Annotated in this window: 49 protein-coding genes, 3 tRNA genes and 2 pseudogenes (2 of these 54 only partly in view); 29 read left to right on the top strand and 25 right to left on the bottom strand. The window is 67.1% G+C overall.

All coding sequences use genetic code 11. The annotated features are described in order from the left end of the window. On the top strand, window positions 1-324 hold the 3' portion of the coding sequence (locus SGCZBJ_RS25980; RefSeq protein ID WP_240621411.1) for a hypothetical protein. 150 nt of this gene lie to the left of the window's left edge; the window shows 324 of its 474 coding nt (coding positions 151-474); its start codon lies off the left edge, out of view; its stop codon occupies window positions 322-324. Here SGCZBJ_RS25980 and SGCZBJ_RS25355 read toward each other — a convergent pair. Both SGCZBJ_RS25355 and SGCZBJ_RS04270 read right to left on the bottom strand, forming a co-directional pair. Then, window positions 321-2,108, bottom strand: coding sequence for a hypothetical protein (locus SGCZBJ_RS25355; protein ID WP_133149186.1), 1,788 nt, complete (start codon window positions 2,106-2,108; stop codon window positions 321-323). The genes SGCZBJ_RS25980 and SGCZBJ_RS25355 overlap by 4 nt on opposite strands. Window positions 2,109-2,301: 193 nt before the next feature. Further along, window positions 2,302-3,990, bottom strand: a complete 1,689-nt coding sequence (locus tag SGCZBJ_RS04270; RefSeq protein ID WP_101716779.1) for a recombinase family protein — start codon at window positions 3,988-3,990, stop codon at window positions 2,302-2,304. 838 nt (window positions 3,991-4,828) lie between these two features. On the opposite strand from SGCZBJ_RS04270, the gene SGCZBJ_RS04265 reads away from it, so the two are divergent. Together SGCZBJ_RS04265 and SGCZBJ_RS25350 are read left to right on the top strand one after the other, a co-directional pair. After that, window positions 4,829-7,801 carry an N-6 DNA methylase gene (locus SGCZBJ_RS04265; RefSeq protein ID WP_165799234.1) on the top strand — a complete coding sequence of 991 codons (2,973 nt, stop codon included), beginning with the start codon at window positions 4,829-4,831 and terminating at the stop codon, window positions 7,799-7,801. After that, on the top strand, window positions 7,798-8,463 hold the full coding sequence (locus SGCZBJ_RS25350; RefSeq protein ID WP_133149185.1) for a hypothetical protein: 666 nt from the start codon (window positions 7,798-7,800) through the stop codon (window positions 8,461-8,463). The genes SGCZBJ_RS04265 and SGCZBJ_RS25350 overlap by 4 nt, the downstream gene beginning before the upstream one ends. Before the next feature lie 129 nt (window positions 8,464-8,592). On the opposite strand, the pseudogene SGCZBJ_RS04260 reads toward SGCZBJ_RS25350, so the two are convergent. The 7 genes and pseudogenes from SGCZBJ_RS04260 to rdgB form a co-directional block, all read right to left on the bottom strand. Then, window positions 8,593-9,435: pseudogene (locus SGCZBJ_RS04260) on the bottom strand (ATP-binding protein); the annotation flags it as partial. Window positions 9,436-9,556: 121 nt separating this feature from the next. After that, window positions 9,557-10,510 carry a glutathione synthase gene (gshB, locus tag SGCZBJ_RS04255; RefSeq protein ID WP_101716777.1) on the bottom strand — a complete coding sequence of 318 codons (954 nt, stop codon included), beginning with the start codon at window positions 10,508-10,510 and terminating at the stop codon, window positions 9,557-9,559. Between the two features lie 127 nt (window positions 10,511-10,637). After that, the gene (locus SGCZBJ_RS04250; RefSeq protein ID WP_101716776.1) at window positions 10,638-11,453 is read right to left on the bottom strand and encodes a SirB1 family protein; all 816 of its coding nucleotides are present in this window, start codon (window positions 11,451-11,453) and stop codon (window positions 10,638-10,640) included. Continuing rightward, the gene (locus tag SGCZBJ_RS04245; RefSeq protein WP_101716775.1) at window positions 11,450-11,854 is read right to left on the bottom strand and encodes a YraN family protein; all 405 of its coding nucleotides are present in this window, start codon (window positions 11,852-11,854) and stop codon (window positions 11,450-11,452) included. The genes SGCZBJ_RS04250 and SGCZBJ_RS04245 overlap by 4 nt, the downstream gene beginning before the upstream one ends. Beyond that, window positions 11,851-12,723, bottom strand: coding sequence for a 16S rRNA (cytidine(1402)-2'-O)-methyltransferase (rsmI, locus tag SGCZBJ_RS04240; protein WP_101716774.1), 873 nt, complete (start codon window positions 12,721-12,723; stop codon window positions 11,851-11,853). The genes SGCZBJ_RS04245 and rsmI overlap by 4 nt, the downstream gene beginning before the upstream one ends. Window positions 12,724-12,778: 55 nt before the next feature. Then, window positions 12,779-13,930: a radical SAM family heme chaperone HemW gene (hemW, locus tag SGCZBJ_RS04235; protein WP_101716773.1), complete on the bottom strand. Its 1,152-nt coding sequence runs from the start codon at window positions 13,928-13,930 to the stop codon at window positions 12,779-12,781. Between the two features lie 132 nt (window positions 13,931-14,062). After that, the gene (gene rdgB / locus SGCZBJ_RS04230) at window positions 14,063-14,668 is read right to left on the bottom strand and encodes an RdgB/HAM1 family non-canonical purine NTP pyrophosphatase (protein WP_101716772.1); all 606 of its coding nucleotides are present in this window, start codon (window positions 14,666-14,668) and stop codon (window positions 14,063-14,065) included. A gap of 357 nt (window positions 14,669-15,025) precedes the next feature. Here rdgB and SGCZBJ_RS04225 point away from each other — a divergent pair, with 357 nt between their 5' ends. The 5 genes from SGCZBJ_RS04225 to SGCZBJ_RS04205 all read left to right on the top strand — a co-directional run bounded on the left by SGCZBJ_RS04225 (window position 15,026) and on the right by SGCZBJ_RS04205 (window position 17,305). Then, entirely contained in the window at window positions 15,026-15,556 is a 531-nt protein-coding gene (locus SGCZBJ_RS04225; RefSeq protein ID WP_101716771.1) for a DUF2975 domain-containing protein, read from the top strand. Window positions 15,557-15,569: 13 nt separating this feature from the next. Continuing rightward, the gene (locus SGCZBJ_RS04220) at window positions 15,570-15,815 is read left to right on the top strand and encodes a helix-turn-helix domain-containing protein (RefSeq protein ID WP_101716770.1); all 246 of its coding nucleotides are present in this window, start codon (window positions 15,570-15,572) and stop codon (window positions 15,813-15,815) included. Window positions 15,816-15,858: 43 nt separating this feature from the next. After that, entirely contained in the window at window positions 15,859-16,287 is a 429-nt protein-coding gene (locus tag SGCZBJ_RS04215) for a thioredoxin domain-containing protein (protein ID WP_101716769.1), read from the top strand. Between the two features lie 156 nt (window positions 16,288-16,443). After that, a complete protein-coding gene (locus tag SGCZBJ_RS04210) occupies window positions 16,444-16,791 on the top strand; it encodes a RidA family protein (protein WP_101716768.1) in 348 nt (115 codons plus the stop codon). Window positions 16,792-16,801: 10 nt separating this feature from the next. Beyond that, on the top strand, window positions 16,802-17,305 hold the full coding sequence (locus SGCZBJ_RS04205) for a hypothetical protein (RefSeq protein WP_101716767.1): 504 nt from the start codon (window positions 16,802-16,804) through the stop codon (window positions 17,303-17,305). A gap of 53 nt (window positions 17,306-17,358) precedes the next feature. Here SGCZBJ_RS04205 and rph read toward each other — a convergent pair whose 3' ends face one another. Next, complete coding sequence (gene rph, locus SGCZBJ_RS04200; RefSeq protein WP_101716766.1) at window positions 17,359-18,078, bottom strand: ribonuclease PH; 720 nt, start codon at window positions 18,076-18,078, stop codon at window positions 17,359-17,361. Between the two features lie 138 nt (window positions 18,079-18,216). On the opposite strand from rph, the gene hrcA reads away from it, so the two are divergent. Further along, window positions 18,217-19,293, top strand: a complete 1,077-nt coding sequence (gene hrcA, locus SGCZBJ_RS04195) for a heat-inducible transcriptional repressor HrcA (RefSeq protein WP_101716765.1) — start codon at window positions 18,217-18,219, stop codon at window positions 19,291-19,293. A 13-nt stretch (window positions 19,294-19,306) separates the two neighbouring features. After that, complete coding sequence (gene grpE / locus SGCZBJ_RS04190; RefSeq protein WP_101716764.1) at window positions 19,307-19,927, top strand: nucleotide exchange factor GrpE; 621 nt, start codon at window positions 19,307-19,309, stop codon at window positions 19,925-19,927. 190 nt (window positions 19,928-20,117) lie between these two features. Here the strand turns inward: grpE and SGCZBJ_RS04185 are convergent. Then, window positions 20,118-20,285, bottom strand: a pseudogene (locus SGCZBJ_RS04185) (DUF2061 domain-containing protein); the annotation flags it as partial. A gap of 223 nt (window positions 20,286-20,508) precedes the next feature. On the opposite strand from SGCZBJ_RS04185, the gene dnaN reads away from it, so the two are divergent. The 10 genes from dnaN (at window position 20,509) to SGCZBJ_RS04140 (ending at window position 32,105) form a co-directional block, all read left to right on the top strand. Continuing rightward, entirely contained in the window at window positions 20,509-21,627 is a 1,119-nt protein-coding gene (gene dnaN / locus SGCZBJ_RS04180) for a DNA polymerase III subunit beta (RefSeq protein ID WP_101716762.1), read from the top strand. A 70-nt stretch (window positions 21,628-21,697) separates the two neighbouring features. Further along, complete coding sequence (locus SGCZBJ_RS04175) at window positions 21,698-23,650, top strand: S9 family peptidase (RefSeq protein WP_101716761.1); 1,953 nt, start codon at window positions 21,698-21,700, stop codon at window positions 23,648-23,650. Beyond that, the gene (locus tag SGCZBJ_RS04170) at window positions 23,647-24,009 is read left to right on the top strand and encodes a hypothetical protein (protein ID WP_101716760.1); all 363 of its coding nucleotides are present in this window, start codon (window positions 23,647-23,649) and stop codon (window positions 24,007-24,009) included. The genes SGCZBJ_RS04175 and SGCZBJ_RS04170 overlap by 4 nt, the downstream gene beginning before the upstream one ends. A 96-nt stretch (window positions 24,010-24,105) precedes the next feature. Then, window positions 24,106-24,483 carry a VOC family protein gene (locus SGCZBJ_RS04165; protein WP_101716759.1) on the top strand — a complete coding sequence of 126 codons (378 nt, stop codon included), beginning with the start codon at window positions 24,106-24,108 and terminating at the stop codon, window positions 24,481-24,483. A 213-nt stretch (window positions 24,484-24,696) separates the two neighbouring features. Then, window positions 24,697-24,849 (top strand): hypothetical protein, encoded by a 153-nt coding sequence (locus SGCZBJ_RS25550; protein WP_165799233.1) that lies wholly within the window; start codon window positions 24,697-24,699, stop codon window positions 24,847-24,849. A gap of 42 nt (window positions 24,850-24,891) precedes the next feature. Next, the gene (recF, locus tag SGCZBJ_RS04160) at window positions 24,892-26,070 is read left to right on the top strand and encodes a DNA replication/repair protein RecF (RefSeq protein ID WP_101716758.1); all 1,179 of its coding nucleotides are present in this window, start codon (window positions 24,892-24,894) and stop codon (window positions 26,068-26,070) included. Next, window positions 26,067-28,517 (top strand): DNA topoisomerase (ATP-hydrolyzing) subunit B, encoded by a 2,451-nt coding sequence (gyrB, locus tag SGCZBJ_RS04155; protein WP_101716757.1) that lies wholly within the window; start codon window positions 26,067-26,069, stop codon window positions 28,515-28,517. The genes recF and gyrB overlap by 4 nt, the downstream gene beginning before the upstream one ends. 73 nt (window positions 28,518-28,590) lie before the next feature. Continuing rightward, window positions 28,591-29,439 carry a hypothetical protein gene (locus SGCZBJ_RS04150; protein ID WP_101716756.1) on the top strand — a complete coding sequence of 283 codons (849 nt, stop codon included), beginning with the start codon at window positions 28,591-28,593 and terminating at the stop codon, window positions 29,437-29,439. Window positions 29,440-29,708: 269 nt separating this feature from the next. Next, window positions 29,709-30,914, top strand: a complete 1,206-nt coding sequence (locus tag SGCZBJ_RS04145; protein WP_101716755.1) for a saccharopine dehydrogenase family protein — start codon at window positions 29,709-29,711, stop codon at window positions 30,912-30,914. An 18-nt stretch (window positions 30,915-30,932) separates the two neighbouring features. Continuing rightward, on the top strand, window positions 30,933-32,105 hold the full coding sequence (locus SGCZBJ_RS04140; RefSeq protein WP_101716754.1) for a carboxynorspermidine decarboxylase: 1,173 nt from the start codon (window positions 30,933-30,935) through the stop codon (window positions 32,103-32,105). 33 nt (window positions 32,106-32,138) lie between these two features. Here the strand turns inward: SGCZBJ_RS04140 and SGCZBJ_RS04135 are convergent, their stop codons facing one another. The 5 genes from SGCZBJ_RS04135 to SGCZBJ_RS04115 all read right to left on the bottom strand — a co-directional run bounded on the left by SGCZBJ_RS04135 (window position 32,139) and on the right by SGCZBJ_RS04115 (window position 39,347). Beyond that, window positions 32,139-32,789, bottom strand: a complete 651-nt coding sequence (locus tag SGCZBJ_RS04135; protein WP_101716753.1) for a flavin reductase family protein — start codon at window positions 32,787-32,789, stop codon at window positions 32,139-32,141. Between the two features lie 194 nt (window positions 32,790-32,983). Beyond that, window positions 32,984-34,381, bottom strand: a complete 1,398-nt coding sequence (locus tag SGCZBJ_RS04130; RefSeq protein WP_101716752.1) for an efflux transporter outer membrane subunit — start codon at window positions 34,379-34,381, stop codon at window positions 32,984-32,986. A 146-nt stretch (window positions 34,382-34,527) separates the two neighbouring features. Then, entirely contained in the window at window positions 34,528-37,710 is a 3,183-nt protein-coding gene (locus SGCZBJ_RS04125) for an efflux RND transporter permease subunit (RefSeq protein ID WP_101716751.1), read from the bottom strand. Between the two features lie 187 nt (window positions 37,711-37,897). Beyond that, window positions 37,898-39,073, bottom strand: coding sequence for an efflux RND transporter periplasmic adaptor subunit (locus SGCZBJ_RS04120; RefSeq protein ID WP_101716750.1), 1,176 nt, complete (start codon window positions 39,071-39,073; stop codon window positions 37,898-37,900). A gap of 94 nt (window positions 39,074-39,167) precedes the next feature. Then, window positions 39,168-39,347, bottom strand: coding sequence for a hypothetical protein (locus SGCZBJ_RS04115; RefSeq protein WP_101716749.1), 180 nt, complete (start codon window positions 39,345-39,347; stop codon window positions 39,168-39,170). A gap of 168 nt (window positions 39,348-39,515) precedes the next feature. On the opposite strand from SGCZBJ_RS04115, the gene SGCZBJ_RS04110 reads away from it, so the two are divergent. Continuing rightward, window positions 39,516-40,163: a TetR/AcrR family transcriptional regulator gene (locus SGCZBJ_RS04110; protein ID WP_101716748.1), complete on the top strand. Its 648-nt coding sequence runs from the start codon at window positions 39,516-39,518 to the stop codon at window positions 40,161-40,163. A 114-nt stretch (window positions 40,164-40,277) separates the two neighbouring features. On the opposite strand, the gene SGCZBJ_RS04105 is transcribed toward SGCZBJ_RS04110, so the two are convergent. Further along, window positions 40,278-40,745: a low molecular weight protein-tyrosine-phosphatase gene (locus SGCZBJ_RS04105; RefSeq protein ID WP_101716747.1), complete on the bottom strand. Its 468-nt coding sequence runs from the start codon at window positions 40,743-40,745 to the stop codon at window positions 40,278-40,280. Window positions 40,746-41,068: 323 nt separating this feature from the next. Here SGCZBJ_RS04105 and SGCZBJ_RS04100 point away from each other — a divergent pair, with 323 nt between their 5' ends. Further along, window positions 41,069-42,535, top strand: a complete 1,467-nt coding sequence (locus tag SGCZBJ_RS04100; RefSeq protein WP_205685316.1) for an integrase family protein — start codon at window positions 41,069-41,071, stop codon at window positions 42,533-42,535. Window positions 42,536-42,916: 381 nt separating this feature from the next. On the opposite strand, the gene SGCZBJ_RS04095 is transcribed toward SGCZBJ_RS04100, so the two are convergent. Continuing rightward, the gene (locus tag SGCZBJ_RS04095; protein ID WP_101716746.1) at window positions 42,917-44,353 is read right to left on the bottom strand and encodes an ATP-binding protein; all 1,437 of its coding nucleotides are present in this window, start codon (window positions 44,351-44,353) and stop codon (window positions 42,917-42,919) included. Further along, entirely contained in the window at window positions 44,350-44,862 is a 513-nt protein-coding gene (locus SGCZBJ_RS04090; protein WP_205685315.1) for a DUF4062 domain-containing protein, read from the bottom strand. Before SGCZBJ_RS04090 ends, SGCZBJ_RS04095 begins: the two co-directional genes overlap by 4 nt. Before the next feature lie 171 nt (window positions 44,863-45,033). On the opposite strand from SGCZBJ_RS04090, the gene SGCZBJ_RS04085 reads away from it, so the two are divergent. Then, entirely contained in the window at window positions 45,034-45,429 is a 396-nt protein-coding gene (locus SGCZBJ_RS04085; protein ID WP_101716744.1) for a thermonuclease family protein, read from the top strand. 180 nt (window positions 45,430-45,609) lie between these two features. Here SGCZBJ_RS04085 and SGCZBJ_RS04080 read toward each other — a convergent pair. From SGCZBJ_RS04080 to SGCZBJ_RS04065, 4 genes are all read right to left on the bottom strand, one after another. Next, window positions 45,610-45,686 (bottom strand) — tRNA-Arg (locus SGCZBJ_RS04080). 21 nt (window positions 45,687-45,707) lie between these two features. Next, window positions 45,708-45,784: transfer RNA gene (locus SGCZBJ_RS04075), tRNA-Arg, on the bottom strand. 58 nt (window positions 45,785-45,842) lie between these two features. Then, a complete protein-coding gene (locus SGCZBJ_RS04070; RefSeq protein ID WP_101716743.1) occupies window positions 45,843-47,159 on the bottom strand; it encodes an NCS2 family permease in 1,317 nt (438 codons plus the stop codon). A gap of 3 nt (window positions 47,160-47,162) precedes the next feature. Then, window positions 47,163-48,215: a purine nucleoside permease gene (locus SGCZBJ_RS04065; RefSeq protein ID WP_101716742.1), complete on the bottom strand. Its 1,053-nt coding sequence runs from the start codon at window positions 48,213-48,215 to the stop codon at window positions 47,163-47,165. 137 nt (window positions 48,216-48,352) lie between these two features. On the opposite strand from SGCZBJ_RS04065, the gene SGCZBJ_RS04060 reads away from it, so the two are divergent. Further along, on the top strand, window positions 48,353-49,258 hold the full coding sequence (locus tag SGCZBJ_RS04060) for a 5'-methylthioadenosine/S-adenosylhomocysteine nucleosidase (RefSeq protein ID WP_101716741.1): 906 nt from the start codon (window positions 48,353-48,355) through the stop codon (window positions 49,256-49,258). A 165-nt stretch (window positions 49,259-49,423) separates the two neighbouring features. Here SGCZBJ_RS04060 and SGCZBJ_RS04055 read toward each other — a convergent pair whose 3' ends face one another. Beyond that, window positions 49,424-50,386, bottom strand: a complete 963-nt coding sequence (locus tag SGCZBJ_RS04055; protein WP_101716740.1) for an ABC transporter ATP-binding protein — start codon at window positions 50,384-50,386, stop codon at window positions 49,424-49,426. 144 nt (window positions 50,387-50,530) lie between these two features. Between SGCZBJ_RS04055 and SGCZBJ_RS04050 the strand changes: the two genes are divergently transcribed. Both SGCZBJ_RS04050 and SGCZBJ_RS04045 read left to right on the top strand, forming a co-directional pair. After that, window positions 50,531-50,812, top strand: a complete 282-nt coding sequence (locus SGCZBJ_RS04050) for a zinc-finger domain-containing protein (protein WP_101716739.1) — start codon at window positions 50,531-50,533, stop codon at window positions 50,810-50,812. A gap of 15 nt (window positions 50,813-50,827) precedes the next feature. Further along, window positions 50,828-51,259 carry an acyl-CoA thioesterase gene (locus tag SGCZBJ_RS04045; protein WP_101716738.1) on the top strand — a complete coding sequence of 144 codons (432 nt, stop codon included), beginning with the start codon at window positions 50,828-50,830 and terminating at the stop codon, window positions 51,257-51,259. A gap of 249 nt (window positions 51,260-51,508) precedes the next feature. On the opposite strand, the gene ggt is transcribed toward SGCZBJ_RS04045, so the two are convergent. Continuing rightward, window positions 51,509-53,263: a gamma-glutamyltransferase gene (gene ggt, locus SGCZBJ_RS04040; protein WP_240621409.1), complete on the bottom strand. Its 1,755-nt coding sequence runs from the start codon at window positions 53,261-53,263 to the stop codon at window positions 51,509-51,511. Window positions 53,264-53,541: 278 nt separating this feature from the next. Between ggt and SGCZBJ_RS04035 the strand changes: the two genes are divergently transcribed. From SGCZBJ_RS04035 to SGCZBJ_RS04025, 3 genes are all read left to right on the top strand, one after another. Beyond that, a tRNA-Arg gene (locus SGCZBJ_RS04035) sits at window positions 53,542-53,618 on the top strand. A 191-nt stretch (window positions 53,619-53,809) separates the two neighbouring features. After that, a complete protein-coding gene (locus SGCZBJ_RS04030; RefSeq protein ID WP_165799232.1) occupies window positions 53,810-54,895 on the top strand; it encodes a trypsin-like peptidase domain-containing protein in 1,086 nt (361 codons plus the stop codon). Beyond that, on the top strand, window positions 54,895-55,896 hold the 5' portion of the coding sequence (locus SGCZBJ_RS04025) for a hypothetical protein (protein ID WP_101716736.1). 318 nt of this gene lie beyond the right edge of the window; only the first 1,002 of its 1,320 coding nucleotides appear in the window; its start codon is at window positions 54,895-54,897; its stop codon lies off the right edge, out of view. Before SGCZBJ_RS04030 ends, SGCZBJ_RS04025 begins: the two co-directional genes overlap by 1 nt.

Genomic DNA, 55,896 nt, shown 5'->3' with positions numbered 1-55,896 from the left:
GAGACTTTGAGCGCGGACGATCGCAGGCGGCTTATGTCGTTGGTCGCGTTGGCGCTTCAAGATTGGCCGACGCGCTTTGTGGCGGCAGCCCGAGAAGCTGGCTTCTGGCGATCCTGGGCCACACGCGATCGGCCACGGCTGCCTTTTGCGTTCGCATCGATTGTGGATGAGCACCTGGGGGCGGGTTTCTATACACCGGCACGGGAAGAAGTCCGCGCGGCGGAAATGTACCTCCGTCGTGTGCGGCCTGGCCATGGGCGGCAGGAACTGCGCAACCTAGTTGGAGACTGTCAGGCCGTTTGGGATGTCTTCAATGAGGACTAACCGCGCGGCGCGGCGCCAACAGCTCTGATCAGTCGATCCTTGAGCTTCTCGGCGTAGATCGCTGGGTCCTGGAACCAGGTTTCTTCATGTACCTGGGCGAGTAGATGCGCATTGAACATGGACGGGCGCCAGACGCCGCGGTGAAAGGATTGCGCACCTAGCGTGGCGTCAATTTCTCGCCTGTAGTAGTCATCACCCGGACGAAGAACGAGAATGCCAATTCTGCTGTTACCGTCCTGTTGTGAGCGCCGATCGGTGGTGACGATCTCGTGCTCGGCGTCGATCGCAAACACGATGCGCCTATCGATCTTCAAGCGACACACCAAGGCGCGCCGTTGCAGGCCGCTCCTAAGCCTACTCCAAGGTAGCGCTTCTGGCTTCGAGCCTGCTCGGTAGAAGTCTGGATAGCGATGGAGCCTATCCGATTCATCTGATCCAGGGCCGGTGCTAGGCTTTACCCACTCAAACGACCACCCCATTCCCGTTGCCGCGCTCTCCAAAGCGGCGGCCGTGAGTAGGAGGTGTGGATGCGGCGCGCGCGCCAGATCTTCAGGTGGGGCGTCGGTTGTCGTCCTCATCTTTGCTGTCGCCTTCCGCGTCCGACCGAAGCTCCCCGTAGATCCGTATTCAACAAGCTCGTCGATCTCTCGCGGCAGCATCGATACACGACGATGACTCTCTTGTGGGACACCGACCATAATGGTCGTCCACGGGTCCCCGGACTCAGCGATACCTTCCCGGCGTTCGATCGGCGGTATGAAGCGCGAGGAGGGGCCACCGCTGATGGCCGTTAAGCGATCGGTGTGGCTGCGAGGGGCGTCGAACACGTACTTCTTGGGAGACACGCCTTCGTCAAACACGTCTTCGAATACCGGATAGCTAACTATTACCTGATCAATACCAAGATCATATTCGATCGCATGGATGCGCGTTACCAGGCAGCGGTTGCGCGCTGCATGTCCATCTCGGGTGGTTATCCACCTCAGGGAGCATGTCCAAGTGCTGTGTCCTTCAAATGGGTAAATGGTATTTATGAACGCGGGATTGTGGATCCATCCATTCTGCTGCAAGCTCGCAAATACCTGCCTAAATGCTATTTTTAATCTATCATCCGCTGCCACTCGGACGGCGAAGCGAACTTCCAGCGGGCTTAGTTCACGGTAGGCCTTGATGTAAACCGTGCCCCGATTGTCCGCATCTCGATAACATGCGTCGAGGTCAATCAAGAGCTCGGGTGTAGTCGCGGAATTGTGGATTCCGCCCTCGACAATAAGGCGAAGCAGGCCGCTATCTAGTCCGTAGAATGCTCGGACGAGTTCGACTGGAGAGACGAAGATTTTGTGGCCAGATGTCTCGAGGTCGAGGTTGAACAGCGGTGCATCTGAGATTAGTTTCGTCGGGTATGGAGGTGCAAAGTACTCATCTCTATCAAACCAGCGAGGCTCTGATGTGCCGAGCTGGGCTTTCGCTCGTTTTGCAGCGGAGCCGAGTACTTTAACTTTGACGCGGTCTTTGCTGAGAAAGTGACTATGAACCTCGTCGAAAGGCTCCTTGTTTGGCTCAAAAACTCTTCCAACCGGGAAATGGGCCAGATGTCCGATCCCGATTTCCACCGCCACAGATTTTTGCTCGACCGGTTCGGTTTGCGCTCTCCGCCACCATCGTGCGGGGGCGAAGATCACATCGATTAAAGCCTCACGCTGTGAGCTGCGTCGCGTGCGCCCATGCCCCACGACCATCATCGGGCCGCTGAACGCCTTGAGTTCCGGGTAGTCGACAATCATCGTCGTAGCGTTGCTAAATCTTGAGGGTCATGGCGCATGCGACGCCGCCACTTAGCGTTGCATGCCAAGCATTACCTATTTCCCACTCTGGCTTGGAAGAAGCTGCGGATTAGGAGGCCGCTAGGTGTCTCCGGGCTTGCCTTCATAAACAATCCTGCAGGACCGAGGGGAAGGTCCTGCAGAGATGGTGCGATCACGTTATGCGGGGCTGGATAGTTGACGCCGCCGTCGTACCTGCCTTGCGTTGCGCCGCCACTTCGGCGCGAGCTCGCGCCGCTCGGCTCCAAATGTTGAACCGTCGGTTCTCGATACCGGCCTGGCCATAGGCGTTGATAAGCGTGCCAAACCGATGAATGAAAACCACCGGCGTCGGGGTGTCTGGGTCGGCGCGCATAACCTTTGCGGTAACGTATCCGTGCTCGCGGTGCAGCCGCCGCAAACAGTCCAGCAACTCCTCGTCGGTGTACCGCTCGCTGATCTCCGACCAGCGCGGCAAGCTGATCCTCCGGGGGGGCTCGCCAGCGCGCCGCGCTCGCAACCGCTCAAAGCCGAGCCGCTGGAGATCACCTTGTTTGTAGGGCAGGCCCGCCAACCGATACGCGTTGGTGAGCTTGCCGAACTTGTACTGATAGTCCGGCGCGCTTGGGACTGATGGCTCCGCATTGATGGTCGCCTCGGTGACATAACCATCGCGCTCGAAGAGGCGACGCAGCGCCGCCAGCATCTCCTCTTTGGTCGTAGGCCGCTCCTGGCCGGGCGGGCGCCACCAGCCGGACGGCTCAAAGCCGACTAACTCATAGACGCGGTGGATCGAACCGAACTGCTGAAGCAGGACGTGCTGGCTCGGGGCGTAAGGGCACTCGTCGATCAGCTTGCCGGTGAGATAACCCTTCGCTTTGAATAGGCGCGCCACCGCAGCCAGGTTCTCCTCCGGCGGCACATGGTGGCGGCGTATTTTCCGTCGCCGAGCCGCGCTCTCGAACTGGGTGCGGCTGATGATGGGCTCCAGGATCTTGGTCTTCACCAATTCCTCCGGCGCATTCTTCCGCCGCTTCGATTTCAGCTTTTGGGTGGTGCGGTTAAACACATAGATACCGAGGACCAGCTCGTCGGTGAGCAGGTGCCGGACGCGGGCCTCGCCCCAGGTTGGGTGATCGCCCGCTGGAACGCCCATCTGGTTCAGCCGCTGGGCGATTCCCCGGAAGCTCATGCGGTCGCGCGTATACCAGGTGAACATGTCCCGGATGATCTTCACCTCGTGTTCCGGGCCGACCGCATAGACGACTCGCTGGTTGTTGAAGGCCTTTGTCTGGCCAGGCTTTAGCTTCTGAATCGGCTGGTCATGTTCATCGACCAGAATACGTTCGAACCCGTATCGCCTCGGTCCGCCCAGCTTGTGGCCGATCTTCGCCTGCAGGAGCTGCGCGTACAGTACCTTGCTGGAGAGGTCGCGGCTGAATTCCGCTGCCTGGTAGCGCTTGAACTGCTTGAGCAACGCCATGATCGGCGAGCCGTCGTTCTCAAACATCTCGGCGCAGTAAGAAACGGAGACCCCTGCCGCATGGCAGATGAACTCGTAGTGGCCGCCTTCGTCGAGGTACTGAAAGCGGCCCCATCGGCTGACATCGAACACTAGCAGCCGCTCGTATGGGCGCTCCACCTTGATCACGTCAGCAAGTAGCGCTTGAAGACCGGTGCGTTCGCGGAGCGTCAGGCCGCTTTCGCCGGGATCAGTGTACGTCTTGACGATGGTATAGCCGCGCTCGGCGGCATAAGCGGCGATTACGCGCGCTTGGTTGCGGATAGAGTAGCGCTGGTGATCCTTCGACATCCGCAGGTACTGCGCCGCCGGAATGAGCGCAGGTTTGAAGCCGTCTGCCATGGTGAACCTCCGCAGGTTCCCCCCTCGCCAGAATACCAGCGGGCGACAGCGCTCAACAGGTCGTCGGAGGGTGGATTTCCGCGAAACATGTCATTCCACGTCCTGTCCGAGGGGTCCTGTTGGCTGGTGCCTCAAGCCGGTCAATAGTCAGGCGCGGAAATCAGCGGCGGCACCGCAGGCGAACCAATTGGCTATCGGGGTTTTCTCGGTTGAGCGCGAGCGTCCGGCAGCGGCGACGACAGCGCCAGATTTTGCATTGGGCCCAGCATGGGCTTTGTGCTCGCTGCGGCCGGAGCATCGGCTGGCGAGGAAGGGGCCGAAGGGCGCTTGGTCATATCCGACCTTCGACCATTTTGATCCCAAAAACCTGGGCGGCCCTAGGAGCCTTGGAACGGCCTACTCAAGCACGGGGGCCTGCAATGAAGCTCGCGGCGGCAGCGCTCCAACCGCTTGCGACGTGATTTGGCATTGGAATGTCGTCGATCGCTTAATGAGCACCGCAGCCGAGGCTGCGTGGCCCGAGCAGATTGCGGACGTGCGCCGGTCGCGGTGACCGCTCCACCTGCTGGTCGGCAGATCATTCCGTGCGCTAGGCGTGATCTTGAAAGGATGATGATCACGCGCTAGAGCGGCGCACAGCAAGAAGCCCATCAAGCGCCTGCGCCATCTCACTCACGTAGCACTAAGCTGCTCGTCTAATTGAGAAATTCGGCGGAAGCGCCTGAATCTAAATAACTCTTGCCTGTATCAAAGCGCTCTGGCAGAGTTAACTAGCATGGCGGCTGCACCCCTAAAAGCATGGCTGCAAGCCCTCGGCTACGATCGGCTTGGCGACGCCTTGATCTCTGATCCCGCTGAGGTCGGTGCGCGGGCGTATGCGGCTGAGCTCCACGATCTCCTGCGCGAGGACGGTGAATTCCGGATAAATGCGGTCTTCTTGGTCGAGGAGACGCCAACGGTGTGCTTCGTCGAGGCGGCACGCGTGCCGACGGTTGAAGCGGTAGACGCGGTGCGTCAGCGGCTCTGGAACCAGAACTTGGCCTCCGCTCTACTGGTCATCTCCGATGAAGAGGTCAGGGCGTACTCGGTCCCGAAGTGGAAGAATGCCCTTGTTTATGATGCGCTGAGCAGGGCGGATGCAAAGTCGGACGGGCCGTGGTCGGCTAGTGAGGTGCTCTCATCTGAGCTCCAGCAACGGCTTGAGGATTGGTTTGATCCCAGCCGACGCGTTGATCGGGATCTTCTAAGGCAACTCTCAAACGCGGTGACGCAGTTGACGTCGGGGGACATTCCTCTGATTTCACGGCAAATCGATGCCCAGATGCTGCTCGCCCAAGTTTTGTTCATCTCCTACCTAGAGCATCGCGGGATAGTCGGCGATGACTACCGCCTCGCCCATGACCTAAAGACGTTGCGCGAGTTCGTGGTCGCGAGCAACGGCGCGGATATCGACAAGCTCATCGCGCAGCTGAAAATCGACTTCAATGGGGACTTCCTAGAGCCATCGGAAATTACCTGGGCGGATCTTCCGCAGGGTGCCCTTACAATTGTCGGCCGCTTGTTATCACGCGTCGATCTGGGGACAGGGCAAGCCGACTTTTGGAACTATGACTTCAGTCAAATTCCCGTGGAGCTTCTCTCTGGGATTTATGAGACTTTCCTTCAGGATGAAAGGAAAATCGACGGGGCGTACTACACCCCTCGGGTGCTGGCAGAGCTTGCTATAACTCATGCGTTGGCAGGTTTTGACGATCCTACAATTCTAAAATTGTATGATGGTGCTTGCGGCTCTGGAATTCTTCTCACAACTGCATTTCGCAAGATCGTCGCTCACCGACAGGCTAACTTGGGGCGAGCGCTAGAGATTGGAGAGCGGATCTCTCTACTCGAGAGCACAATCTACGGTGGTGATGTCAATCGGATTGCTTGTCGCGTCACTGCCTTCAGCCTTTACCTTTGTCTTCTCGAACGGCTCTCGCCGCGTGACCTGCTGCGGCTCCAACAGGACCACGAGTGCAAACTCCCCAAGCTTGTTGGGAAAAACATTGTCGAAGGACAGGAGCAGGGCGACTTCTTTTCTGACGCGAACCCGTTCTCCGCCTCCGGCGGATTCGACGTTGTCGTATCCAATCCGCCGTGGCGCGAGCTTCGAGCCGATGAGGGTATAAATGCCTCGGGTTGGGCGGCGCGAAATAAGGTGCGGATGCCCCACCGACAGATCGCTGCAGCATTCGCGGCTAAGGCAACGGAAGCTGCTAAGGCGGGCGGGCGTATTGCCCTCATATTGCCGACCTCGCTAATCACGGCGCCGACCAACGCCGATTTCCTCCGCCAGTTCACGACAAGAGTTCAGCTCGAGCGGATGGTGAATCTTGCCGATTTTCGCCGGCTCCTTTTTGCGCAGGCTGAACATGCCTGCACGGTTCTGGTTGCGACAAACCGACCGGGCCTCACCGATGGCCGTGTCGAGGGGGAATTCGAATACCTAATGCCGAAGTGCGACATCAGCTTCGCCTTCAACCGGTTGACCCTTCATGACTACGACAAGATCACAGTCCCGAGGTCATCCTTAGTTGCTGGCAATGATGAGCTGAGACGTCGCTTCTGGGGTGGGCAGCGCGACGAGGCCCTATTCTATCGGCTGTCTGCGCTGCCCAATCTGAACGACTGCATTCGAAAAGAGAAATGGCCGGTCGGCAAAGGATACCACAAGCGCGACGGCGGAAAGTCAGTCGATCATCAGCCGCTTGCACAGTATCCGTTCCTCGCTACTAGGGAGTTGAACGCTCCCCGATTGAGCGTATCTGGCTTCTCGCTGCAGGCCCTTCCTATTAGCGACGGCGTTGCCAGTTATGGCGATTTCGCGCTCTACGACGGGCCAAGGGTCCTGTGGCCTGACGGTACGTCGCCGGAGCTCGAAATTAGAGCGGCCTATACTAATCTTCGTTTCTGCTTCCCATCAGGCGTGGGGGCGATTGGCGTTGGGAAAGGCGGCGATGCCATCGCGCAGTTTCTTGCATGCTACCTTAGGTCAAGCCTTGCGAGCTACTGGCTAATCCTAACTGGCTATTCTGCAGCCGCTGAACGTGCGCGTGTAACTGTAAAAGAGATAAAATCTCTCCCCTTTATTCACCCTGAAAGGCATCCGGATAAAGAGTTGGTGCGCAAGATACTCGGTGAGGCTGAGGCGTTAATCTCTGCGTTTGATACGCCGCACGGGCAAATATTCTCTGAAAGCTACTACGAAGATGCTCGGAACAAGCTCGACCACTTGGTCTTCGATTATTTCGGCCTAAAGCAAGCCGAACGTGCCTTGATCGAAGACATGGTGCAGCTGGTTGCTTATAGCCTCCAGCCCACGAGCTATGCCGAGTTACATACTCCGCTACAAGAGAAGCCCACAACGGAAGCACAGGCCGCTTACCTCGGCGAACTTGTACACGGGCTTAAGGCCTGGAGCCGTCACGGCAAAGGTGCGATTCGTGCCAGTCTGGTGGAGCGGGGCGGTTTTAAAACACCTCTTGACGTTGTGCATGTCGCTCTCTCAGAGAGCGTGGCCGACGTTGAGCGTGGGCCTCCCCACGGTTCGTCTATCCCAGCACTGCTCGACGCTATCGCCGCGGAGGCTGAACAAGGAAGAGCGATCGACTTCTTCTCCATGCCAAATTCCATCTTCATTTGGGCTGACGACGTTTATCTAGTGAAGCCTTCCCGCATGCGCTTCTGGACCAGGAGCGCCGCGCTCCGCGACGCTGATGAAGTGGTCGCAATGTTGGTCGGCGACCGGGCGACTAAGGTAAACGCTGCTTGAGGCGGGTTCTTGCGACATCGACGGCGGCGGAAACTCTGTTCCCCGAGCCGGAAGTCGGCCAGTTCCTGGAATATGTGCGCGCCATCTGGTGTGAGCAAAAGTCAGTGGGGCCGACCTGGTGGGCGGCAAAGCATGAGACAACCCTTGTTGCGGGGCTATTTCACGCGCTGAACGACGAAAATAAACGCCAGGAAGCTGGGGTAGTCTGGGGACACTTCGTTTACGAGGCGACGGATGTGGAACTTGATCCCCAAGGCATGCCGAAAGCGAGAGGGCGTACCGACATTAAGTTCCTCTACGCCGCGAAATTTGGTCCAGAGTTGGTCCTTGAGTTCAAACGGCTCGACAACAAACGGCCGTTGAGAAAGAAATACGCGACGGAAGGCGTAGGTAGATTTTCATCGGGCAAGTACTCGCCAAACGCGGACGTTGGCATCATGGTCGGAATGGTCGCTGGGTGCGCGCTCACCGAAAAGACTAAGCTCTGTGCCTACCTGAGCGAGGCGAAAGTCGCATCGGAGCTATCATCTCAGGCAATCACTCACCCTGCCTATGGTGATCCTTCACAGTATGGCGCGCTCGCCTTCGATACGAAGCACAATCGTCCTACCCATTGCCTGGCAAGTACGATCGTTGTGGGTCACATGCTACTGGAGCGTTAAGCTCGAGCGGCGACGGATCTGGCGAGGCTCTCCGCGCGCACTCTCATTATTGAGAAACCCCGGCATGGGCATCACTGAAACATTTGTCTCATCCCCTTCCAGAATTCTCATTCAGTTAAAGAAATCACAGCCGCCGCCGGTGAGGGCGGCCATGCTGGCGCTGTGGTGCGGGCTGCGGAACGGCCGTGCGCGGGTCAGCGCGCCCCTGGCGATCAGCCCGGCCACCGAATGGACCATCGAGGTCTCGAGCAGTTCCTGCGAGGTCAGCGGCGGCAGGAGGCCCGGCAGGCGCTGGGCCAGCATCGACTTGCCCGAGCCCGGCGGGCCGACGAACAGCAGGTTGTGGCCGCCGGCCGCGGCAATCTCCAGCGCCCGCTTGCCTTGCTCCTGGCCCTTGACGTCGCGCAGGTCCTTGGCGCGCTCGCCCTCGATCACCGGGCCGGGGGCGGGGGCGCCGAGCAGCTGGCTGCCGCGGAAGTGGTTGATCAGCGCCACCAGCGAGCGCGGGGCCAGGATCCGCGTGCCGCCGGCCCAGGCGGCTTCGGGGCCGCAGGCCTCGGGACAGATCAGGCCCAGGTCCATGGCCCCGGCCGCCATGGCTGCGGGCAGGGCGCCGGCGCAGGCGACGATGCGGCCGTCCAGGGAGAGCTCGCCCATGGCCGCCCAGCCGTCCAGCGCGTCGGGCGGGATCACGCCCATGACGCCGAGCAGGGCCAAGGCGATCGGCAGATCGAAGTGGGTCCCTTCCTTGGGCAGGTCGGCGGGAGCCAGGTTGGCGACGATCCGCTTGCCCGGCATCGACAGGCCAAGCCCCGCGAAGGCCCCGCGCACCCGCTCGCGACTTTCGGCCACCGCCTTGTCGGCCAGGCCGACCACGGCGAAGGCGACGACGCCGCCGGTCAGCTGCACCTCGACGTCGACGCGGCGCGCCTCGACGCCCTCGAACGCAACCGTGACGACCTTTGCCGCCATCGTTCCCTCTGAAACAACGTTCGACTTATCCACAAGCCAAGCATGGTTGTCGGCTCGGAGCAAGAACAAAAAACGAACATTTCAGGAAAGTGTGACGATTCAGTCGTCTACGGCCGGATCCTCAAGCAGGGGTTGATCGGATGGTTTCGATCCGATCCCAGAGCACCGCGGCGGCGTCGATGCCGCTGAACCGCTTGAGCTGCTGGGCTCCGGTGGGCGAGGTGACGTTGATCTCGGTCAGGTAGTCGCCGATCACGTCGATGCCGACAAACAGCAGGCCGCGCTTCTTCAGTTCAGGGCCGATGATGGCGCACAGTTCCTTGTCGCGGGCGGTCAGCTCGACGGCCTCGGCGCGGCCGCCGACGCGCAGGTTCGAGCGCACCTGACCGGCGGCCGGCACGCGGTTGATGGCGCCGACCGGCTCGCCGTCGACCAGCAGCACGCGCTTGTCGCCCTTGCTCACGGCCGGGACGAACTTCTGGGCGATGACCTGCTCGCGGCCGATCATGGCGTGCAGCTCCAGCAGGGCGTCGAGATTGGGATCGTCCGCCAGCAGACGAGCCACGCCCGAGCCGCCGCCGCCGTAGAGGGGCTTGAGCACGATGTCGCCGTGACGGGCGCGGAAGTCGTAGATCGCCTCGTGGTCCGAGGTGATCAGGGTCGGCGGCTGCACGCCGGGGAAATCGGTGACGAACAGCTTTTCGGGCGCGTTGCGCACTTCGGCCGGATTGTTCACCACCAGGGTGTGAGGATGCACTTTCTCCAGAAAGTGCGTGGCGGTGATGTAGGCCATGTCGAACGGCGGATCCTGGCGCATCAGCACCACGTCGACGTCGTCCTTCATGTCGAGCAGCACGGTCTCGCCGAGCTTGGCGTGGGCGCCTTTTTCCGCGAACACCTCCAGCGGCTGGGCCCGGGCGAAGACGCGACCGTCCTCCAGCGACAGCTTGTCGGGGGTGTAGAACCACAGCTTATGGCCGCGGATCTTGGCCTCCATCATCATCAGGAAGGTGGTGTCGGTGTCGATGTTGATCCCCAGGACGGGATCCATCTGGACGGCGACTCTCAGCGACATGACGACTCCGGGGCTTTCTGGACGCCGCACAGGTACACGGTTCCGCGGCGCTGGTGTCTAGTTAAGTCGAAGCGGGGCGATTGCGAGGGGCGATCGCTAAATCCCTTTCCCGCAGGGGGAGAGGGTGTCAGTTCAGCCTCAATCTCACCCGCTCCCGCGCGGCCCGGGCCGCGATCGTCGCGCCGCCGTCCAGGGTCTGGGCGCGCGACAGGGCCTGCAGCGCGCCGGCCAGGGCGCCCTGGCCCTCGCGGGCGGCGGCGACGTCGAGCCAGGGGTGGTGGTCGGTGGGGTCGAGCAAAGCGCGGCGCAGGGCCGAGCGCTCGGCGCGGGCCCAGTCGCGCGACTGCTGGGCGCGGGCGAAGATGTTGTTCTGTAGGCGGATCAAGACGGCGCGGTCCGAGATCGGGGCCATCAGCTGGTCCAGGCGCGCGGCGACGTCGGGCATCAGGCCGGTGCGCAGGGCCCGGCGCGACAGCTCCGAAGGCAGCACCACCCGGCCCTCGCTGAACGGATCCAGCGCCAGCGGCCCCTCGTCGGTCTCGATGCGCAGCAGGAAGTGTCCGGGGAAGTCGACGCCGTTGACGTCCAGCCCCACCTCGCGGGCGGCGTGGATGTAGAACACCCCCAGCGCCACCGGCAGCCCCTTGCGGCGCTCGGCGATGGCGATGACGTCGGCGTTGTCGGGGTGGTCGTAGGTCAAAAGGTCGCCGGTCAGGCGCAGGTCGCCGGCCATGGCCTCGGCGATGGCCTCCTCGGGCGACTCGCTCTGCATGCGGGCCTTCAGCCGCTCGACCGCCGAGCGGGCCAGATCCAGGGCCGGCTGCTCGTCGCGGTCGGGATCGTCGTGCGCGGCGCAGGCCAGGGCGGCCTCGAACAGCGGGAAGGCTTCGTCGTCAAGCTCGCCGGCGCGGGTCAGGATGGCCTCGGCCTCGTCGCGGGTCATGCCCAGGCCCTCCCGTCGTCGGGCCAGGCGTCGGCCACGTGGCGGGGAAGCCTGCCGGGGGTCATGGCCAACAGGTCCAGGCGCACGGCCATGCCCTTGAGACCGGCGCGCGAAGCCGCGGCCAGCGCGCCCGCGCGGCGCAGGCGCATCCGTTGTTCGAAGCCCACCGCCTCCAGCGCCGCCTCCAGGCTCGTCCGACTCTTGACCTCGACAACGATCAAGACGCGTCCGCGTTGCGCGAGGATGTCGATCTCGCCCGCCCTGGTCGCCAGGCGAAAGCCCAGGATGCGATAGCCCTTCAGCATCAGCCAGGCGGCCGCCCAGGCCTCGGCGCGGCGGCCCGAGCGCCGCGCGGCCGCGCCGCGGACCTTGCGGACCTCGCGCAGCGGCCGGGCCGTCATCCGGCCTCCTTCAGGGCCAGGGCCTGGCGGTAGAGGTCCTTGCGCGACAGGCCCAGCGCCTTGGCCACTTCGGAGGCGGCCTCGCCCAGCGGCAGGCGGGTCATGGCCTCGCGCAGGGCGGCCTCGGCGTCGTCGGCGCTGGCGGCCTTCTCCTCGCCGGGACCGACGAGGATGACGATCTCGCCCTTGGGCGCCTCGAAGCGCGGGTCGACGGCCAGCTCGCCCAGCGGGCCGCGCACGCAGGTCTCGTAGAGCTTGGTCAGTTCGCGGCAGACGGCGGCCGGGCGATCGGCGCCGAACACGGCGGCCATGTCGGCCAGCGTATCGTCCACCCGCGAGGCGCCTTCGAAGAAGATCAGGGTGGCGCGGGTCGCGGCGAACTCTTCCAGGAAGGTCTTGCGCGCGCCGCTCTTGGGCGGCGGGAAGCCGGCGAACAGGAAGCGGTCGGTGGGCAGGCCCGCCAGGGTCAGGGCCGCCAGGGCCGCCGAGGCGCCGGGGATGGGGAACACCGGATGGCCGGCCGCGATGGCCTCGCGGGCCAGGCGGTAGCCGGGGTCCGACACCATCGGCGTGCCGGCGTCCGACACCAGGGCCACGCGCTCGCCGGCCTCCAGTCGCTCGAGGATGGCCGGGATGGCGCGCTCGGCCACGTGCTCGTCGTGGCGCTCCAGCTTGGTGCGGATCGAATAGGCCGAGAGCAGCTTGCCGGTCACGCGGGTGTCCTCGGCCAGCAGCAGGTCGCAGGCGGCCAGCACGTCGAGCGCCCGCAGGGTGATATCGCGCAGGTTGCCGATCGGCGTGGCGACCAGGTAGAGGCCGGGCGCGAGGGGGGCGTCGGACAGGACGGGCGGGGGAAGCAGACGGCTCAAGCGGCGGTACTTTCCGTTGAGTGGGTCGGGCCAGGGCCCGCGAAACAGGAAACTATCAGGTCGCGAGCACGCCTGTCAGCCGGTCTAGCAGCAGCCGGCCTTGGCGCGTGGCGCGCAACCTCTCCGGGTCATCGACCAGAAGTCCCGCCTCGACCAGCGATTTCACCTTGGGCGTGTCTGGCGACAGGCCAAGAGCGGCCATTTCGGCGAAGGCGACGCCGTCGTCGATGCGCAGGCCCAGCAGCAGGCGCTCCTCGGCGGCCTCGACGGGGGCGAGGTCCTCGCGCTCGAAGCCGGTTCCGTCGGCGGCGACGGCGGCGATATAGTCGGCGATCTTCGCGCGAGCGGTGGTCGCGACCTTGCCGCCGATTGGGCCAGAGGCCAGCGTCAGGCGGCCGTGGGCGCCGGGGCCGACGCCCACATAGTCGACGCCCCGCCAGTAGACGAGGTTGTGGCGCGAGCGGGCGGCCGGGCCGCGGGCGTGGTTCGACACCTCGTAGGCGTCGAAGCCGGCGGCTTCCAGCACCTCCTGCGTGGTTTCGAACAGCTGGGCGGCCATGTCCTCGTCGGGCGGGACGATCCTGCCGCGACCGACGGCGCGGTCGAAGGCGGTGCCGGCCTCGATGGTCAGCTGGTAGGGCGAGACGTGCTCGGGGCCATAGGTCAGCATTTCCGCCAGTTCCTCGCGCCAGGCCGCGTCGGTCTGGCCGGGGCGGGCGTAGATCAGGTCGACCGAGAGGCGCGGGAAGAGGCGCGCGGCCGTGGCGATGGCGCGGCGGGCCGAGCCGGCGTCGTGGTTGCGGCCCAGCATCTTCAGCGAGGCGTCGTCCAGCGCCTGGACCCCCAGCGACAGCCGCGCCACGCCCGCATCCGCCAAGGCCTCGAAGCGGCCGGCCTCAGCGTCGGTGGGATTGGCCTCGAGGCTGATCTCCAGATCGTCGGCCGGGGTCCACAGGGCCCTGGCCGTTTCGATGACGCGGGCGACGGCGGCCGGATCCATCAGCGAGGGCGTGCCGCCGCCGAAGAAGATCGACGAAAGGCGGCGCGGTCCGGTCATGGCCCGCTGGGCGGTCATGTCGGCGATGATCGCCTGCGCCAGAGCCGCCTGCTCGTCCGTCCGCCCCCGGTCGCGCACGACGTTGAAGTCGCAATAGGGGCAGATGCGGGCGCAGTAGGGCCAGTGGACGTAGAGGCCGAGGGGCGTCATGCGGCCGCCTCAGAGGCGCCGAAATCCCCGCCCTTCGACGGGCTCAGGGTGAGGATTTCTACTGCGACGCCTGAAATAGCCCTCATCCTGAGCTTGTCGAAGGACGAGGGCGGGCCCGCAGCCTGCGCGTGGCTACTCAAACAGCGCCGCCTTCAGCTTCTCGAAGGCCACGGCGCGGTGGCTCATGGCGTCCTTCTGGTGGGGCTCCATCTCGCCGAAGGTCTGGTCGTAGCCGTTGGGCACGAAGATCGGGTCGTAGCCGAAGCCCTTGTCGCCGCGCGGCGGGAACACCAGGGTCCCGTGCACCTCGCCCTGCACCACAACGGCCGGGCCGCCGTTCGGCCAGGCCACGGCCAGCGCGCAGGTGAACCAGGCGCTCATGTCTTCCGAGCCCGTCTCCTCGATGCGCTCGGCCACCTTGTCCATGGCCATGGCGAAATCCTTGCCCGGGCCGGCCCAGCGGGCCGAATAGATGCCCGGCGCGCCGTCCAGCGCGGCGACCGACATGCCGGAATCGTCGGCCAGGGAAACCTCGCTCGACAGGTCGGCGGCGTGGCGGGCCTTGAGCAGGGCGTTGCCGACGAAGGTCGTCTCGGACTCGTCCGGCTCGGGCAGGCCAAGCGGGCCGGCGGCCAGCACTTCGAAGCGGCCGTCGAGCAGGGCGGCCAGCTCCTTGGCCTTGCCCGGATTGTGGGTGGCGGCGACGATCTTCTGGCCGTTGATCAGTTTCAGGGTCATCGCACACTCCTCGGACGGAAACCGAGCGTGTTTAGACCCCCGCGAGGCCCGCGCCGCAAGGCCGGATCATTGCGAAAGTTTAATATCGTTTATCGATAAGCAACATTGTCCGATGGCCAAGGACCGGCGATCCTGGCGACGTCGGGGAAAAGACGCCCGACCGCCCCTGTCCGGAACCGCAAGATGACGTTGCCCCGCCTGTTCAGCCTGTTGGAATCCTCGGCCGTCCGCCTGGCGACCCTGGTGCTGATCGCGGGTCTTCCGATCTCGGCCGTGACGTTCCTGGCCCACACGCTCTAGACTTCAATCCCGCGACCGCCGGGGGAGGCGAGTCGCTGTTGGCGGGGACACAAGCCCATGCGCGCCTTGGGGCCAGGCTCGGTATCGAGCTTCCTGAAGATCATTCTCGACGTCAGCTACTATGCGCTGTGGGTCTGGGTCAGCTTCCTGGCCCTGGTGACGGTGTTGGTGCTGCTGCTCAGCTTTAATCCCGACCTGCTGGCCTCGATGCTGCCGGCCGAGGCGGCGGGCATGCTGCGCAAGTACGGGGCCGGCGCGGCCGTGGCCCTGGGCGGCTGGGCGCTGATGTCGGGCGGCTGGATGGCCATCGTCGAGCGCCTGCGCAAGATCTTCGCCACCATGATCCTGGGCGACCCGTTCCACCCCGACAACGTGCGGCGCCTGCGGGTGATGGGCGTGGTGCTGGCCTGCCTGGAGATCGGCCGCTACGTGCTGTCGGCCCTGACGCGCATCCTGGTCGGGGGCGAAAAGGCCTCCGAGGGATCCTTCACCCTCACGGCCTGGTTCTCGGTCCTGGTCGTCTTCGTCCTGGCCGAGGTCTTCCGCGAGGGCGCCCGCCTTCGCCGCGAAGCCGAACTGACCATCTGATCGCGAGCTTCGCATGTCCATCCGCGTAAATCTCGACCGCGTGCTGCTGGAACGCCGCATGTCGCTGACCGAACTCTCCGACCGCGTCGGGGTGACGCTGGCCAACCTGTCGATCCTGAAGACCGGCAAGGCGCGGGCCATCCGCTTCTCGACGCTCGACGCCCTGTGCCGCGAGCTGGGCTGCCAGCCGGGCGACCTGATGACCTTCGAGCACGGACCCGGCGACGGCGGCGAGGACAGCGGAGGCGACGCGGGCTGACGCCAGGCTTGCGAAGCCGGCGGCCGGGCCACACCTGTGGCCCATGCAAATCGTCTGTCCATCCTGCGGGGCCGCCAATCGCCTGCCCGAAGACCGCGACCCCGCCGCGGCCAAGTGCGGCCGCTGCAAGAACGCCGTCTTCACCGGCATGCCGATCGAGGTCGACGCCGTCGGCCTCGACCGTCATCGCCGCCTGACCAAGGGCGCGGCCGTGCTGCTGGACGTCTGGGCCCCCTGGTGCGGACCCTGCCGCGCCATGGCCCCCAACTACGCCGCCGCGGCCGGCAAGCTGGAACCGGGAGTGCGCCTGCTGAAGCTGAACTCCGAAGCCCACCCGGCGCCCGCCTCGGCCCTGGGCGTCAGCGGCATCCCCGCCCTGATCCTGTTTCGCGACAACGCGGTGGTCGCCCGCTCGGCCGGCCTGATGAGCGCGCCGCAGATCGTGGACTGGACGTGTCGGGCGCTGGGCTGAGCGATGTCTTGACCCCTCCCCCTTGATGAGGGAGGGGCAGGGGTGGGGGTGACCTCGGCGGTTAGCGCTTGGTGTGACGGTCGAGACCGTAGCCACCCCCATCCCCGACCCTTCCTCCATCAAGGGGGAAGGGAGGCGTTACTAGAGGCTAGGGAAATGATCGAACGTATCGGCAAGGCGGCGCGGTGGAGCGACGCGGTGGTCTTCAACGGCGTGGTGTACCTGTCGGGCCACGTGGCCGAGGAGACCCGCGGCCAGTCGGTGCTGGAGCAGACCAGGGAAGTGCTGGCCCAGATCGACGACACCCTGGCGCAGGCCGGATCGAGCAAGGACAAGCTGCTCAGCGTCACGATCTATCTGGCCGACATGGCCGGCTTCGACGAGATGAACCAGGCGTGGGACGCCTGGGTGGACAGCGACAACCCGCCGGCCCGCACGACGGTCGAGGCCCGGCTGGCCCGCGCGGACTACGCAGTCGAGGTCACGGTCGTCGCGGCGCGTTAGGAGCAATCAGATGAACTCATGGAAGCAGGGCCTCCTGGCAGGTCTGATCGTCGCCGCGGCGGGATCTTCGCAGGCGCTGGCCTGTCGTCCGGCGCCCGCTCCGCCGGAGGTGCAGCGGCAACGACTGCTCGATGGGCAGGCGAGCCTCTGGGACCGCTCGGAATCGGTGTTCGTGGCGCTGGTCAAGCATCGTAACCAGATCAGGATCGAAGGCGCGGGCGGGGCGCTGGGGCGTGACGCGATGCTCAGGCCGACTCTGCAGCTGAAGGGGCCGCCGCTTACGGAGGCTTTGATCGGCGTGCGGCACACCGGCGTTAATTCTTGCGGACCCACGCCTTCCCTCGATGCGCTGGATCCGAAGGGCGGCGGCATGTTCATCGTGTATTCGTCGTCCGCTTCGCCAACGGCGGCCACGATTATCGGGACGGTCAGCGTGGACAAGCTCAGAGAGCCGCGCGCGATGGCCGCCTGGCGGGAGGCCCGCGAGCACGAGCCGACGGACGAGGTCGACTAGTCTTTTGAAGCCAGGGCGCGTCAGGCGGCGAAGTCGCCCGACGCGCCTGGTCGTTACTTCCCGTCGATCGCGGCGCGCTGGAAGGCGAACAGCTCGCCGATGCCCTTTTCGGCCAGGCCGAACAGGGTGTCGAACTCGCCGCGGGTGAAGCCGCGCTTCTCGCCGGTGGCCTGGATCTCGACGATGTCGCCGCCGCCGGTCAGCACGAAGTTGCCGTCGGCCTCGGCGTTGCTGTCTTCCTCGTAGTCGAGGTCGAGGACGGGGGTGTCCTTGAAGACGCCGCAGGAGACGGCGGCCACCTGGCCCAGGATCGGGTCGGCCTTCAGCACGCCCTCTTCCAGCAGGTAGTTGGTGGCCAGGCGCAGGGCGACCCAGGCGCCGGTGATGGCGGCGGTGCGGGTGCCGCCGTCGGCCTGGATGACGTCGCAGTCGAGGCTGATCTGGCGCTCGCCCAGGGCCTTGAGGTCGACGACGGCGCGCAGGCTGCGGCCGATCAGGCGCTGGATCTCTTGCGTGCGGCCGGTCTGCTTGCCGGTGGCGGCCTCGCGGCGGCCGCGGGTGTGGGTGGCGCGGGGCAGCATGCCGTACTCGGCCGTGACCCAGCCGGCGCCCTTGTTGCGCATCCAGCCCGGGACGTTTTCCTCGACCGTGGCGGTGACCAGCACCTTGGTGTGGCCGAAACCGATCAGGCACGAGCCTTCGGCGTAGCGGTTGACGCCGGTCTCCAGCGTGACGGCGCGAAGCTGGTCGGGGGCGCGTTCGGACGGACGCATGGGCAAACTCCGGTCTTTAAGGCTCCAGGGGAGCCGAAGGGTCTGGTCGTATCTGAAGGCGCCGCTTATCCTCCCCCGGACGGGGACCTCCAAGTCCCCGCTCGATTTTTTCGACATCCGTTCCTATCTCGAAGGGCCATGACGCAGCTTTTTCCGGGACCGATCGCTCGGACGCCCGGCCTGACCGAGCTGGACGCCCGCGCCCGCGACATCTTCCGCCGGGTGGTCGAAGGCTATCTGGAGACCGGCGAGCCGGTCGGATCGCGCACCCTTTCGAAGGGCGGCGTGCAGCTGTCGCCGGCCTCGATCCGCAACACCATGCAGGACCTGGCGCAGCTTGGCCTGCTGGACGCGCCCCACACCAGCGCCGGGCGAATGCCCACGCACGCGGGCCTGCGGATGTTCGTCGACGGCTTTCTCGAAGTCGGCGACGTCGGCGAGGACGAGCGGCGCGAGATCGAAAGCCGCCTCTACGCCAAGGGCCGCACCTTCGAGGAGGCGCTGAACGAGGCCTCGGCCATACTGTCGGGCCTGGCCGGCGGGGCCGGCATCGTCGTCACCCCTGTCCGCGAGGGCGGGATCAAGCACGTGGAGTTCGTGGCGCTGGGCGGCGGCCAGACCCTGGCGGTGATGGTCTTCGAGGACGGCACGGTCGAGAATCGGCTGATGCGCGGCGGGGCGGGACTGACGCCCTCGGCCTTCCAGGAGGCCTCGAACTTCCTCAACGCCCGCCTGCGCGGCCGCACCCTGACCGAGGCCAAGGACGAGATCCGCACCGAGCTCGAGACCGCTCGCCGCCAGCTGGACGAGACCGCCGCCCGCCTCGTCGAGGACGGCCTGGCCGCCTGGGGCGGCGGGGAGGGGGCCGAGCGCGCCCTGATCGTGCGCGGCCGCGCCAACCTGCTGGCCGACGCCTCGGCCCGCGAGGACCTGGAGCGCGTGCGCCAGCTGTTCGACGACCTGGAGCAGAAGGGCCAGCTGATCGGCCTCCTGGACGACGTGCGCGACGCTGAGGGCGTGCGCATCTTCATCGGGGCCGAGACGCGACTCTTTTCGCTTTCGGGTTCCTCCGTGATCGCGGCGCCCTATATGACGGGGCGACAGAAGGTGCTGGGCGCGATCGGCGTGATCGGGCCCACGCGTTTGAACTATGCCCGGGTGATCCCGCTGGTGGACTATACCGCCCGCGTGCTCGGCCGGATGATCGATGGATGAGGACTGTTTGGAAATGACCGACGAGCAAACGCCGGCCGAAGACGTCGCTTTCGAAGCCGAGGACCTGGCCCAGGAAATCGAGGCCCTGAAGGCCGAGATCGCGGCGATGAAGGACCAGGCCCTGCGCTATGCGGCCGAAGCCGAGAACGTCAAGCGCCGCGCCGAGCGCGAGATGAACGACGCCCGCGCCTACGCCATCCAGAAGTTCGCCCGCGACCTGCTGGGCGCGGCCGACAACCTGTCGCGCGCCACCGCGGCCAGCCCGCGTGATTCGCAGGACGCGGCGGTGAAGAACTTCATCGTCGGCGTCGAGATGACCGAGAAGGAGCTGCAGGCGGCCTTCGAGCGCAACGGCCTCAAGAAGGTCGACCCGACCAAGGGCGAGAAGTTCGATCCCCACCTGCACCAGGCGGTGATGGAACAGCCCTCGGACGAAGTCGCCGCCGGCGGCGTCGTCGCCGTCCTCCAAGTCGGCTACGAACTGCTGGGTCGCCTGGTGCGCCCGGCCATGGTCGCCGTGGCCGCCAAGGGCTCCACCGGCCCGGCCCCGGCCGAACCGGCGGCCGCCGCGGCCAACCCCTACGCGGCCTCCGGCGAGGAAGCCGGCGGCGCGGCGTTCGATACGAAGGCTTGAGCTCCCTGATCCTTCTCCGCTTGCGGGAGAAGGTGTCGGCGAAAGCCGATGGATGAGGGGTCTCTCAGACATGAAACGCCGCGCGGGCTGAACGGCCTTCGCGGCGTTTTCTCTGGTGCGACCCCTCACCCGACCCGTTTCGCGGGCCATCCTCTCCCGCAAGGGAGAGGGGCGACTCCTACGCCTTCACCTTGCTCCAAACCCGCTCATGCAGGTTGAACGCCACGGTCTGGACCATCGGTTCGACGATGCCCACGGCCAGGGCCACGCGCCAGTCGCGGGTCAGGGCGTAGGCGACGGCGATGGCCACCGTCAGGTGCATGGTGGCGTAGGTGGCGGTCTTGAGGGCGAGGCGCATGATGCGATCTCTTGTTGCGATTGATTATCAATATAAGAAATTGACTTGACCCCGCAAGGGTTGCGAACGGGATTCGCCCACTGCCGGATGCGCCAAAAGGCCGCGCAGGGCTCTTCCCCCGCCGCGCGTTTGCGCTAATGTCCGTGGTCCATTGACGACGGGGCCGTTGCGCGAGGGGGATTCTCTTGATCGACCAGGCCCTGCGTCCAGCTTGGACCGAGAAATGAAGCTTACCATTGAGCGGGCGGCGCTGCTGAAGGCGCTGGGTCACGTGCAGAGCGTCGTCGAACGCCGCAACACCATCCCGATCCTGTCCAATATCCTGCTGTCGGCGGATCGCGACACGCTTTCGTTCTCGGCCACCGATCTCGACATGGAGATCATCGACGAGGGCCTGGCCCAGATCGACGTGCCCGGCCAGATCACGGCCCCGGCCCACACCCTTTACGAGATCGTCCGCAAGCTGCCGGACGGCTCGGACGTCAGCTTGAACTTCTCGGGCGACGATCCGCGCCTGGTGATCCAGACCGGCCGCTCGCGCTTCAACCTGCCGGTGCTGCCGGCCGGCGACTTCCCGGTGATGAGCAACGAGGGCCTGTCGAGCCGCATCGCCGTCGACGTCAACGAGCTGATGCGCCTGATCGACAAGACGCGCTTCGCCATCTCGACCGAAGAGACCCGCTACTACCTGAACGGCCTGTATCTCCACACGGTCAACGAGGGCGGCGAGACCAAGCTGCGCGCCGTGGCCACCGACGGCCACCGCCTGGCCCTGGCCGAGATGCCGGCGCCGGAAGGTTCGGCCGGCCTGCCGGGCGTGATCGTGCCGCGCAAGACCATCGCCGAGGCCCGTCGCCTGCTGGAAGACGCCGGCGAGTCGATCGACCTGCAGGTCTCGCCCCAGAAGGTCCGCTTCGAATTCGGCCGCGCCGCCCTGACCTCCAAGGTCATCGACGGCTCGTTCCCCGACTACATGCGCGTGATCCCCAAGGACAACGCCAAGATCCTGACGCTGGACAACGACCTGTTCGCCAAGGCCGTCGACCGCGTGGCCACCATCTCGGCCGAGAAGAGCCGCTCGGTGAAGCTGGCCATCGAGCCGGGCCGCATCACCCTGACCGTCCGCAACATGGAAGCCGGTCAGGCGGTGGAAGAGGTCGAGGTCGACTATGACGGCGAGCCCTTCGAAATCGGCTTCAACGCCCGCTACCTGCTCGACGTCTGCGGCCAGATCGGCGGCCCGCAGGCCGAATTCCGCTTCGCCGACCCGGCCTCGCCCACCCTGGTGGTGGATCCGACCGACCCGGGCGTGAAGTACGTGCTGATGCCGCTGCGGGTCTGATCGCGCGGTCTGGAACATGGACGGGCGCCCCGAGGGGCGCCCGTTTTGCTTTGAAGGGTCTCTTATCGTGATGAAACGCATGCTCGGCGCGTCGCTCGCCGTTCTGGTGCTGGCCGCAAGCCCGGCCTTCGCTCAAGCACAGGCGGGCGCCCAGCCCGTCGAGCGCCGCGAGATCGGCAACCAGATCCTCGAGAACGTGCCGGTCGCCGATCCGGCGATCCGCGCCAGCCTGGCGCGCTACCAGAACGCCCGCAGCGCCAGCTTCCAGGACTGGGCGCCGGGCGGCGCGATGCTGATCGTCACGCGCTTTGGCAACACCAACCAGATCCACCAGGTCGCCGCCCCGGGCGCCGACCGCAGCCAGCTGACCTTCCACGATGAGCCGGTCAGCGGCGTCCATACCCTGCCCGGCGGCGATATCCTGTTCTCCAAGGACACCGGCGGCGACGAGTGGTTCCAGCTGTTCGTCCGCGACGCCTCGGGCAAGGAAGTCCAGCTGACCGAAGCGGGCACGCGCAACCAGTCGCCGGCGTGGTCGGGCGACGGCAAGGTGCTGGTCTGGAGCCGCGCCACCAAGGGCTCTGCCAACTACGACGTCGTCATGCGCGATCCCTCGGCCCCCGATGGTCGCAAGGTGATCTTCAAGGGCGAGGGCCAGGTTTCGCCGATCGACGTCTCGCCCGACGGCAAGACCGTACTGCTGGGCCGCTATTTCTCGATCGGCGAGAGCAAGCGCTGGCTGCTCGACGTGGCCACCGGCAAGACCACCGAACTGAACCCGGTCAAGGGCAAGGTCTCGTACGACGGCGGCCTGTTCACCCCGGACGGCAAGTCGCTGCTGATGCTGTCGGACGAGGGCTCGGACTTCATGCGGCTGGTCGAGTTCGACCTGGCCACCGGCAGGAAGCATCTGGTCTCGGGCGAGCGTCCCTGGGACGTCGAGGACTTCAAGCTGTCGAAGGACGGCCGCGTGCTGGCCTATGTGGTCAACGAGGACGGCTATTCGAAGCTGGTCGTGCAGGACTTCCGCACCCGTCGCGCCCTGCCGCAGCCGCAGCTTCCGGGCGGCGTGGTCTCCAACCTCGCCTTCTCGGAAGACGGCTCGAAGATCGGCTTCAGCTTGGCGACGCCCACGGCGGCCAGCGACGCCTGGAGCTTTGACCTGGCCAGCGGCCAGGTGACCCGCTGGACGGCCTCGGAACTGGGCGGGCTGGACGCCAAGGCGCTGGTGAGCCCCGAGCTGGTGCGCTTCCCCTCGTTCGACAAGCGCTCGATCCCGGCGTTCGTCTACAAGCCCAAGCTGGCCGCCGGCCAAAAGGCGCCGGTGATCATCGACATCCACGGCGGCCCCGAAGGCCAGTCGCGGCCGGTCTTTAACCCGTTCCACCAGCACACGACGGCCGAGCTGGGCGCGGCGGTGATCGTCACCAACGTCCGCGGCTCGTCGGGCTACGGCAAGACGTTCCTCAACCTCGACAACGCCGAGAAGCGCGAGGACTCGGTCAAGGACATCGGCGCGCTGCTGGACTGGATCAAGACCCAGCCGGACCTCGATCCGAACCGCGTGGTGGTCTACGGCCAGTCCTACGGCGGCTACATGTCGCTGGCGGTGATGACCCACTATTCCGACCGCCTGGCCGGCGGGGTCGAGCGCTACGGCATCTCCAACTTCGTCTCGTTCCTGCAGAACACCGAGGCCTATCGCCGAGACCTGCGCCGGGCCGAGTACGGCGACGAGCGCGACCCGAAGATGCTGAAGGCCTTCGAGACGATCTCGCCGCTCAACAACGTCTCCAAGATCACCAAGCCGATGCTGGTCATGCAGGGCTGGAACGATCCGCGCGTTCCCAAGTCGGAGTCCGACCAGGTGGTCGAGAAGCTGCGCGAGAAGGGCGTGGAGACCTGGTACGTCCAGTTCAAGGACGAGGGCCACGGCTTCGCCAAGAAGATCAACAACGACCGCCGCCGCGAGGTCGAGACCCAGTTCCTGCAGAAGGTGCTGGGGACCGGCGCGGCCCAGTGAACAGCCGGGGCGGTCCCGCCGGCCTGCTGCGCGAGGACCGCTTCGACGACCTCTTCGAGCGGATGCTGACCCTGTGGGCGGCGATCGACTTTTCGGACTGTTCGACCTGGTTCGAGCGCTCCGAGGCGGTCGCCAGCGCCTTTTCCTCGCTGGAGGGGGCGGTCGACCTGGCGGCCATGAACTCCGCAGTGCACCGGGCGATCGCCGTGGACGCGCCGTTCGAGGCTCCCGTGCGAGACCTGGTCGATCGCGGCGTGGCCCGCGAGGTGTTCGAGGTCGAGATGCGCCGCGTGCTGCTGGGCGCGGCGGGCGTCTGGCGCCTGACGGAGGTCGAGGTGGCGCGGGGTTACTTCGGGTAGTGAAATCCGGCGGCTGAGTAGGGATTTACTGTGCTCTTGCCCCTCGCCGCTGGCTCATGCCAACGTCCGTTTCATAAGAAAACGGGAGGCGCCGCCATGGCCAAGATCAGCTACATGACCGTCGGTTCGAACCGGCTGGAGGAGGCCAAGGCCTTCTACGACGCCTTGCTGGGCTCGATCGGCATGAAGCCCCTGTTCGAGCATCCGTCCGGCGGCCGGCTCTATCGCGGCAAGGGCGTGGGCATGTTCGGGGTGCTGGGCCCCTATGACGGCAATCCCGCCTGCATCGGCAACGGCATGATGGGCGGTTTCGATTTCGACACCCGCGAGGAGGTCGACGCCTTCCACGCCAAGGCCATCGAACTGGGCGGGTCCTGCGAGGGCGCGCCGGGCGAGCGGATGCCCAAGGCCTATTTCGCCTATTTCCGCGATCTCGACGGCAACAAGCTGTGCGCCTACCGGCTGGGGGAATGATCAAGGAAACCTCCCCCCGTGGGGGAGGTGATCGCGAAGCGATCGGCGGGGGGAGTTTTCGCGAGATCGGCCGAGGCTTCGGAAGCTGAAAACGGCCCCCCCTCCGGCCCTCTGGGCCACCTCCCCCAGAGGGGGAGGATCTCGTTTTCCGGCCCCCTTTCCGCCGTGATCCAGGCGTAGCGCGGCGATGTCGCATTCCGCTGGAGACCCCCCATGCGCCTGGCCTGGGATCGTATCGCCGTCGTGCTGGTCAGCGCCGGGGCCTGGGCCATGGTGCTGCTGGCCGGGCCGCATCTGGTGCATGGCCTGCGCAGCGCGCCGCGCCTCTTGGCCCACGTCGGGGCGGGACGTCGCTGGCAGGGCTAGGCGGCGCGTGACGCAGCGGGCGACCTACCGTATGAGACGCCCATGGCGTCCGCCACCATCGCCCGCCTGCGGCTCACCGACTTCCGATCCTACGAGCGCGCCGATCTTTCGACCGGCGGGCGCAGCGTCTACCTGTTCGGGCCCAACGGCTCGGGCAAGACCAATCTGCTGGAAGCCGTCAGCCTGCTGTCGCCCGGCAAGGGCCTGCGCGGGTCGAGCCTGGCCGAGGTCGGGCGCCGCCTGCCGGGCGAAAGCGTCGGCCGGGCCTGGGCCGTGGCCGCCGAGATCGAGCAGGCCGAGGGCGAGATCCTGAAGGTCGGCACCGGAACGGAACTGGCCGGGGCCTCGCGCCGCATCGTCCGCCTCGAGGGCGAGACCGTGCCGCCGGGCCGCCTGGCCGACCACGTGCGGCCCATGTGGCTGACCCCCGCCCAGGACCGTCTGTTCCTCGAGGCCGCCTCGGAGCGGCGCAAGTTCTTCGATCGGCTGGTGTTCGCCGCCGAGCCGGCCCACGCTAGCCACGCCAACGCCTACGACAAGGCCCAGCGCGAGCGCATGCGCCTGCTGTCGGACGCCGCCGACGGCGGGGCGCCGGCCGATCCGGCCTGGCTGACGGTGCTGGAGGCCCGCCTGGCGGCCGCCGGCGCGTTGATGGCCGAAGCCCGGGCGCGCACGCTTGTCGCCTTGCAGACCGAGATCGACGAGCGCGGCGACCGGCCGTTCCCGCAGGCCCGCCTGACCCTGACCGGCGCCTGGGAGCTGATGGCCCTGGACGGGGTTCCGGCCGCTGAGATCGAGCTTCAGCTGGCGCAGGCCCTGGCCGCCGCGCGGCCGCGTGACGGCGCCGCGGGCAGGGCCTTGACAGGCCCGCACCGGGGCGATCTGGCGGTGTTCCACGTCGACAAGGACCGTCCGGCCTCGGAATGCTCCACCGGAGAGCAAAAAGCGCTGATTTTGAACCTGGTTTTGGCCCAGGCGGCGAGACTTTCGCGTGCGGAATCCGCGCCGAATCCTATAGTGTTGCTCGACGAAGTCGCCGCGCATCTCGACCTCACCCGGCGAGCCGCTCTGGCCGACGAACTCACGGCGCTCAAGCTCCAGGCCTTCCTCACCGGCACGGACGAGTCGCTGTTCGACCATCTCAAGGGTCGGGCGTTGGGCGTTCGCGTCAGCGAGGCCGGCCTGATCCCCATTGAGTCTACGGCTCTGGAAGACGAATGACCGAGAATACCGAAGGCCAAGTCCCCGAAGTTCCCGAAGAAGCCGTCGCCGGCGAATACGGCGCGGACTCGATCAAGGTCCTCAAGGGCCTGGACGCGGTGCGCAAGCGCCCGGGCATGTACATCGGCGACACCGACGATGGTTCGGGCCTGCACCACATGGTCTACGAGGTGGTCGACAACGCCATCGACGAAGCCCTGGCGGGCCACGCCACCAAGGTCCAGGTGATCCTCAACGCCGACGGTTCGGTGACGGTCACCGACGACGGCCGCGGCATCCCCACCGACATCCACGAGGGCGAAGGCGTCTCGGCGGCCGAGGTCATCATGACCCAGCTGCACGCCGGCGGTAAGTTCGACCAGAACAGCTACAAGGTCTCGGGCGGCCTGCACGGCGTGGGCGTCTCGGTCGTGAACGCGCTGTCGGACTGGCTGGAACTGCTGATCCACCGCAACGGCAAGGTCCACCAGATGCGCTTCGAGCGCGGCGACGCGGTGACCTCGCTGAAGGAGACCGGCGTCTCGCCGGTGCGCGAGGACGGCCCCAAGGCCGGCGAGGTCCTGACGGGCACGGAAGTGACCTTCTTCCCGTCCAAGGACACCTTCGCCTTCATCGAATTCGACCGGAAGACCCTGGAGCACCGCCTGCGCGAGCTGGCGTTCCTGAACTCGGGCGTGACCATCTGGTTCAGGGACAACCGCGACGCCGAGCCGTGGGAAGAGAAGCTCTATTTCGAGGGCGGCATTGAAGCCTTCGTGCGCCACCTCGACAAGGCCAAGACCCCGCTGCTCAAGGCCCCGATTATCGTGCGCGGCCGCAAGGACAAGGTCGAGCTGGACCTGGCCCTGTGGTGGAACGACAGCTACCACGAGCACATGCTGTGCTTCACCAACAACATCCCGCAGCGGGATGGCGGCACGCACCTTTCGGCCTTCCGCGGCGCCCTGACCCGCGTGATCACCAGCTACGCCGAGAGCTCGGGCATCCTGAAGAAGGAAAAGGTCAACCTGGGCGGCGAAGACAGCCGCGAGGGCCTGACCTGCGTGCTGTCGGTCAAGGTGCCGGACCCCAAGTTCAGCTCGCAGACCAAGGACAAGCTGGTCTCGTCGGAAGTCCGCCCGGCCGTCGAAAGCATGGTCGCCGAGGGCCTCTCGACCTGGTTCGAGGAACACCCGAACGAAGCCAAGCAGATCGTCAGCAAGATCGCCGAGGCCGCTGCGGCCCGCGAAGCCGCCCGCAAGGCGCGCGAACTGACCCGCCGCAAGAGCGCGCTCGATATCACGAGCCTGCCGGGCAAGCTGGCCGACTGTTCGGAACGCGATCCGGCCAAGTCCGAAATCTTCATCGTCGAGGGTGATTCGGCCGGCGGCTCGGCCAAGCAGGCCCGCAACCGCGACAACCAGGCCGTCCTGCCGCTGCGCGGCAAGATCCTGAACGTCGAGCGGGCGCGCTTCGACAAGATGCTGTCGTCCGACCAGATCGGCACGCTGATCACGGCGCTGGGCGCCGGCATCGGCCGCGACGACTTCAACCCGGACAAGGTGCGCTACCACAAGATCGTGCTGATGACCGACGCCGACGTCGACGGCGCCCACATCCGCACCCTGCTGCTGACCTTCTTCTACCGGCAGATGCCGCAGCTGATCGAGCGCGGCTACATCTACATCGCCCAGCCGCCGCTCTACAAAGCCAGCAAGGGCAAGTCGTCGCGCTACCTCAAGGACGACACCGAGATGGACGCCTTCCTGGTGGACGAGGGTGTCGACGGCGCGGAGCTGGACCTGTCGTCGGGCGAGCGCCTGATCGGCCAGGACCTCCTGGCGCTGGTGCAGCTGGCCCGTTCGGCCAAGGCCAATATCGACCGCCTGGCGGCGCGCGCCCCGGCCTCGGCCATCGAGCAGGCGGCCCTGGCCGGCCTGCTGGGCGAGACGCCGGACGCCAATGCCGCGGCCGGCCGCCTGAACCTCTACAACGAGGAGGGCGACGGTCCCTGGAGCGGCGAGCGGGGCGACACCGGCTACGTCTTCAGCCGCGTGCGTCGCGGCGTGTCGGAGCGCATCGTGCTCGATGACGTGCTGCTGCACGCCGCCGACGCCCGTCGCCTGGCCGAGCGCGGCGTCAAGCTGGCCGAGGTGTTCGCCAAGCCGGCCGTGTTCCGCCGCAAGGACAAGTCGACCACCATCCGCGGTCCGCTCGACCTGGTGCAGGCCGTGCTCGACGCCGGCCGCAAGGGCCTGACCATCCAGCGCTACAAGGGGCTGGGCGAGATGAACCCCGACCAGCTGTGGGAAACCACGCTGGACGTCGACGCCCGCACCCTGCTGCAGGTCAAGGTCAACCACGCCGACGACGCCGACGACATGTTCAGCCGCCTGATGGGCGACCTGGTCGAACCGCGCCGCGAGTTCATCCAGGAAAACGCCCTGGACGCCGAAGTCGACGTCTGACGACGCTTGGCCCCTTGCGGGCGAACGATGTTTTTGAAACCCTCCCAGGTTGAGCGACCTGGGAGGGTTTTTCATGCCGGTTTCGATGTTGGCGGCCGCGATGCTGGCGCTTTCGGTTCCGCAAGGGCCGCCGCCGCCGGCGGTCGACGAGGTCGAGGTCTCGCCCAGGGGCGTGGATCCCTATCCGGCCTTCGTGCGGCGGGCCACGCCCCTGACGCCGGCCGGCAAGGTGATGATGTGGTCGGCGGCGCTGTGCCCCTACGTGGCCGGCGGGCGGACCGAGGAGAACCGCTACCTGCACGACCGCATCAGCCAGACGGCGCGCGCGGCCGGGGTGCGGATGGCGGCCAAGGGCTGCCGGCCCAACCTCACAGTGGTGCTGGCCGACGAACCCGAGGCGCTGGTGCGCAAGGCCAGGGCGGCCGGCAAGTTCTGGGTCGACCGCGAGCGGCCGGTGAGCTTCGAGCGCTACGCCACCACCGACCGGCCGGTGCGGGTGTGGACCAACTTCGCCGAGGTCGACGTGATGCGCGGCGCGGTCAGCGCCGACGGCCTGGGCAACGACCTGCTGATGTACACCACCAGCAGCGCCGGCTCGCGCGTGCGCACCTCGGTGGTGGGGGTGATCCAGGACCAGTTCGTGGTGGTCGATCGTCGGCGGATGGGCGGGCGCAGGCTGGCGGGTCTGGCCGACTATGTCGCCCTGGCCGGGGTGGCCTCTGCCCGGGCCGACCAGGATTATGCCGGCTTCAACACGGTGCTGAACCTCTTCACCGAAGAGGGCAGGGCCGACGCCTCGCCGATGGACCGGGCCTATCTGCGCGGCCTGCAGACGGTGAAGCCCGACTCGCCCGGCGGCTCCCAACTGGGCCAGGTCGTCACGGCCATGCGCGCCGAACGCGACGGCAAGACCGGGCGCTAACCCGCGGGCGAAACGCCCCGACAATGCAGAGAAGACAGCCGCCGGACGAGGACCGCCTCGGCCCCGGGCGAACCTCCGCACCCATTCCGACACGCACCCGCCATCAAGTTCGTGTAAAGGCTAGGGATCTTTCAGGTCTCGCCCCGTTCATGCGGCCTCCCGAAGCGGAAGGCCGATCGTTCCTATCGAAGACCTGGTCCACGTGATAAGAGGCCCGCCCCCCAGAATCAGGCCGAGGGCGGGGCGGTAGGCGTTAGGAGAAGCCAAAAATGAGCAGGGTGCTGGTTATCGGCGCAGGTGGCGTTGGTTCGGTCGCTGTCCACAAGATGGCGATGAACACGGATATTTTCTCGCACATCACCTTGGCGAGTCGCACGAAGTCCAAATGCGACGCCATCGCCAAGTCGGTGCTGGAGCGTACGGGCGTGACCATCGACACCGCGGCGATCGACGCCGACGACGTCGCCGCCACGACCGCGCTGATCAAGTCGGCAAAGCCGGCCCTGGTGGTCAACCTGGCGCTGCCCTACCAGGACCTGGCGATCATGGACGCCTGCCTGGCGTCGGGCGTGAACTATCTCGACACGGCCAACTACGAGCCGCGCGACGAGGCCAAGTTCGAATACAGCTGGCAGTGGGCCTACCAGGACCGCTTCAGGGACGCCGGCCTGATGGCCCTGCTGGGCAGCGGCTTCGACCCGGGCGTGACCTCGGTGTTCACGACCTACACCAAGAAGCACCTGCTGGACCGGATCGACACGCTCGACATCCTGGACTGCAACGGCGGCGACACCGGCCTGCCGTTCGCCACCAACTTCAACCCCGAGATCAACCTGCGCGAAGTGACCGCCCCGTCGCGTCACTGGGAAAACGGCCAGTGGATCGAGGGCCCGGCGCTCAGCCACAAGCAGGTGTTCGACTTCGAGGGCGTCGGCCCCAAGAACATGTACCTCATGTACCATGAGGAGCTGGAATCCCTGGCCAAGTTCTATCCGGAGATCCAGCGCATCCGCTTCTGGATGACCTTCGGCGACAGCTACCTCAAGCACCTGGAAGTGCTGGGCAATGTCGGCATGACCAGCATCGAGCCGATGATGTTCCAGGGCCGCGAGATCATCCCGATGGAGCTGCTCAAGGCGCTGCTGCCCGAGCCGTCGTCGCTGGGTCCGCTCACCAAGGGCAAGACCAACATCGGCACGATCGCGACCGGCGAGAAGGACGGCAAGGCCCGCACCGTCTACGTCAAGAACATCTGCGATCACGAGGAAGCCTACGCCGAGACCGGCAACCAGGCCGTCAGCTACACCACGGGCGTTCCGGCCATGATCGGCGCGGCCATGATGCTGACCGGCAAGTGGCAGGGCGCGGGCGTGTTCAACATGGAGCAGCTCGACCCCGATCCGTTCATGGACATGCTGAACCAGCACGGCCTGCCCTGGACGGTCGAGGACCTGGCGGCTCCGCTGGCTTTCTAAGGACCAAGAACGAGACCCATGGAAACCAGGGCCGGTGATCCGGGCGCCTTCGCGCATTTCGACCTGAACCGCGTCGCCTCGCCCGCCTTCGTGGTGGACGAGGTCGCGGTGCGGCGCAATCTGGCCGTCCTCAAGGACGTGCGGGACCGCGGCAACGCCCGCGTGCTGCTGGCCCTGAAGGCCTTTTCCATGTGGTCGCTGGCGGACGTCGTCGGGGAATATCTCGACGGCGTCTGCGCCTCCGGCCTGTGGGAGGCGCGGCTGGCCCGCGAGTTCTACAAGGGCGAGCTGACCACCTATTCGCCGGCCTACAAGGCGCAGGACCTGCCCGAGATCCTGCGGCTGTCCGACCACGTGATCTTCAACTCGCCCGACCAGGTGGCGCGTTTCGCGGACCTGATCGCGCAAGCCCGCGCGGACGGCGAGGTTTTCGAGATCGGCCTGCGTCTGAACCCCGAACATTCCGAGGGCGAGGTCGCCAAGTACGACCCGGCCCAGCCCTGCTCGCGCCTGGGCTTTCCGGTGTCGCAGCTGCGGCCCGAGCACATGCAGGGCGTCGATGGTCTGCACATCCACGCCCTGTGCGAGCAGGACTTCGAGCCGCTGGCCCGCATCTGGGCGGCGGTGGAGCCTACGCTTACTCCGCTGCTGGGCGGGGTGAAGTGGCTGAACCTGGGCGGCGGTCACCATGTGACCCGCGCCGACTACCAGACCGACCGGCTGGTCGCGTTCCTCAACGAGGTGGCCGATCGCCACGGCGTGCAGGTCTATCTGGAGCCGGGCGAGGCCGTGGCGCTGGACGCCGGCATCCTGGTCGGCGAGGTGCTGGACGTCTTCGACAACGGCATGCCCATCGCCATCACCGACATCTCGGCGACCTGCCACATGCCGGACGTGATCGAGGCCCCGTACCGTCCCGCCATGCTCAAGGAGCCGGCCGAAGGCGTCGCCGTGCGCCTGGGCGGCCCGTCCTGCCTGGCCGGCGACATCATCGGCGACTACGTCTTCGCCGAGCGCCCGACGCCGGGAACGCGCATCGCGTTCCTGGACCAGGCCCACTATTCGATGGTCAAGACCAACACCTTCAACGGCGTGCCGCTGCCCGCGATCGCGCTGTGGAACAGCGACACGGACGTGCTGCGGCAGGTCCGGCAGTTCGACTACGCCGCCTTCCGCGACCGGCTTTCCTGATCGCGATTGGCCTGATCGCGTCGGCCTGAGCGGCTAGCCGGCCGGCGGGATGTCGGCCTTGGTGGGGCGGAAGATCTCGAACATCGCGGCGGGGTCGACGGCGACATAGTCGCCGCGGCCGCCCCAGCGCAGGATCGGCCGGCCGGCGGGCGCGTCGTAGACCCGGTCGGGCCGGATCAGCCGGCGGTCGATGTGCACGGCCACGACCTCGCCGAAGGTCATCCAGGTCTCGACCGCCTCTCCGGCGGCCGTGGTCAGCTGGAACGACTGGGTGACGCGGCACTCGAAGTTCACCGGGCTTTCCAGCACGCGCGGCGCGGCGATCAGGCTGCTGTCGACCGGCGTTAGCCCGGCCAGCTCGAACTCGTCCTGGCCGGGGGCGGCGGGGGCCGAGGTCATGTTCATCGCTTCCGCCAGCTCGCGCGTGGCCAGATTCCAGCAGAACACGCCGGTGGCCTGGACGTTGGCGATCGTGTCCTTCCAGCCCGTCGAGGCGAAGCCGACGATCGGCGGGGTGTAGTTGAAGGCGTTGAAGAAGCTGTAGGGCGCGAGGTTGCGCCGCCCCTGGGCGTCGACGCTCGAGATCCAGCCGATCGGGCGCGGTCCGACGATGGAATTGAACGGATCGTGGGCCAGGCCGTGGCCGTCGCGGGGGTGGTAGACGTAGGCGTCGGCGGCGGCCATGCAGTGGGATCCTCGGTGGAGCCTCGTGCAGGTAGGAATGGGGGAGGCGACCCGAAAGACCCTCTCCCTTTGGGAGAGGTGTCGGCGAAGCCGACGGAGAGGGGAGGGACCGCAAAATCGGTCGCCTCTGCGGCAGCTGATAACGTCCCCCCTCCGGCCCTTCGCGCCACCTCCCCCAGAGGGGGAGGATCTTTCTAGCTCCACCCGCCTCCCAACGCCTTGTAGATGGCCACGACGTCGGTGTTCACGCCGGTCTCCGCCACGGTCAGCGAGTCTTCGGCCGCCAGCAGGGTGCGTTCGGCGTCGAGCAGCACCAGGAAGTCGATGCCGCCTTCCTTGTACTGGATGCGGGCCAGTTCGGCGGCGCGGCGCGAGGCGGCGGCCTGGTCGGCCAGGCTCTTCAGGCGGGCCTGGCGCTGGGCGTAGGAGACGAGCGCGGTTTCCAGGTCCTCGATCGCCGCCAGCACGGTCTGGTCATAGGCCGCCAGGGCCGCGTCGTTGCGGGCCTCCGCCGCCTTCAGCCGCGCCCGGGCGCCGCCGAGATCCAGCGCCGGCCAGCTGACCGCCGGCGCGACCGACCAGGCCTGGCTGGCGCTGTCGCCGAAGCCCGACGACGTGCCCGACAGGAAGCCGACGAAGCCGGTCACCCGCACGCGCGGGAAGAGGTCGGCCGTGGCCACCCCGACCTTGGCGGTCTGGGCCGCGAGCCGGCGCTCGGCCGCCTGCACGTCTGGACGGCGGCGCAGGAAGTCCGACGCCTCGCCGATCGGCAGGGCGGTCACCAGCGGCGCGGGCTCCTCGGCGCGGGGCGCCAGCTGGGCGTCCAGCGCGCCGGGCCGCTGGCCGGTCAGCACGGCCAGGCGGTAGTTGGCGCGGGTGGCGGCGGTGACGAGGTCGGGGATCGTGCCTTCGGTGGCGTTGAGGCGGGCCTCGGCGCTGGCGACGTCGATGGCCCCGCCGGCTCCGGCCTCGAACCGCACGCGGGTCAGGCGCAGGGTGTCGCGCTGGGTCTCGAGGTTGCGGCGGGCTACCGCCAGCCGGGCCTGGGCGCCGCGCAGTTCCAGGTAGTTGCGGGCCACTTCGGCGGCCACGCTGACCTGCACGTCGCGCAGGTCGGCCTGGGCCGCGCCGGCCTCGGCGCTGGCGGCCTGCACGCCGCGGCGCACCCGGCCGAAGAGGTCGATCTCCCAGGCCGCGTCGAGGCCGGCGCGATAGCTTTCGACCTCGACCCGCTGGTCGGAGAAGCCGGGCTGCTGCTGCTTGGTGTCGGTATAGCCGCCCGAGGCGGTGACGCGCGGGATCTGGTCGAGACGCGCGTCCTTGAACAGGGCGCGGGCCTCGTCGACGCGGGCCACGGCGACCTTGAGATCGAGATTGGCGGCCAGGGCCTGGGAGACCAGGGCGTCGAGCGTCGGGTCGCCGAACGCCTTCCACCACTGGGCCTCGGGATTGGCGATGGTGGAGACGACGGCGGGGGTCGCGTTCTGGAAAGCGACGGGGGCGGGCGTCGGAGCCTTGTAGGTCGGGCCGACGGCGCAGGCCGTGGCCAGCAGCGAGGCGCCGGCGATCAGGGCTGTGCGAAGGAGGGTCATGGGAGCCTCGGAAGTCTCCCTTCCCCCTCGATGGGGGAAGGGGCGGGGATGGGGGTGGTGCTGAGGTGGGGGAAGGTAGCGCGGCCGACGCCGCTTCACCCCCACCCCTGGCCCCTCCCCCATCAAGGGGGAGGGAGAGGTTTGTGCTAGTGCGCCTGCGCCTCCACCGCTGGGGCCGTCTTGACGGTCGCCAGCGACTTGCGGCCCGAGAGCCGGCGGATGACGTAGTAGAACACCGGCGTCAGGATCAGGCCGAAGACGGTGACGCCCAGCATGCCGGAGAACACCGCCACGCCCATGGCCCGGCGCATCTCCGCGCCCGCACCGTGCGACACCACCAGCGGCCAGACGCCCATGATGAAGGCGATCGAGGTCATCAGGATGGGACGCAGACGCAGGCGGCAGGCTTCGAGCACCGCCTGGAGCGGCGTGTCGCCCTCGATCTCGCGTTCGCGGGCGAACTCGACGATCAGGATGGCGTTCTTGCACGCCAGCCCCACCAGCACGATCAGGCCGATCTGGGTGAAGATGTTGTTGTCGCCGCCGGTGACCAGCACGCCGACCAGGGCCGACAGCAGGGTCATCGGAACGATCAGGATCACCACCAGCGGCAGGCTCCAGCTTTCGTACTGGGCGACCAGCACGAGGAAGGCCAGCAGCACGCACAGCGGGAAGATGTAGATCGCCGTGTTGCCGGCCAGGATCTGCTGGTAGGTCAGCTCGGTCCATTCGAAGCCGATGCCGTTGGGGAGCTCCTCGGCCGCGATCTTCTCCAGCGCCGCCTGGGCCTGGCCGGTCGAGAAGCCGGGGGCCGGGCCGCCGTTGATCTCGGCGGTCAGCATGCCGTTGTAGTGCATCTCGCGGTCGGGACCGGTGGCCTCCTTGAAGCTGACGAAGGCGCCCAGCGGGATCATCTGGCCGTCGCCGTTGCGGGTCTGCAGGCGCAGCATCTGCTCGGGTTGCAGGCGGAAGTCCTGGTCGGCCTGCACGTTGACCTCGTAGGTCCGCCCGAAGCGGTTGAAGTCGTTGACGTACAGCGAGCCCAGATAGACCTGCAGGGTCTCGAACAGGTCGGTCAGCGACACGCCCTGGGCCCGGGCCTTCTCACGATCGATGTCGGCCTGGATCTTGGGCACGCTGACCTGGTAGCTGGAGAAGACGCCGGCCAGGGCCGGATCCTTCTGCGCCTTGGCGATGATCGCCTGGGTCTGCTTGTAGAGCTCGTCCGAGCCGAGGCCGGCCTTGTCGACGATCTGCATGCGGAACCCGCCGATGGTGCCCAGCCCCTGCACGGACGGCGGCGGGAAGACCGCGATCTGGGCGTCGGGGATGGCGGCGAACTTCTGGTTCAGCTGGCCCACGATGGCGCCGGCCGACAGGTCCTTGCTCCTGCGGTCCTTGAAGTCGCTGAGCGGGAAGAACACCGCGCCGGCGTTGGGGCTGTTGATGAAGCCGTTGGCCGACAGGCCCGGGAAGGCCACCGAGTGCTCGATGCCCGGGGTCTTCATGGCGATGTCGCCCATCTGCTTGATCACGGCCTCGGTGCGGTCCAGCGAGGCGGCGTCGGGCAGCTGCACGACGGCGACCACATAGGCCTTGTCCTGCTGCGGCACGAAGCCGGACGGGGTGCGGGCGAACGCGAGAGCGGTGAGCAGCAGCAGGCCGCCATAGACGAACAGCGAGGCGGTCGAGCGGCCCAGGGTCGCCTTCACGCCGCGGACATAGCCATTCGAGGCGCGGTGGAAGACCTTGTTGAAGGGAACGAACAGCCAGCCCAGCAGGCGGTCGATCAGCTTCTGGAAGCGGTCTTTGGGCGCGTGGTGCGACTTCAGGAGCACAGCGGCCAGGGCCGGCGACAGGGTCAGCGAGTTGATGGCCGAGATGATCGTCGAGATGGCGATCGTCAGGGCGAACTGGCGGTAGAACTGGCCCGACAGGCCGGTGATGAAGGCCGTGGGGATGAAAACCGCGCAGAGCACCAGGGCCACGGCGATGATCGGGCCGGTGACCTCGCTCATCGCCTTGCGGGTGGCCTCGGGCGGCGAGAGGCCGTTCTCGATGTGGCGCTCGACGTTCTCGACCACGACGATGGCGTCGTCGACGACGATGCCGATAGCCAGCACCAGGCCGAACAGGGTCAGGGCGTTGAGGCCGAAGCCCAGCAGCAGCATGATCGCGAAGGTGCCGATCAGCGACACCGGCACGGCCAGCAGCGGGATCACCGAGGCCCGCCAGCCTTGCAGGAAGATCACCACCACGATGACCACCAGGATGATGGCCTCGACCAGGGTGTGGACCACCGAGTCGATGCTTTCCTGCACGAAGGCGGTCGTGTCGTAGATGATCTCGTAGTCGACGCCCTCGGGGAAGTCCTTCTTCAGCTCCTTCATGGTCTTCTTGACCTCGGCCGCCATCTCCAGGGCGTTGGAGCCGGGGCGCTGGAAGATCGGCACGGCCACGGCCGACTTGTTGTCCAGCAGCGAGCGCAGGGCGTAGTTGTTGGCGCCCAGCTCGACGCGGGCCACGTCGCCCAGGCGGGTGATCTGGCCGTCGGCGCCCGAGCGGATGATGACGTCGCGGAACTGGTCCTCGTCGGTCAGGCGCCCGGGGGCGTTGATCGACAGCTGGAATTCCGCGCCCGAGCCGGCGTTGGGCGGCGCGCCCAGCTGGCCGGCGGCCACCTGGACGTTCTGCTCGCGCAGGGCCCGCACGACGTCGCCGGCGGTCATGCCCAGAGCGGCCACCTTCTCCGGATCCAGCCACACCCGCATGGAATAGGCGCCGGCGCCGAAGATCTGCACGTCGCCCACGCCGTCGATGCGCTTGAGGCGGTCCCGCACGTTCAGCTGCGCGTAGTTGCTGAGGTACAGCATGTCGTAGCGGTTGTTGGGCGAGACCATGTGCACGACCAGGGTCAGGTCGGGCGAGGCCTTGTTGGTGGTCACGCCGATGCGCTGCACCTCCTGGGGCAGTTTCGGCAGGGCCTGGGCGACGCGGTTCTGCACCTGCACCTGGGCCTTATCCAGGTCGGTGCCGAGCGCGAAGGTCACGGTCAGGATCATGGCCCCGTCCGAGGCCGACTGGGACGACTGGTAGATCATCCCCTCGACGCCGTTGATGGCCTGCTCCAGCGGGGCGGCGACGGTCTCGCCGATCACCGACGGGTTGGCGCCGGGATAGGCCGCGCGCACCACGACCGTCGGCGGCACCACCTCGGGGTACTCGCTGATCGGCAGGTTGGGCAGGGCGACAAGCCCCGCGATGAAGATGACGATGGACAGCACGGCGGCGAACCGCGGTCGTCCGACGAAGAATTTTGCGAAGTTCATGGGGAGCGTCCGGGGAGGAGAGGGACGAGTTTGGAGACCCCCTCGGCCTTTGCGGGAGAGGGGAGCGTTCAGAGGGGCCGCCCTCGTCCTTCGACAGGCTCAGGAAGAGGGCTACTTTTGCGAGGGGCGGGTCAGGCGAAACCCTCATCCTGAGCTTGTCGAAGGACGAGGGTTTCGCGCTCTGCCGTTAGTTCTGGCTCGTGCTCGTCGCGACCGAGGCCACCTTCTGCGGGCCGACTTCCAGCTGGCCCAGATCGGCCGCCTGCGTCTTAACCGCCACCGGGGCGACGGTGTCGCCGGGCTTGACCTTCTGCAGGCCGCCGACGATCACCCGGTCGCCGGGCTTGAGGCCCTGGCGGACGACGCGCAGGTTGCCGGCCAGCGGACCCACCTCGACCGGGCGGTACTGGGCCTTGTTGGCCTGGTCGACGACGATCACGTAGCGCTTGCCCAGATCGGTCGCGATGGCGCGGTCGGGGGCCAGGGCCACCGTCTGGCTGGCGGCGCTGACCAGGCGGATGCGGGCGAACAGGCCCGGCGTGAACTTGCCGTCGGCGTTGGCGAAGATCGCCCGGCCGCTGATCGTGCCGCTCTTGGCGTCCAGGGCGTTGTCGATGAACGACAGCTTGCCCTCGTGCGGATAGCCGTCCTCGGTCATCAGGCCCATATAGACTGGGCTTTCCTTGCCGCGCTCGGCGGCGGCGTACTTCAGGAAGGTCTGCTCGTCGGCGCTGAAGGCCGCGTAGATCGGCGCGTCCGAGACCACCGTGGTCAGCATGTCGGCCTGGGTGACCAGGTTGCCGCGGGTGATCAGGGCCTTGGAGACGCGGCCGTCGATCGGCGAGGTCACCTTGGTCCATTCCAGGTTCAGGCGGGCGGTCTGCAGGGCGGCCTGGGCGGCGGCGAGGTTGGCCTGGGCGGCCTTTTCTTCCGAGGCCAGGCGGTCGAATTCGCTGCGGGCCAGGGCGTTCTGGTCGATCAGCCGCTGGCCGCGCTCGCGGTTGACGACGGCCAGATCAAGGCCGGCCTTGGCGCGGGCCACTTCGGCGCCGGCGCGGGCGGCTTCGGCCTGGAACGGGCGCGGGTCGATCTCGAACAGCACCTGGCCCTTGCGGACATAGGCGCCTTCGGCAAAGCGCACGGCGTTCACATAGCCGCCGACCCGGGGGCGGATGTCGACGGTGTCGACCGCCTCGAGGCGGCCGGTGAAGTCGTCCCACTGGCGCAGCGACTTGAAGGCCACGTCGGCGACGGTGACCTGCACGGCGGGGGCGGGGCCCTGTTCGGGCTTGGCCTGGGCGCTGCAGGCGGTAAGGACCGCCAGCGCGGCGAGGCCGGCGAAGGTGTTGATGGCTTGGCGCATCGGAAGACCTGTCGAAAGAGACGCCCGGGGAGGCGAGCGGACAAGAAAGGAGAGCGGACGGGGAGGCCCGCCTGGGGAGGGACGCTTGGGACGACTATTCCCAGGTCGGCGGGCGATAGGGCCGCGACGATCGGGTGCGGGGCTTGGGCGCGGCGGCCTTGCCGATCCAGCGTTGGATCGACCGGCCGTGACGGGCCGCGCTGGCCAGCCACCCGGTGGAGAGGCAGGCCGCGGCGGCTTCGGGGGCGGCGGTGATGTCGCTCGCGTTCGGCATGGCTTGCGCTCCGTTCAAGGGGTAAGAGGGTGAGAAATGTCGCAGGGTCTGTTGCTTGACTTGGCTCGGCGGAATGACGATTTAGGATGTGACGATACCGTTCGGTATCACTCCCTGGTGGAGAGATACTGACCGGTAACTCTCACGTCAAGGCGAGGTGCTACGAAAATGGCTGCGAGAAAATCTGGGGAGGTCGGCTCGGGGGAGCTGGGAGCCGGGACGGCGTGCGCGCCGGACGGCCCGCCGGCGTCCAAGAGGCCCGCCCGCGACCGGATCTTCGAGACGGCCCGCGAGCTCTTCTACCAGCACGGCATCCGGGCCGTCGGCGTCGAGGCCATCGCGGCCGAGGCCGAGGCGACCAAGATGACGCTGTACCGGAACTTTCCCTCCAAGGACGAACTGGTCGCAGAGGTCCTGCGAGAGCAGGAGCGCGAATACTGGGCCTGGTGGGACGGCGTCACGGCCTGCTGCTGCACCGATCCGCGCGCCCAGCTGGAGGCGATCTTCGACGCCTTCGAGACCAAGGCCTGCGACATGAACGTCCACGGCTGCCCGCTGTCGAACGCCGCCATCGAGTTGCACGAGGAGAACCACCCGGCCCAGCAGGTGTCGGTGAACTACAAGCGCTCGCTGCACGGCCGTCTGATCGACCTGTGCCGTCGTGGCGGGACCACCGACGACGAACTGGCCGACGCCCTGATGCTGCTGATGGAGGGCGCCTACACCGCCCGCGTCACCCTCGGCGCCGACGGCCCCGCCCGCTCGGTCGCCCGCGCCGCCCGCAGCCTGATCCGCGTGCACCTGGGCGAGCGGTAGTCGCGCTCAAAGATCCTCGCCCTCTGGGGGAGATGGCCCGGAGGGCCGGAGGGGGGGCGTTTTCAGCTTTTGTTGAAGTCGTCGTTTCTTCCCTCTCCGGCGACACCTCTCCCTTCAGGGAGTGGGTCTCAGTTTAGCCGCCAGCCCGCGCGCCCCTGCCATCGCGTCGGCCCAGGTGACCTCGAACCCGGCGTCGTCGCCGTAATAGGGATCGGCCACGGCCTCTCCGGCCCGCCCGTCGACGTGATCGAGCAGCAGGCTTAGCTGCGCCCGGCTCCCAGCCGGCGCCAGGCGCTTCAGGTTGCGCAGATTGTCCAGATCCAGCGCCACCACGTGGTCGAAGCGCTTGAAGTCGGCCGCCGTCACCTGCCGCGCCGCGTAATGCCCGATCTCCACCCCGTGCCGTCGCGCCGTGGCCTGCGCCCGCCGATCCGGCGGATCGCCCGCATGCCAGCCGCCGGTGCCGGCCGAATCCGCCACGACATCCAGCCCCAGCCGCTGCGCCTCCAACCGGAACGCGGCCTCGGCCAGCGGCGAGCGACAGATGTTGCCCAGGCAGACGAAGAGTACGGAAACGGTCATGCCCCAGCGCTACGGCCAAACCCGCCGCGCCGACAACTCTGAATTTTCAGGAGTATCTTCAAGGAGAAGAAGAATGGCGCGCCCGGAACGATTCGAACGTCCGATCCTCAGATTCGTAGTATCATTAAGTATTCGTCTTCGATTTACGCCACAGTACGCCACATCCCGAAACATATTGTACTTGTTGTATATTCCATCCGGAGCATCGGATGTGATAGGATAGCTGCGCAGGTCGAGATTTAGACTTTTATGGCCGCCACCCCGTAGTAGCGCCCGTACTAAATCCCGCCACATCCGATGCAGCTGACCGTTAGATTTCGAACATGAGCAGCCAAACGTTTTCGTTCTCGGACCGGGCGCTCGCCCAGCTCCCCCTGGCCCACAAGGGCCAGTACATGGTCCGCGACCGCGACCTTCGCGGCTTCTTCGTCGTCGTGGGCGTCCGCAAGAAGACATACGTCGTCCAGGCCGAGTTCTGGCAGGACGGCCAGCGGAAGGGAAAGCGCCTAGCGATTGGCGCCGTCGACGAGATGTCCGTGCGCGAGGCCAGGATCGCCGCCAAGGGAACGCTGGCCAGGATCCTCAGCGGCGAGTTACACCGCGAAGAGTCCAAGGCCAAGGTAGCCGCGGAGGCCGCAGCTGCCCCCGCCGTCGGCGGAGCCGAAGGCGGCAAGGGCGTGACCTTGAGGCAGGCCTGGGCGCGCTACCGGTCGTCGCATATGGAACGGAAGGGTCGTAGCGAGGCGACCATCGAAGGCTATGGCGACCACGTCGAGCGTCTGTTCTCCGACTGGCTCGACAAGCCGCTAAGCGAATTGGGCGAGAGCCCAGGCATGGTCGCCGACCGCCACGACAAGATCACGCACGACAATGGACCCGGCATCGCCAACGGGGCGATGCGGACGCTACGGGCGATCTACAACCACGCCCGCAAGCGCAACCGGGACCTGCCGCCCGAGAACCCTACACTCGCGGTCGACTGGAACGTGGTCAAACGCCGGGACACGGCCATGGGCGTGGAGGACCTGCCAGCATGGATCGAGCAGGCCAGGCGCCTTCGCCACCCAATCCGGCGCGAATTCCACCTGTTCACTCTGCTGTCGGGCAGTCGGCCGGCCGCCCTTCTCAGGGCTCGAGTCGAGCACCTGAACCTGCGCGAACGCGTCCTGCACATGCCACGCCCGAAGGGCGGCGAGGACCGCGCCTTCGACATCCCCCTATCGCGGGCGATGGTCCGGTGCCTGGTCCGCGCCATGCGCGCCAGCCGTTTCTTGCTTCCCGACCAAGCGGCGACCTGGATCTTCGCTGGCGAAAGCCGCGAGGGGCACATGACCGTGCACCGCGAACAGCGCCAGGTTCTCTGCAAGTTCGGCAATGACCTTCGCCAGACCTATCGGACCGTCGGGCAGGCGGCGGGCCTCTCCGAATTGGACTGCCACCTGCTGATGAACCACAGCCTGCCAGGCGTGAACGCCGGCTACATCACCCGCGCCAAGCTCCTCGTCGGCCACCTGCGCAAGGCTCAGGAGGAGATTTCCCGGCTCGTCATCGCCCAGTCGGGTGGCGACGGCGCGCGCTGGCCTACGCTGCCGTCGCGGAAGATCGGCGACCCGCTGCGCGACCCCACGCCGCCGGATCGGCGAACCAAGACCTACTGCGAGACCAACCCGCTCACAGTGGAAGGCAAGCCTCGGCGGCGCGTTGGCCGGCCGCCGACGAAGAACCGCGCCGGCACCAGCCTCCTCGTCGATGCGGTGTGGGCGAGGGAGGCGGCGCACGCCTTGGGCTGAGTGGTCCAGGCCCTCACGCGCCAAGGCCGGCGCGCCCGCCCGGCCATCCTGGCCACTTCCCTATCCGCGCCGATGGCCGGATCTGGCCGGACTTGCTGACGGGCAGCTAGACAAATTTGCGGGAATACTAGGAAAAACTGAGACTTACAGCCGCAAACATTTCGCCCGAAGCAGTGAACAGACGCGTTTGCATGTTGCTGGCCGGATTTGGCCGGATTTGGCCGGATTCTCAGTTTTGGCCGGATCCGCGATAGCCCGAGACTCGAATCTCTTTGTGCGCACAACAGTTTATGAGTTTTGGGACCAGCACGCGCCTAAGACTAATCCGGCCACAACCCAATCCAGTACCCGTGGCCGGATTCGCGGGCCTTGGCCGGATTCCTAGATCGTCTTGTCGCTGCGCTGGTAGTCGGTGGCCGGTCCCTTGCCCTTGCGGACAAGGAAACCACGCTCGGTCAGCCCGGCAAGGTCGCGACGAGCCTGGCGCTCGGACACGCCATGCTGATCCATGTACTCGGGCAAGCGAATGGAGTCGCCCGGCCGAAGCTGGGCCAGGGTCGCGCCCTGGCGCTCATTAAGCGCCGTCGCGGTCGCCGCAGCCCCGATCGGCTTGGCCAGAGTCGGCTTTGGCTGAGACGCCTTCCTCGGCGCGTCGGCGGCGAAAATCGTTAGGGTCACGCCCGTCGAGGCGACCTTCCAGCTCGGGGCTGGTGCCCCAAGCTCGGTGCAGGCCGCCAGGATCTTCTGGGTGCCGCGACCGATCCGTTCCATCAGCCGGCGAAGATAGAGAACGTGGGCTATGTCCGGATTGGTGGGGATTGAGGGGTGAGGCCTTAAGAGGTCGGCGACCTTGAGCCCCGCCGGAAGCTGACCAGAGTTCCAGATCTCGATGCGGTCCGGATAGACCGAAACCGCCACGCCGCCGGAGAAGCTCGCATAGTCGCGGTGGGCCAGAGCGTTGACCAGGCCTTCGCGCAGGGCGTCCTGGGAATAGTTGGGACGATCCTCGCGGCCGTGGCCGTCCCCGCCGAAGCGGGCCTGGATTCGCACGTGAGCGCCGACCTTGTCGAACAGGCGGTTAAAGACCTGGACGAGCGGGCCTTCGAACACCTGGTTGTCCAGAAAGGCCGCGCCGGTCTTGTCCGAGGCGTACTGGACGAACCGCACGCGGCATTGGGGATGGCGCATGGCGGGCTTTGCGGCGAAGACCACGTCGCAGGCCTGGGTCAGGCCGCCTGAAACCACCATGCCCAACTGGCGCAGGACCGTGAAGGTGTCTTCCTCCCCCGTGAAGGCGTAGCGGTCCGAGCTGCGGGCGTCTTCGACCGTGGCGCGGATTTCCCGCTCGACGAGGTCCTCGTCCTCCAGCCCGACCGAGGGACGCCGCTCCCAGCGCGCAGCTTCGACGGAGCGGACCTGAGCCAGCTCGCGAAGAGCGTCCGACGTGGCCGGGAGCGTGCGGCGGCCCGATCGCACCCAGATCTTGCCGTCAACGACATAGGGCTTGTCGCGTCCTTGCGGGGCCTCGATGGTGATGATCGAGACATCGCCTTCGACATCGACACTCAGGGTGAAAAGCGCCGTCGGCGTGATGGCGTTCTGAAGGTAGGTCTCCAGCTCAGCGCGCATGATGTTGGCGCTAGGCACGCCCAGGATCGAGCCGTCGGCGTCGACGCCGACGAAGACGACGCCGCCGCGCGTGTTGAGAAAGCCGCAGACCAAGGCCGCAAGGCCGGCCTTGTCGGCCGCATGGGGCGCGAAGGCCGCCAGCGGGCCTTCTCCCTCGTCGATCTGGGCTCGGATATCGGCGAAGATCATCGCTGCAGGTCCTCCTGCACGCGGGCCCGGACGCGGTCTACATCGGCGAGGTGTTCGTCAAGGAACCTACGGACCTCCTGGAAGCGGTAGAACTGAGCGGTGGCGTAGCGCAGCGCGTCCTCGCCGTTGACGAACTTCTGCACCCAGTTGCCCGTGCGGTCCTTCAATTGGATGTCCTCGCGCGTGGCGGCCTCGTACATGTCGATGACGCGCAGGTCGTCCATCACCGACCCGCCCGGCTTGAAGGGCGACTGCGCGCGCTTCTCGGCTGTATCATAGCCCATCCTGGCCAGCAGCTTGCGGGCGAAGACAACGTGGTCGTGAGCCAGAAGCCAGCGCGGCTTGTTCTCCTCGATCGCCGTCAGCAGTTCCTGATGCGTGATCGAGATCCCGTCCCCGTCGCGGCCCGAGCCATACTTGGGCGTGATGATGCCTAGGAAGAGATCGCATGCCTTGACCGCGGCAATGCAATTGTCGAACGCACTGACGTTGGAGAAGGTTGGCTTCAAGGGCGGCGAGGCGTAGAGCTGTATCGTCGTGCGGCTTCATAACCTTCTTGAAGCTGTATCGACCGCAACTGTCCACTCAAACGTTACTATAGTAGGAGTAACCCGCGTGCTGGAGCGGCCTGGGCTAGGCTAGAGGCTTGCGTTGAAACGTGGGCCCCGCGACAAGCGGCCATGCTCGTCCAGCTCGCCGCTGCAATCATCGCCTGTACGTCTCCAGCCGTGCACGACGGAGATACGCTGCGATGCGGCCAGGAACGTGTCCGGCTCTTCGGCGTCGATGCGCCGGAGGTCAGGCGAGGCGCGAAACCCGCCGAGCCCTTGGCCTATGAAGCACGGGACGAACTATTGCGACTAACGCGTGGACGGGTGGGCTGCCGCTTTGTCGATCGAGATCGATATGGCCGGTTCGTCGGCCGCTGCTGGTCCGATGCAACGCCCGACGTAAACGCCGCGCTCATCCGATCCGGCCTTGCGACAGAGTACCGCCGCTACAGTAAGGGCGCATATGCCAGGGAAGAAGCCGAGGCCCGCTCTGCCAAGAGAGGCCACTGGGCACCGGCTCCATAGGAGGATTTCGATTCGGACAGGGCCGAGCGACAACCTGTCGGAGTGCGGAGGATGGGATGCGGTGGCGGCGGGATGGCGCGTGCAGGATCGTCGCCCCGGACTAAAACCCGTACTAATCGCGGATTTAGAACGGGCCACGCCCCAGGGAGGTGGGCAAGTTATTGATTTTCCTGGAGAAAATGGCGCGCCCGGAACGATTCGAACGTCCGACCCTCAGATTCGTAGTCTGATGCTCTATCCAGCTGAGCTACGGGCGCGCATTTCTTGGCAAGTAGGACTGGCGCACCCGACACGATTCGAACGTGTGACCTTTGCCTTCGGAGGGCAACGCTCTATCCAGCTGAGCTACGGGTGCATCCGCCTTGCGGAAGCGCGGTCTTAGCTGAAAGCCGCGCTCGCGCAAAGGGTTTTGGTCAGCCTTTCGCCAGATAGACGAAGCGGATCACGAACAGCGCCGCCAGGACCACGAGCAGCCAGTCGCCCTTGCGCAGCTTGCCGGTCACGGCCTTCAGCACGGCGTAGCTGGTGATGCCGAACGCCAGGCCGTTGGCGATCGAGAAGGTCAGCGGGATGATGATCACCGTCAGGAAGGCCGGGATGGCCACCGTCGGGTCGGCCCAGTCCACTTCCGCCAGCGACCCGATCATCAGCGCGCCCACCAGCACCAGGGCCGGGGCGGTGGCGGCGGCCGGGATGGCCTGGACCAGCGGGGCGAAAAACAGGGTGATCAGGAAGAGGATCCCGACCACCACGGCGGTCAGGCCGGTGCGGCCGCCGGCGGTGACGCCCGAGGCGCTCTCGATGTAGCTGCAGACGGTGCTGGTGCCGGCCGCCGCGCCGATCATGGTGGCGGCGGAGTCGGCGGTGAGGATGCGGTTGAGGCGCGGGATCGTGCCGTCCGGTTCGACAAGGCCCGCCTTCTTGGTGACGGCCACCAGGGTGCCGACATTGTCGAACAAATCGACGAACAGGAAGACGAAGATGATCTCGAGCAGGGCGACGCCCATGCCGCCTTGCAGGTGCAGGGCCGCGCCGACGTCCATCTTGAAGAAGGTCGCCGACAGGTCCGACAGGCTGTAGGCGCCAGGCGTGAACTTCGACAGGCCCAGGAGCCAGCCGGCGATCGCGGCCAGCAGGATGCCGATCAGGATCGCGCCCTTCACCCGCCAGGCCTGGAGGGCGGCGATGAGGACGAGGCCGATCAGGGCCAGGGCGGCCGAGGGCGTGGTCAGGTCGCCCAGGGCCACGGCCGTGGCCGGGTTGGCGACGATGACGCCGGCGCTCTTCAGGCCGATGAAGGCGATGAACAGGCCAACGCCCGCGGCGACCGCCGAGAACAGCGGCCGGGGGATGGCCGCCACGATCATCTGGCGAATGCCTGCCACGGTCAGGATGAGGAAGGCCACGCCCGAGATGAACACGCAGCCCAGCGCGGTTTCCCACGGCACGCCCATGCCCTTGACCACGGTGTAGGTGAAGTAGGCGTTGAGGCCCATGCCGGGCGCGAGCGCCAGCGGATAGTTGGCGATCAGGCCCATCAGGATCGAGCCCAGGCCGGCCGCCAGGCAAGTGGCGGCGGCCACGGCGGCGATCGGCATGCCGGTCTCGCCGAGGATCGCCGGATTGACCACGACAATGTAGGCCATGGTCATGAAGGTGGTGAAGCCGGCCAGCACCTCGGTGCGGACGTTGGTCCCCAGGGCCTGCAGCTTGAAGAGGCGTTCGAGCATGGCTTAGCGGGCTCCGACCTTGGGCAGGGCCAGCGCGCGGCGGTCCCAGTTCTTGACGAGATCGCGGGCGACGACGCCCCCGACGAGGAATTCGGCTTCGAAGGCGGCCTTGGCCCCATCGTCGTGCAGCACGCGCGGGAAGGTCGGCTCGCCCAGCGGCGGGCGCGTGTAGTTGCTGGCGGTGCGCAGCACCAGAACCCGGCGCCGGTCGATGCGGCCGCTATCGGCATGGGCGTCGAGCACGTCGAGGATCCCCTGGTCTTCGCAGTCGCTCATGGTGAAGGTCCCCGCGCCGTCGGTCCAGAGCTTGACCCAGTCGCGGGCCCACTGGGTGCGATGCGTACCGTGCCAGAAGCGCACCGCGCCCAGGGCGTCGCCTTGCAGCACGAACGGCGGACGGGCGGCGTTGGGCTCCTTAACGTAGCCGGCGCGTAGTTTCACGAGGTCGGGATTGTCGGGCAGCGCGACGGCCTTGGTCAGGTCGTAGGCCCAGTCGACCAGGTCGCGATCCAGGGTCCAGACCATGGCGCTGGAGCCCTCGGCCCTGCCCTTCACGTTGGGGCGGTCGGCGTCGTTGGAATAGAGGCCGTAGGGCCAGTCGGCGGGGATCTCGCGGTCGTCGACCTCGTAGATCGGGTCGGCGTCGACGACGTAGCGGGCCCAGGCGGCGCTGCCGACAGAGGCGGACGCAGGATCGACGCCGGCGATGCCGCTGACGATCCAGTAGGCTTTCGACAGATCGAACTGGTTGGACAGGATCAGGGCCGCGACGCTTTCACGGGTGCGTCCGCGCATGTCGCTGACGATGGCCAGCACGCCGTCGTCGGAATAGCGCGCGACGTGGCGGATGCCCGGCACCTTGATCTGCCGCTTGAGGGGCCAGCCCTCGACCCAGGGCTGGAACTCGCCGGCCACGTCGCCGGTGTCGGCGCCGATCTCGAAGGTGGTGACGACCACCACCTTGATCGGGATCGGCTTGGCGGCCGCCAGGGTCGGAGCAGCCGCTCCAAATAGCGCCGCCAGAGCGACCAATGTTCTCAAGATCCAAGCCCGCATGCCTGCCCCGCTACGTCAAAAACGGCGCGAAAATCGTCGGAAGCGGCGGGGGATGCAACAGCTTCGCCGCCGGGCCTTCCTGCGTCGGCGCGCGCGGGGCTAGGGTGCGCGCGAATCGACCACGGAAAGCCCTCTCCATGCGTATCGTCCCGACCTTCGCCCTGACCTGCGCGGCCCTGCTGGCGCCCCTGGCGAGCCAGGCCGCCGAACGCCTGGACGCCGCGCCGCGCACGGCCGTGGTCAGCGCCTTCCCGCCGGAGATGGCGGCGCTGGAGGCGGCGACCTCGGGCAAGCAGGAGTTCACGGCCGCCGGCGCCCGCTTCGTCACGGGCACGCTGGAGGGCAAGCCGGTGGTGCTGTTCCTGTCGGGGATCAGCATGGTCAACGCGGCCATGACCACCCAGGCCGCGCTCGACCGCTTCCACGTCACCCGCATCGTGTTCTCCGGCGTGGCCGGCGGCGCGGATCCAGAGCTGGAAGTCGGCGACGTAGTGGCGCCGGAGACCTGGGCCCAGACCTCGGAAATGGCCTATGCCCGCGAGGTTCCGGGCGGCTTCGCCCCCACGCCGGGCCTGGTCAGCGACCTGCCCAATTTCGGCATGATGCATCCGCGCGCGGTGACGGTGAACCAGGACCCGGCCAAGGCGGAAGACCGGCTGTCGTTCGCCGCCGATCCCGAACTGATCGCGCTGGCCCGCAAGAGCGTCGAAGGCCTGGCGCTCAAGCGCTGCGCAGCCGACCAGTGCCTGACCAAGCCGCCCAAGGTGGTGGTCGGCGGGGCCGGCGGCTCGGGGCCCGTGTTCGTCGACAACGCCGCCTTCCGCGACTACGCCCACAAGACCTTCGGCGCCCGCGTGCTCGACATGGAAAGCGCCGCCGTGGCCCAGGTCGCCTACGTCAACAAGACCCCGTTCATCGCCTTCCGCAGCCTGTCGGACCTCGCCGGCGGCGATCCGGCCACGAACCAGTTCCCGGTTTTCCTGCGCCTGGCGGCGGATAACTCGGCCACCGTGGTGCGGGCGTTCGTGAAGGCGTTGCCCTGAATCCTTCTCCCCTTGCGGGAGAAGGTGTCGGCGGTAGCCGACGGATGAGGGGTCTCTCAGACACAAAACGCCGCGACAGCTGATCGGCTGTCGCGGCGTTTCTGTTTGTGCGACCCCTCACCCGACCCGCTTCGCGGGCCACCCTCTCCCGCAAGGGGAGAGGGATCAGGTCTTCAGCGGATCCTTGGCGTTCGGATCGCCGTAGGTCAGCGACACGAACACATCCTCCAGGTCGGGATCTTCCGTCGCGATGTCCTTGATCGACACGCCGGCCGCGCGCACGGCGGCCAGCACGTGCTCGACGCTGGACTGGCCGGTGCGGTAGCTGACCGAGAAGGCGCCGCCCGCCCGGCCCTTGGTGTCGAAGCCTTCCAGCGCCGGCGGCGTCGCCAGCGGGCTCTCCGGCGTCACCACCACGTTGCGGATGTCCATGCGGCCCAGCAGCGTCGGGGTCGGCTCGCACACCACCACCTCGCCGCGGTTGACGATGGCGATCTGGTCGCACAGCTCCTGGGCTTCTTCCAGGTAGTGGGTGGTCAGCACGATGGTCACGCCCAACTCGTGCAGGCCCTTCACATATTCCCACAGCTGGCGGCGCAACTCGACGTCGACGCCGGCGGTCGGCTCGTCGAGGATCAGCACCGGCGGCTGGTGGACCATGGCTTTCGCCACCATCAGGCGCCGCTTCATGCCGCCCGACAGCTGGCGGACGTAAGCATTGGCCTTGTCGCCCAGGCCCAGGGCGTTCAGCAGCTCGTCGGTGCGGCGCTCGCTCTTGGGCACGCCGTAATAGCCGGCCTGCACCTCAAGCGACTCGCGCGGGGTGAAGAAGACGTCGGCGGCCAGTTCCTGCGGCACCACGCCGATGGCGGCGCGGGCGTCGCGCGGCCGCTCGTCGATGTCGCGGCCCCAGATCTTCACCGTGCCGCTCGACTTGCGGGTCAGGCCGGCCAGGATGTTGATGAAGGTCGACTTGCCCGCCCCATTAGGACCAAGGAGCCCGAAGATCGAGCCGCGCGGCACCTTCAGGTCGATGCCGTTCAGGGCGCGCTTTTCCGGCGCCGTCTTGGTGGCGGGATAGGTCTTGAACAGGCCCTCGGCTTCGATCGCGTAGGCAGGCAGGTCCATGAAGCGTCCAATCGGGGGCGGAAGGCTTTGAAAACAGAGGCGTGCGCGGCTTCGTCGAATTGACGCGGCGCCGACGCGTCGCATAGGTATGCCTCGTTCGCCGCCTAGCCAAGGCCGCGCTCAGAATTCGAAGGTAGTTCCCCCATGGCCAAGGCCAAGTCCGAAGCTCCGACCGCCCCCACCGCCATGGACGTCGCCGTCAACGCCGGTCCGGCGCCGGAGATCGTCCACGTCCATTCGCACCGCATCGCCTGCGACGGCGTCGGCGGCGCGCTGGGCCACCCGCGCGTGTGGCTGGAGATGGGCGCGGCCGGCTCGGTCGACTGCCCCTATTGCGACCGCCGCTTCATCGCCGCCGAGCATGCCGGCCACGACGAGGACGAGCGCCTGGCTCCCGGCGTCTACGAAGGCCCGAGCGGCCACTAGGGCCGGCTAGCCAAGATGGACGATTCCTCGCTGACCGGCCCCCGGGCCGAGACCCTCGCCAAGGCGTGGGAAGCCGCCGAGTGGCCGCACGACCCGCCGGTCCTGCGCGCCATCGCCATGCCGTCCGACACCAACCCCGAAGGCGACATCTTCGGCGGCTGGCTGCTGTCGCAGATGGACCTGGCCGCGGCCTCGATCGCCTTCCACCGGGCGGCCGGCCGCTGCGCGACCATCGCCGTCGACGGCATGGTGTTCATCAGCCCGGTGTTCGTCGGCGACGAGGTCAGCCTGTTCGCCCGTATCATCCATACGGGACGCACCTCGCTGAAGGTCGAGGTCGAGGCCTGGCGCCGCCGCCGCGACGGCGAAAAGGCCCACAAGGTGACGCAGGGCGTGTTCACGTTCGTCGCCATCGGCGAAGATCGCAAGCCGCGTCCGCTGCCGTAATTCAAGACGCTCCCCCGAAGGGGGAGCTGTCGGCGAAGCCGACTGAGGGGGACGCAACGCATCCCCTATTCCCAACATCGTCATTCCGGCCGGACGCTCGCGTCAGCGGGCGGTAGGGCCGGGCCCCAGGAGACTGGGCGCTCGGGCTGAAGCCATCACCCGAGCGCTGGCCGGCGCATTGCGGCCGCCCTTGGATCCCGGATAAGCGCTGCGCGCTTTCCGGGATGACGAGCTTTTTCGCAATCTGAGTTACAGGCCCTTGGCCACGCCCTCGCGACGCGGATCCGCGCCGCCCTCCAGCTTGCCGCCGGCGCGGACGATCACGCCGTGCAGACCCGAATTCTCGTTCTGGCCTTCTTTGACCATCACGCCGCGCGCCTGCAGGGCGGCGGTCAGCTCGGGGCCGAAGCGGTTCACTTCCCCCGAGAACGTATCCCCCCGCGCCACCAGGTTCGGCAGCGCCACGGCGTCCTGCATCGACAGGCCCCAGTCGAACACTCCGACCATGGCCTTGAGGTTATAGGACAGGATGGCCGAGCCGCCCGGCGAGCCGACCGCGGCCAGGAACTTGCCCTTGTTGTCCAGCACCACCACCGGCGACATCGACGAGCGCGGGCGCTTGCCGCCGGCCACGGCGTTGGCGCCGGGCAGGCCGTCCTTGTCGATCGGCGCGAAGTTGAAGTCGGTCAGTTGGTTGTTGAGGAAGAAGCCGCCGACCATCCGACCCGAGCCGAAGATGCTCTCGACCGTGGTGGTCATCGACACCACGTTGCCCGCCGCATCGACGATGACGAAGTGGGTCGTGCCGCCCGGCTCGATCGTCGAGTCCGGGCCGACCTTGGGCGCGCCCTTGGGCAGGCCGAAGCTCGGGGCCGGGCCGGCCGTCTCGCCGATCAGCTTGGCGCGTTCCTTCACATAGGCCGGCTCCAGCAGGCCCTCGACCGGCACGCTCACCTTGCCCGGATCGCCGACATAGCGGTCGCGGTCGGCGTACATCACCCGCTCGGCCTCGGCGATCTGGGTCCAGGCGATCGGGTCGTTCTGGTTGCGCTTGGAAATGTCGGTGTGCTCGAGCATCAGCAGCGCCTGCAACAAGGAGACGCCGCTCGACGACGGGTTGGGCACGCAGACGCTGTAGACCTTCCACGGCCGGCACAGGGCGTCGGCGCTGCGTGGCTTATAGGCCTTCAGGTCGGCCAGGGTCATGGCCGAGGGACGCTCGCCCTCGTGCAGCTTGGCGACGATGGCTTCCGCCAGCGGGCCTTCATACAGCGCCGAGGGGCCCTCGGCGGCCAGGCGGCGCACGGTGGCGGCGTAGGCCGGGTTCTTCAGGGCCTCGCCGGCCTGGTAGCGCTGGCCGTCCGGCTTGGTGAAATAGGCCGCCGCGTCCGGCGTCTGGCCCTGGGGCGAACGGCCGTTGATCATCGAGGCCAGGCGCGGGCTGACGACAAAGCCCTGGTCGGCCAGCTTTTCGGCGTCGAGGAACAGGCGATCCCAGCCGATGGCGCCATGCTCCTTCTGGGCCTGGGCCAGCATGGCCACCGCGCCCGGCACGCCGGTCGAGCGGCCCGACAGCACCGCTGAGATGAACGACACCGGCTTGCCGTCCTCGCCCAAGAACAGGGCAGGCGTCGCGCCAGCCGGAGCGGTCTCGCGGCCGTCATAGGCCGTCACCTTGCCGGTCTTGGCGTCGTAGAAGACCATGAAGGAACCGCCGCCCAGGCCCGAGCTCTGCGGCTCGACCAGGCCCAGCACCGCCTGCACGGCCACGGCGGCGTCGACGGCAGAGCCGCCCTCGCGCAGCACCCGCAGGCCCGCTTCCGTCGCCAGCGGATTGGCCGAGGCCACCATGCCGCGCGGGCTGTACGCGGCGGCTGCGCCGGCGGTGGCCGGGGCGGTTCTGGGGACGGTCGCCGCCGCCTGCGGCCCCATCGCGGTCGCGCAGCCGGCGATCCCTCCGCAAGCGGTCAGGACGGCGAGGGCGGCGAGAACGGGCAGGCGCATGGGCGGATCCTTCGGGCGAGGGCGCGGAACAGGCCGCCCGGCGCGTCGGAAATCCGACTCGGACAGCGGAGATTCGACGAACCATGCCCCCGACGCCGCCACCACGCTCGCGAAAAATCGCCGCCGCACGCCCCTGCGACATCTTTTTCACGCCCACAAATCCTTATGCGCCAAGGGTTCGCGCAGTTATCCACCGAACTCGGCGACTTTCTTGCGACAAGACGCTTGCACACCCCAGGGGTACGGGGTATCTCCCCCGCCTCGCCGCAAGGCAGTGCGCGCCCGTAGCTCAGCTGGATAGAGCATCAGACTACGAATCTGAGGGTCGGACGTTCGAATCGTTCCGGGCGCGCCATTCTTCTCCCCTAGAGATTTTTCGGTTTTCGACAGATTGAAGCGCGCGGTTCTGATCGCCGGCGCGCCGTCGTATCGCGCGCCGGGCGCGTCTTTTCGGGTTTGCACCCAAAGATAGAAAACGTCGTTTTGCGAGGTGGCGCCTCCTGATAGGCTCGGCGGCCGGAAATGGTCACGCGGTCCGGGGGGCGCATGAGTGATCTGGACTTGCCGGCGGGGCTCGAGCAGGGGCCTTTGCAGCCGGGCGATCTGGCGCAGATCCACGAATCCCTCTGGCGCGCCTATGACATCGAGACGCTGGACCGGCGCCTGGGCTTCAGCTGGGGTGCGCGGATCGAGCAGGAAGTCGGCGTTGCCGGCGGCAGCAAGAAGGTGTTCGGGAGGCTGCTGGACTGGGCGGAGGAGGCCGGCCGGGCGCGGGACCTGCTGGCGCTGGCCTGGACGGGCAAGCCCGGCAATCCCTATCTGCGCGCCGCCGCCGAGCGCCTTTTGCCCGACCTGGAGGCGGCCGGGGCGCCGTACGTCGCGGGGGTGAGCCTCGCGCCGCTGCCCCAGGACCGTCTCGAGGCCCTGGTCGCGAAACGCTCCAGGATCGTCGACTTCACGCAATTCCAGGCCAGGCTGACGCGACTGGCGGGCGCGATCTGCCGGATCGAGGATGCGGGCGGACCGCGGGGCACGGGCTTCCTGGTCGGCCGCCGGCATGTGCTGACCAACCACCATGTGGTTTCGGCCGCCATCGCCGACCCGTCCCTGGGCGCGGGCCTCGTCTGCCGGTTCGACTACCGCCGGAACGCCGACCGGAGCACGACGGCGGGCGTCGAGGCGCGCCTGGCCGAGGACTGGCATGTGGACAGCCGGCCGTATTCGCAGAGCGACGTGACCGGGACCGGAGATCCGGCCGCGGGGGAGCTGGATTTCGCGCTTCTGAAACTGGCCGGGCCCATCCCGGTCGAGCGCCAGTCGCTTGATCTTGCCAGTACGCCCCCGGTCGTGGTCCCGGGCGACGTGGCGCTTGTGGCGCAGCACCCGGGCGGGGATCCGTTGTCGGTCGCCTACGGCGTGGTGACGGCGTTTCCGGCCAATGGCCTGCGCTATCGCTACAATGTCACGACCGAACCGGGGGCTTCGGGCTCGCCCGTGCTCAGCGCCGACCTGGACGTCATCGGCCTGCACCACGCCGCCGATACAGCCCAGGTTCCACGCTTCAACCAGGCCGTGCCTCTGCACCTCGTCGCCCGGGCGATCGCCGAGCGGCATGACCTGGCGGCGCTGTAGTGGCCTCGCCCCCCTCGCTGCAGGACGAGGCGTTGCAGACGATCGTGGCGCGCGCCTATGGCGGTGGTCGGCGCCAGGACTACCTGGCCTTCAACGCCGTGTTCGAGGGCGTCATGCAGGCGAGCCTGGGCATGCTGGTCGGCGGCGACGACGAGCCGATGCTCGTTCTCGTCGACGGGGCGTTCAGGCTGGTCGAGGCTGAAGGGCCCGACGCCGTCCTCAAGATCGTGGCGGCGCTGTTCCTGGCCCTGCCCGGCAACCGCGACCTGCGCCTCTGGGTGGGGGGCCGCAGCCCCGAAGTCCTGGCCCTGGTCACGGAGGCCGACTTCCTGGCCGCCGAGCGGGCGGCGCAAGGGGAGCGGGTGGCCGTGATCTCCAACGTGCTCGACGGCATCAGGGAAAGGGGCCTGTCGCAGAAGATCGGCCAGCTGGCGCGCGATGACCTGGGGCTGGTCGACCAGAACCTGCGGCGCCTGAGCTTCGCCAAGCGGGTGCACGACATCCTGCACACCGTGCAGACCAGCTCCTATGCCGAGCTCGGACCGTTGCTGGCGTCGGGCGCGGCGCTGACTTTCGAGACCGTCTCGACCGTCAAGATGCACGTCTGGTCCCTCAAGCAGGCGCTGGGGCAGCTGGAAGAGCATCTCGCCGACACGGTCGATGTCGACCGGGCCTGGGTCGATGACTTCAAGGCGGCGATCGGCCAGATCGAACAGGGGCAGGCCGATCCCGACGCGCTGCGCGAGGGGCTGTTCACGCTGCGGGGCATCCTGCGGATGCAGCTGATCGCCTACGACCAGCAGATCGTCGCGGCGGCCGATCGCATTCCGTTCAACGACGTGTTGAAGTTCCTGCAGGACAACGCCAAGCTGGAGATCTTCTCCTCGCCGGCGGCGTTGCAGGCGCTGGACGCGGCGTCCCACGAGCTGGTCAATCTCGATCTGGTGCTGCGCCAGACCCTGTCGCTGCACCGCTACTGGCAGGGCGTCGACGCCGAGCTG

Origin of the sequence: Caulobacter zeae (genome assembly GCF_002858925.1) — a bacterium.
GTDB lineage: Bacteria > Pseudomonadota > Alphaproteobacteria > Caulobacterales > Caulobacteraceae > Caulobacter > Caulobacter zeae.
This window is presented reverse-complemented; position numbering and strand designations above follow the sequence as displayed.

Bases quoted from the DNA above. Each gene is read 5' to 3' on its own strand.
- SGCZBJ_RS04150 (WP_101716756.1), top strand. From the start codon at position 28,591: ATGCCGGTTTCGATGTTGGCGGCCGCGATGCTGGCGCTTTCGGTTCCG.
- SGCZBJ_RS04100 (WP_205685316.1), top strand. From the start codon at position 41,069: ATGAGCAGCCAAACGTTTTCGTTCTCGGACCGGGCGCTCGCCCAGCTC.
- SGCZBJ_RS04070 (WP_101716743.1), bottom strand. From the start codon at position 47,159: ATGCTCGAACGCCTCTTCAAGCTGCAGGCCCTGGGGACCAACGTCCGC.
- SGCZBJ_RS04250 (WP_101716776.1), bottom strand. From the start codon at position 11,453: ATGACCCGCGACGAGGCCGAGGCCATCCTGACCCGCGCCGGCGAGCTT.
- SGCZBJ_RS04095 (WP_101716746.1), bottom strand. From the start codon at position 44,353: ATGATCTTCGCCGATATCCGAGCCCAGATCGACGAGGGAGAAGGCCCG.
- rdgB (WP_101716772.1), bottom strand. From the start codon at position 14,668: ATGACCCTGAAACTGATCAACGGCCAGAAGATCGTCGCCGCCACCCAC.
- SGCZBJ_RS04145 (WP_101716755.1), top strand. From the start codon at position 29,709: ATGAGCAGGGTGCTGGTTATCGGCGCAGGTGGCGTTGGTTCGGTCGCT.
- SGCZBJ_RS25355 (WP_133149186.1), bottom strand. From the start codon at position 2,108: ATGATTGTCGACTACCCGGAACTCAAGGCGTTCAGCGGCCCGATGATG.
- ggt (WP_240621409.1), bottom strand. From the start codon at position 53,263: ATGCGCCTGCCCGTTCTCGCCGCCCTCGCCGTCCTGACCGCTTGCGGA.
- hemW (WP_101716773.1), bottom strand. From the start codon at position 13,930: ATGACGCCCCTCGGCCTCTACGTCCACTGGCCCTACTGCGCCCGCATC.
- SGCZBJ_RS04220 (WP_101716770.1), top strand. From the start codon at position 15,570: ATGTCCATCCGCGTAAATCTCGACCGCGTGCTGCTGGAACGCCGCATG.
- SGCZBJ_RS04215 (WP_101716769.1), top strand. From the start codon at position 15,859: ATGCAAATCGTCTGTCCATCCTGCGGGGCCGCCAATCGCCTGCCCGAA.
- SGCZBJ_RS04065 (WP_101716742.1), bottom strand. From the start codon at position 48,215: ATGCGGGCTTGGATCTTGAGAACATTGGTCGCTCTGGCGGCGCTATTT.
- SGCZBJ_RS04050 (WP_101716739.1), top strand. From the start codon at position 50,531: ATGGCCAAGGCCAAGTCCGAAGCTCCGACCGCCCCCACCGCCATGGAC.
- SGCZBJ_RS04210 (WP_101716768.1), top strand. From the start codon at position 16,444: ATGATCGAACGTATCGGCAAGGCGGCGCGGTGGAGCGACGCGGTGGTC.
- SGCZBJ_RS04125 (WP_101716751.1), bottom strand. From the start codon at position 37,710: ATGAACTTCGCAAAATTCTTCGTCGGACGACCGCGGTTCGCCGCCGTG.
- grpE (WP_101716764.1), top strand. From the start codon at position 19,307: ATGACCGACGAGCAAACGCCGGCCGAAGACGTCGCTTTCGAAGCCGAG.
- recF (WP_101716758.1), top strand. From the start codon at position 24,892: ATGGCGTCCGCCACCATCGCCCGCCTGCGGCTCACCGACTTCCGATCC.
- SGCZBJ_RS04105 (WP_101716747.1), bottom strand. From the start codon at position 40,745: ATGACCGTTTCCGTACTCTTCGTCTGCCTGGGCAACATCTGTCGCTCG.
- SGCZBJ_RS04060 (WP_101716741.1), top strand. From the start codon at position 48,353: ATGCGTATCGTCCCGACCTTCGCCCTGACCTGCGCGGCCCTGCTGGCG.
- SGCZBJ_RS04130 (WP_101716752.1), bottom strand. From the start codon at position 34,381: ATGACCCTCCTTCGCACAGCCCTGATCGCCGGCGCCTCGCTGCTGGCC.
- SGCZBJ_RS04030 (WP_165799232.1), top strand. From the start codon at position 53,810: ATGAGTGATCTGGACTTGCCGGCGGGGCTCGAGCAGGGGCCTTTGCAG.
- SGCZBJ_RS04245 (WP_101716775.1), bottom strand. From the start codon at position 11,854: ATGACGGCCCGGCCGCTGCGCGAGGTCCGCAAGGTCCGCGGCGCGGCC.
- SGCZBJ_RS04165 (WP_101716759.1), top strand. From the start codon at position 24,106: ATGGCCAAGATCAGCTACATGACCGTCGGTTCGAACCGGCTGGAGGAG.
- SGCZBJ_RS04175 (WP_101716761.1), top strand. From the start codon at position 21,698: ATGAAACGCATGCTCGGCGCGTCGCTCGCCGTTCTGGTGCTGGCCGCA.
- dnaN (WP_101716762.1), top strand. From the start codon at position 20,509: ATGAAGCTTACCATTGAGCGGGCGGCGCTGCTGAAGGCGCTGGGTCAC.
- SGCZBJ_RS04140 (WP_101716754.1), top strand. From the start codon at position 30,933: ATGGAAACCAGGGCCGGTGATCCGGGCGCCTTCGCGCATTTCGACCTG.
- SGCZBJ_RS04135 (WP_101716753.1), bottom strand. From the start codon at position 32,789: ATGGCCGCCGCCGACGCCTACGTCTACCACCCCCGCGACGGCCACGGC.
- gyrB (WP_101716757.1), top strand. From the start codon at position 26,067: ATGACCGAGAATACCGAAGGCCAAGTCCCCGAAGTTCCCGAAGAAGCC.
- rph (WP_101716766.1), bottom strand. From the start codon at position 18,078: ATGCGTCCGTCCGAACGCGCCCCCGACCAGCTTCGCGCCGTCACGCTG.
- hrcA (WP_101716765.1), top strand. From the start codon at position 18,217: ATGACGCAGCTTTTTCCGGGACCGATCGCTCGGACGCCCGGCCTGACC.
- SGCZBJ_RS04270 (WP_101716779.1), bottom strand. From the start codon at position 3,990: ATGGCAGACGGCTTCAAACCTGCGCTCATTCCGGCGGCGCAGTACCTG.
- SGCZBJ_RS04055 (WP_101716740.1), bottom strand. From the start codon at position 50,386: ATGGACCTGCCTGCCTACGCGATCGAAGCCGAGGGCCTGTTCAAGACC.
- SGCZBJ_RS04115 (WP_101716749.1), bottom strand. From the start codon at position 39,347: ATGCCGAACGCGAGCGACATCACCGCCGCCCCCGAAGCCGCCGCGGCC.
- SGCZBJ_RS04045 (WP_101716738.1), top strand. From the start codon at position 50,828: ATGGACGATTCCTCGCTGACCGGCCCCCGGGCCGAGACCCTCGCCAAG.
- SGCZBJ_RS04120 (WP_101716750.1), bottom strand. From the start codon at position 39,073: ATGCGCCAAGCCATCAACACCTTCGCCGGCCTCGCCGCGCTGGCGGTC.
- SGCZBJ_RS25550 (WP_165799233.1), top strand. From the start codon at position 24,697: ATGCGCCTGGCCTGGGATCGTATCGCCGTCGTGCTGGTCAGCGCCGGG.
- SGCZBJ_RS04085 (WP_101716744.1), top strand. From the start codon at position 45,034: ATGCTCGTCCAGCTCGCCGCTGCAATCATCGCCTGTACGTCTCCAGCC.
- SGCZBJ_RS04225 (WP_101716771.1), top strand. From the start codon at position 15,026: ATGCGCGCCTTGGGGCCAGGCTCGGTATCGAGCTTCCTGAAGATCATT.
- SGCZBJ_RS04110 (WP_101716748.1), top strand. From the start codon at position 39,516: ATGGCTGCGAGAAAATCTGGGGAGGTCGGCTCGGGGGAGCTGGGAGCC.
- gshB (WP_101716777.1), bottom strand. From the start codon at position 10,510: ATGTCGCTGAGAGTCGCCGTCCAGATGGATCCCGTCCTGGGGATCAAC.
- SGCZBJ_RS04205 (WP_101716767.1), top strand. From the start codon at position 16,802: ATGAACTCATGGAAGCAGGGCCTCCTGGCAGGTCTGATCGTCGCCGCG.